This window comes from Nocardia sp. NPDC056100 (assembly GCF_042266325.1).
In the GTDB taxonomy this organism is placed as follows: Bacteria; Actinomycetota; Actinomycetes; order Mycobacteriales; family Mycobacteriaceae; genus Nocardia.
Genome location: NZ_JBHJVY010000004.1, coordinates 1 through 55,767 on the forward strand (window position 1 = coordinate 1; position 55,767 = coordinate 55,767).

57 protein-coding genes and 1 rRNA gene (1 of these 58 only partly in view) are annotated in these 55,767 nt (G+C 66.0%); 28 read left to right on the forward strand and 30 right to left on the reverse strand.

Annotated elements, in window-relative coordinates; all coding sequences use genetic code 11:
- The 5 genes from rrf to ACFC0O_RS30590 form a co-directional block, all read left to right on the forward strand.
- Positions 1-86 (forward strand): 5S ribosomal RNA (gene rrf, locus ACFC0O_RS30570); the annotation flags it as partial.
- 99 nt (positions 87-185) lie between these two features.
- Positions 186-2,324 carry a hypothetical protein gene (locus ACFC0O_RS30575; protein ID WP_375963979.1) on the forward strand — a complete coding sequence of 713 codons (2,139 nt, stop codon included), beginning with the start codon at positions 186-188 and terminating at the stop codon, positions 2,322-2,324.
- 312 nt (positions 2,325-2,636) lie between these two features.
- Positions 2,637-4,682, forward strand: a complete 2,046-nt coding sequence (gene fusA, locus ACFC0O_RS30580) for an elongation factor G (RefSeq protein ID WP_375963982.1) — start codon at positions 2,637-2,639, stop codon at positions 4,680-4,682.
- Between the two features lie 133 nt (positions 4,683-4,815).
- Entirely contained in the window at positions 4,816-5,241 is a 426-nt protein-coding gene (locus tag ACFC0O_RS30585; protein ID WP_375963984.1) for an SRPBCC family protein, read from the forward strand.
- On the forward strand, positions 5,234-5,698 hold the full coding sequence (locus ACFC0O_RS30590; protein ID WP_375963987.1) for a MarR family winged helix-turn-helix transcriptional regulator: 465 nt from the start codon (positions 5,234-5,236) through the stop codon (positions 5,696-5,698). Before ACFC0O_RS30585 ends, ACFC0O_RS30590 begins: the two co-directional genes overlap by 8 nt.
- A 1-nt stretch (position 5,699) precedes the next feature.
- Here ACFC0O_RS30590 and ACFC0O_RS30595 read toward each other — a convergent pair whose 3' ends face one another.
- The gene (locus ACFC0O_RS30595) at positions 5,700-6,524 is read right to left on the reverse strand and encodes a GNAT family N-acetyltransferase (RefSeq protein WP_375966341.1); all 825 of its coding nucleotides are present in this window, start codon (positions 6,522-6,524) and stop codon (positions 5,700-5,702) included.
- A gap of 133 nt (positions 6,525-6,657) precedes the next feature.
- On the opposite strand from ACFC0O_RS30595, the gene ACFC0O_RS30600 reads away from it, so the two are divergent.
- From ACFC0O_RS30600 to ACFC0O_RS30650, 11 genes are all read left to right on the forward strand, one after another.
- A complete protein-coding gene (locus ACFC0O_RS30600) occupies positions 6,658-7,296 on the forward strand; it encodes an HAD family hydrolase (protein ID WP_375963990.1) in 639 nt (212 codons plus the stop codon).
- A 134-nt stretch (positions 7,297-7,430) separates the two neighbouring features.
- Positions 7,431-8,591: an ABC transporter substrate-binding protein gene (locus tag ACFC0O_RS30605; protein WP_375963992.1), complete on the forward strand. Its 1,161-nt coding sequence runs from the start codon at positions 7,431-7,433 to the stop codon at positions 8,589-8,591.
- A complete protein-coding gene (locus tag ACFC0O_RS30610) occupies positions 8,592-10,427 on the forward strand; it encodes an ABC transporter permease (RefSeq protein WP_375963994.1) in 1,836 nt (611 codons plus the stop codon). It abuts the gene before it with no gap.
- A complete protein-coding gene (locus tag ACFC0O_RS30615) occupies positions 10,408-11,325 on the forward strand; it encodes an ABC transporter ATP-binding protein (RefSeq protein ID WP_375963996.1) in 918 nt (305 codons plus the stop codon). Before ACFC0O_RS30610 ends, ACFC0O_RS30615 begins: the two co-directional genes overlap by 20 nt.
- Positions 11,315-12,100, forward strand: a complete 786-nt coding sequence (locus tag ACFC0O_RS30620) for an ABC transporter ATP-binding protein (protein ID WP_375963998.1) — start codon at positions 11,315-11,317, stop codon at positions 12,098-12,100. Before ACFC0O_RS30615 ends, ACFC0O_RS30620 begins: the two co-directional genes overlap by 11 nt.
- A 37-nt stretch (positions 12,101-12,137) precedes the next feature.
- Positions 12,138-13,148 (forward strand): putative FMN-dependent luciferase-like monooxygenase, encoded by a 1,011-nt coding sequence (locus tag ACFC0O_RS30625; protein WP_375964000.1) that lies wholly within the window; start codon positions 12,138-12,140, stop codon positions 13,146-13,148.
- On the forward strand, positions 13,145-13,702 hold the full coding sequence (locus ACFC0O_RS30630) for a hypothetical protein (RefSeq protein WP_375964002.1): 558 nt from the start codon (positions 13,145-13,147) through the stop codon (positions 13,700-13,702). Before ACFC0O_RS30625 ends, ACFC0O_RS30630 begins: the two co-directional genes overlap by 4 nt.
- Positions 13,695-14,315 (forward strand): peroxidase-related enzyme, encoded by a 621-nt coding sequence (locus tag ACFC0O_RS30635; RefSeq protein WP_375964004.1) that lies wholly within the window; start codon positions 13,695-13,697, stop codon positions 14,313-14,315. The genes ACFC0O_RS30630 and ACFC0O_RS30635 overlap by 8 nt, the downstream gene beginning before the upstream one ends.
- 92 nt (positions 14,316-14,407) lie before the next feature.
- Complete coding sequence (locus ACFC0O_RS30640; protein ID WP_364649487.1) at positions 14,408-14,530, forward strand: hypothetical protein; 123 nt, start codon at positions 14,408-14,410, stop codon at positions 14,528-14,530.
- A gap of 456 nt (positions 14,531-14,986) precedes the next feature.
- Positions 14,987-15,619 (forward strand): TetR/AcrR family transcriptional regulator, encoded by a 633-nt coding sequence (locus ACFC0O_RS30645; protein ID WP_364649483.1) that lies wholly within the window; start codon positions 14,987-14,989, stop codon positions 15,617-15,619.
- Between the two features lie 118 nt (positions 15,620-15,737).
- Positions 15,738-16,601 carry an alpha/beta fold hydrolase gene (locus ACFC0O_RS30650; protein ID WP_375964007.1) on the forward strand — a complete coding sequence of 288 codons (864 nt, stop codon included), beginning with the start codon at positions 15,738-15,740 and terminating at the stop codon, positions 16,599-16,601.
- Positions 16,602-16,617: 16 nt separating this feature from the next.
- On the opposite strand, the gene ACFC0O_RS30655 is transcribed toward ACFC0O_RS30650, so the two are convergent.
- Positions 16,618-18,675, reverse strand: a complete 2,058-nt coding sequence (locus tag ACFC0O_RS30655) for a prolyl oligopeptidase family protein (RefSeq protein WP_375964009.1) — start codon at positions 18,673-18,675, stop codon at positions 16,618-16,620.
- A 153-nt stretch (positions 18,676-18,828) separates the two neighbouring features.
- On the opposite strand from ACFC0O_RS30655, the gene ACFC0O_RS30660 reads away from it, so the two are divergent.
- Positions 18,829-18,996: a hypothetical protein gene (locus ACFC0O_RS30660; RefSeq protein WP_364649474.1), complete on the forward strand. Its 168-nt coding sequence runs from the start codon at positions 18,829-18,831 to the stop codon at positions 18,994-18,996.
- A gap of 65 nt (positions 18,997-19,061) precedes the next feature.
- Here ACFC0O_RS30660 and ACFC0O_RS30665 read toward each other — a convergent pair whose 3' ends face one another.
- Complete coding sequence (locus ACFC0O_RS30665) at positions 19,062-20,075, reverse strand: NADP-dependent oxidoreductase (protein ID WP_375964013.1); 1,014 nt, start codon at positions 20,073-20,075, stop codon at positions 19,062-19,064.
- 107 nt (positions 20,076-20,182) lie between these two features.
- The gene (locus ACFC0O_RS30670) at positions 20,183-21,190 is read right to left on the reverse strand and encodes an AraC family transcriptional regulator ligand-binding domain-containing protein (RefSeq protein ID WP_375964016.1); all 1,008 of its coding nucleotides are present in this window, start codon (positions 21,188-21,190) and stop codon (positions 20,183-20,185) included.
- A 37-nt stretch (positions 21,191-21,227) separates the two neighbouring features.
- Here ACFC0O_RS30670 and ACFC0O_RS30675 point away from each other — a divergent pair, with 37 nt between their 5' ends.
- The 3 genes from ACFC0O_RS30675 (at position 21,228) to lpdA (ending at position 24,061) form a co-directional block, all read left to right on the forward strand.
- A complete protein-coding gene (locus tag ACFC0O_RS30675) occupies positions 21,228-22,226 on the forward strand; it encodes a dipeptidase (protein ID WP_375964018.1) in 999 nt (332 codons plus the stop codon).
- Between the two features lie 88 nt (positions 22,227-22,314).
- Positions 22,315-22,623: a nuclear transport factor 2 family protein gene (locus ACFC0O_RS30680; RefSeq protein WP_375964021.1), complete on the forward strand. Its 309-nt coding sequence runs from the start codon at positions 22,315-22,317 to the stop codon at positions 22,621-22,623.
- A gap of 34 nt (positions 22,624-22,657) precedes the next feature.
- A complete protein-coding gene (lpdA, locus tag ACFC0O_RS30685; RefSeq protein ID WP_364649459.1) occupies positions 22,658-24,061 on the forward strand; it encodes a dihydrolipoyl dehydrogenase in 1,404 nt (467 codons plus the stop codon).
- Positions 24,062-24,212: 151 nt separating this feature from the next.
- Here lpdA and ACFC0O_RS30690 read toward each other — a convergent pair whose 3' ends face one another.
- Together ACFC0O_RS30690 and ACFC0O_RS30695 are read right to left on the reverse strand one after the other, a co-directional pair.
- Positions 24,213-24,686, reverse strand: coding sequence for a nucleoside deaminase (locus ACFC0O_RS30690; RefSeq protein WP_375964024.1), 474 nt, complete (start codon positions 24,684-24,686; stop codon positions 24,213-24,215).
- Between the two features lie 65 nt (positions 24,687-24,751).
- On the reverse strand, positions 24,752-25,141 hold the full coding sequence (locus ACFC0O_RS30695; protein ID WP_375964026.1) for a winged helix-turn-helix transcriptional regulator: 390 nt from the start codon (positions 25,139-25,141) through the stop codon (positions 24,752-24,754).
- Between the two features lie 111 nt (positions 25,142-25,252).
- On the opposite strand from ACFC0O_RS30695, the gene ACFC0O_RS30700 reads away from it, so the two are divergent.
- On the forward strand, positions 25,253-26,098 hold the full coding sequence (locus tag ACFC0O_RS30700; protein ID WP_375964028.1) for an SDR family oxidoreductase: 846 nt from the start codon (positions 25,253-25,255) through the stop codon (positions 26,096-26,098).
- Positions 26,099-26,183: 85 nt separating this feature from the next.
- On the opposite strand, the gene ACFC0O_RS30705 is transcribed toward ACFC0O_RS30700, so the two are convergent.
- From ACFC0O_RS30705 to ACFC0O_RS30725, 5 genes are all read right to left on the reverse strand, one after another.
- On the reverse strand, positions 26,184-26,909 hold the full coding sequence (locus ACFC0O_RS30705) for a transglycosylase SLT domain-containing protein (protein ID WP_375964031.1): 726 nt from the start codon (positions 26,907-26,909) through the stop codon (positions 26,184-26,186).
- 174 nt (positions 26,910-27,083) lie between these two features.
- On the reverse strand, positions 27,084-28,370 hold the full coding sequence (locus ACFC0O_RS30710) for an RNA polymerase sigma factor (protein WP_375964033.1): 1,287 nt from the start codon (positions 28,368-28,370) through the stop codon (positions 27,084-27,086).
- A gap of 119 nt (positions 28,371-28,489) precedes the next feature.
- Positions 28,490-28,846: a YciI family protein gene (locus ACFC0O_RS30715; protein WP_375964035.1), complete on the reverse strand. Its 357-nt coding sequence runs from the start codon at positions 28,844-28,846 to the stop codon at positions 28,490-28,492.
- A 16-nt stretch (positions 28,847-28,862) separates the two neighbouring features.
- A complete protein-coding gene (locus tag ACFC0O_RS30720) occupies positions 28,863-29,438 on the reverse strand; it encodes a dihydrofolate reductase family protein (protein WP_375964037.1) in 576 nt (191 codons plus the stop codon).
- A gap of 80 nt (positions 29,439-29,518) precedes the next feature.
- Complete coding sequence (locus ACFC0O_RS30725; RefSeq protein ID WP_364649438.1) at positions 29,519-29,896, reverse strand: VOC family protein; 378 nt, start codon at positions 29,894-29,896, stop codon at positions 29,519-29,521.
- Positions 29,897-30,015: 119 nt separating this feature from the next.
- Here ACFC0O_RS30725 and ACFC0O_RS30730 point away from each other — a divergent pair, with 119 nt between their 5' ends.
- The 3 genes from ACFC0O_RS30730 to ACFC0O_RS30740 all read left to right on the forward strand — a co-directional run bounded on the left by ACFC0O_RS30730 (position 30,016) and on the right by ACFC0O_RS30740 (position 32,470).
- Positions 30,016-30,789, forward strand: a complete 774-nt coding sequence (locus ACFC0O_RS30730; protein WP_375964040.1) for a TetR/AcrR family transcriptional regulator — start codon at positions 30,016-30,018, stop codon at positions 30,787-30,789.
- 423 nt (positions 30,790-31,212) lie between these two features.
- Positions 31,213-31,854: a GNAT family N-acetyltransferase gene (locus tag ACFC0O_RS30735; protein WP_375964043.1), complete on the forward strand. Its 642-nt coding sequence runs from the start codon at positions 31,213-31,215 to the stop codon at positions 31,852-31,854.
- Between the two features lie 76 nt (positions 31,855-31,930).
- Positions 31,931-32,470 (forward strand): carboxymuconolactone decarboxylase family protein, encoded by a 540-nt coding sequence (locus tag ACFC0O_RS30740; RefSeq protein WP_375964046.1) that lies wholly within the window; start codon positions 31,931-31,933, stop codon positions 32,468-32,470.
- A gap of 175 nt (positions 32,471-32,645) precedes the next feature.
- Here the strand turns inward: ACFC0O_RS30740 and ACFC0O_RS30745 are convergent, their stop codons facing one another.
- Genes ACFC0O_RS30745 through urtC form a run of 4 tightly spaced genes read right to left on the reverse strand, consistent with a single transcriptional unit; the run spans position 32,646 to position 36,034 of the window.
- Positions 32,646-33,353, reverse strand: a complete 708-nt coding sequence (locus tag ACFC0O_RS30745; protein ID WP_375964048.1) for a GntR family transcriptional regulator — start codon at positions 33,351-33,353, stop codon at positions 32,646-32,648.
- A 14-nt stretch (positions 33,354-33,367) separates the two neighbouring features.
- On the reverse strand, positions 33,368-34,060 hold the full coding sequence (gene urtE / locus ACFC0O_RS30750; protein ID WP_375964050.1) for an urea ABC transporter ATP-binding subunit UrtE: 693 nt from the start codon (positions 34,058-34,060) through the stop codon (positions 33,368-33,370).
- On the reverse strand, positions 34,053-34,856 hold the full coding sequence (gene urtD / locus ACFC0O_RS30755; protein ID WP_375964053.1) for an urea ABC transporter ATP-binding protein UrtD: 804 nt from the start codon (positions 34,854-34,856) through the stop codon (positions 34,053-34,055). The genes urtE and urtD overlap by 8 nt, the downstream gene beginning before the upstream one ends.
- Positions 34,853-36,034 (reverse strand): urea ABC transporter permease subunit UrtC, encoded by a 1,182-nt coding sequence (gene urtC, locus ACFC0O_RS30760; protein ID WP_375964055.1) that lies wholly within the window; start codon positions 36,032-36,034, stop codon positions 34,853-34,855. Before urtC ends, urtD begins: the two co-directional genes overlap by 4 nt.
- Before the next feature lie 101 nt (positions 36,035-36,135).
- On the opposite strand from urtC, the gene ACFC0O_RS30765 reads away from it, so the two are divergent.
- On the forward strand, positions 36,136-37,353 hold the full coding sequence (locus ACFC0O_RS30765) for an RNA-guided endonuclease InsQ/TnpB family protein (RefSeq protein ID WP_375964057.1): 1,218 nt from the start codon (positions 36,136-36,138) through the stop codon (positions 37,351-37,353).
- A gap of 13 nt (positions 37,354-37,366) precedes the next feature.
- On the opposite strand, the gene urtB is transcribed toward ACFC0O_RS30765, so the two are convergent.
- The 7 genes from urtB to ramB all read right to left on the reverse strand — a co-directional run bounded on the left by urtB (position 37,367) and on the right by ramB (position 43,952).
- The gene (urtB, locus tag ACFC0O_RS30770) at positions 37,367-38,251 is read right to left on the reverse strand and encodes an urea ABC transporter permease subunit UrtB (RefSeq protein ID WP_364649414.1); all 885 of its coding nucleotides are present in this window, start codon (positions 38,249-38,251) and stop codon (positions 37,367-37,369) included.
- A gap of 140 nt (positions 38,252-38,391) precedes the next feature.
- Positions 38,392-39,582 (reverse strand): urea ABC transporter substrate-binding protein, encoded by a 1,191-nt coding sequence (urtA, locus tag ACFC0O_RS30775; RefSeq protein WP_364649534.1) that lies wholly within the window; start codon positions 39,580-39,582, stop codon positions 38,392-38,394.
- A 403-nt stretch (positions 39,583-39,985) separates the two neighbouring features.
- Positions 39,986-40,483: a hypothetical protein gene (locus ACFC0O_RS30780; protein WP_375964059.1), complete on the reverse strand. Its 498-nt coding sequence runs from the start codon at positions 40,481-40,483 to the stop codon at positions 39,986-39,988.
- Between the two features lie 38 nt (positions 40,484-40,521).
- Positions 40,522-41,727 carry a DUF6973 domain-containing protein gene (locus ACFC0O_RS30785; protein ID WP_375964061.1) on the reverse strand — a complete coding sequence of 402 codons (1,206 nt, stop codon included), beginning with the start codon at positions 41,725-41,727 and terminating at the stop codon, positions 40,522-40,524.
- Positions 41,724-42,032: a type VII secretion target gene (locus ACFC0O_RS30790; protein WP_375964063.1), complete on the reverse strand. Its 309-nt coding sequence runs from the start codon at positions 42,030-42,032 to the stop codon at positions 41,724-41,726. Before ACFC0O_RS30790 ends, ACFC0O_RS30785 begins: the two co-directional genes overlap by 4 nt.
- A gap of 16 nt (positions 42,033-42,048) precedes the next feature.
- Positions 42,049-42,396, reverse strand: a complete 348-nt coding sequence (locus ACFC0O_RS30795) for a YbaB/EbfC family nucleoid-associated protein (RefSeq protein ID WP_375964065.1) — start codon at positions 42,394-42,396, stop codon at positions 42,049-42,051.
- Between the two features lie 146 nt (positions 42,397-42,542).
- Positions 42,543-43,952: an acetate metabolism transcriptional regulator RamB gene (ramB, locus tag ACFC0O_RS30800; protein ID WP_364649408.1), complete on the reverse strand. Its 1,410-nt coding sequence runs from the start codon at positions 43,950-43,952 to the stop codon at positions 42,543-42,545.
- A gap of 127 nt (positions 43,953-44,079) precedes the next feature.
- Here ramB and ACFC0O_RS30805 point away from each other — a divergent pair, with 127 nt between their 5' ends.
- A complete protein-coding gene (locus ACFC0O_RS30805; RefSeq protein ID WP_375964067.1) occupies positions 44,080-45,615 on the forward strand; it encodes an ATP-dependent DNA ligase in 1,536 nt (511 codons plus the stop codon).
- Between the two features lie 318 nt (positions 45,616-45,933).
- On the opposite strand, the gene ACFC0O_RS30810 is transcribed toward ACFC0O_RS30805, so the two are convergent.
- The 8 genes from ACFC0O_RS30810 to ACFC0O_RS30845 form a co-directional block, all read right to left on the reverse strand.
- Positions 45,934-46,386 carry a DUF4254 domain-containing protein gene (locus ACFC0O_RS30810; RefSeq protein ID WP_364649402.1) on the reverse strand — a complete coding sequence of 151 codons (453 nt, stop codon included), beginning with the start codon at positions 46,384-46,386 and terminating at the stop codon, positions 45,934-45,936.
- Positions 46,387-46,435: 49 nt separating this feature from the next.
- A complete protein-coding gene (locus ACFC0O_RS30815) occupies positions 46,436-47,272 on the reverse strand; it encodes an esterase/lipase family protein (RefSeq protein ID WP_375964071.1) in 837 nt (278 codons plus the stop codon).
- 11 nt (positions 47,273-47,283) lie between these two features.
- Positions 47,284-48,804 (reverse strand): glycoside hydrolase family 20 protein, encoded by a 1,521-nt coding sequence (locus tag ACFC0O_RS30820; protein WP_375964073.1) that lies wholly within the window; start codon positions 48,802-48,804, stop codon positions 47,284-47,286.
- A gap of 5 nt (positions 48,805-48,809) precedes the next feature.
- The gene (locus ACFC0O_RS30825; RefSeq protein WP_375964076.1) at positions 48,810-50,411 is read right to left on the reverse strand and encodes a CocE/NonD family hydrolase; all 1,602 of its coding nucleotides are present in this window, start codon (positions 50,409-50,411) and stop codon (positions 48,810-48,812) included.
- 263 nt (positions 50,412-50,674) lie between these two features.
- The gene (locus ACFC0O_RS30830) at positions 50,675-51,463 is read right to left on the reverse strand and encodes a DeoR/GlpR family DNA-binding transcription regulator (protein WP_375964078.1); all 789 of its coding nucleotides are present in this window, start codon (positions 51,461-51,463) and stop codon (positions 50,675-50,677) included.
- On the reverse strand, positions 51,460-52,344 hold the full coding sequence (locus tag ACFC0O_RS30835; RefSeq protein WP_375964080.1) for a carbohydrate ABC transporter permease: 885 nt from the start codon (positions 52,342-52,344) through the stop codon (positions 51,460-51,462). Before ACFC0O_RS30835 ends, ACFC0O_RS30830 begins: the two co-directional genes overlap by 4 nt.
- On the reverse strand, positions 52,341-53,237 hold the full coding sequence (locus ACFC0O_RS30840) for a carbohydrate ABC transporter permease (RefSeq protein WP_375964083.1): 897 nt from the start codon (positions 53,235-53,237) through the stop codon (positions 52,341-52,343). The genes ACFC0O_RS30835 and ACFC0O_RS30840 overlap by 4 nt, the downstream gene beginning before the upstream one ends.
- The gene (locus ACFC0O_RS30845; protein ID WP_375964086.1) at positions 53,234-54,487 is read right to left on the reverse strand and encodes an extracellular solute-binding protein; all 1,254 of its coding nucleotides are present in this window, start codon (positions 54,485-54,487) and stop codon (positions 53,234-53,236) included. The genes ACFC0O_RS30840 and ACFC0O_RS30845 overlap by 4 nt, the downstream gene beginning before the upstream one ends.
- 120 nt (positions 54,488-54,607) lie before the next feature.
- Between ACFC0O_RS30845 and ACFC0O_RS30850 the strand changes: the two genes are divergently transcribed.
- On the forward strand, positions 54,608-55,552 hold the full coding sequence (locus ACFC0O_RS30850) for an SIS domain-containing protein (RefSeq protein WP_375964088.1): 945 nt from the start codon (positions 54,608-54,610) through the stop codon (positions 55,550-55,552).
- Positions 55,553-55,596: 44 nt separating this feature from the next.
- On the forward strand, positions 55,597-55,767 hold the beginning of the coding sequence (locus ACFC0O_RS30855) for an ROK family protein (RefSeq protein WP_375964090.1). It continues 813 nt past the right edge of the window; 171 of the gene's 984 nt are visible here — the first part of the coding sequence; its start codon is at positions 55,597-55,599; its stop codon lies beyond the right edge, outside the window.

Consider the following 55,767-nt stretch of genomic DNA (forward strand, 5'->3'; position numbering starts at 1 on the left):
GTCCCATTCCGAACCCGGAAGCTAAGGCCACCTGCGCCGATGGTACTGCACTCGACAGGGTGTGGGAGAGTAGGACACCGCCGGAACATCATTCGCGAAACCCCCTGACTTCGGTCAGGGGGTTTCGTCGTTTCAGGACCTTTTATTGGGTCGCTGATCCTGCGGCATGCTGCGAAGATCCTTGAATGAGTGGGGATCTCGAAGAGCTGATCATTCGTCGCACCTTCCGTCTGCCCGCGGTCGAGGGACCTGCGGGCAATGGGGCGCGGGCGACGAGGCAATTCGATGCGGTCCTGATGTCGTTGGGGTTCAAGCTTTCCGGTGAGTTGTTCGCGCGACTCTCGGGGCTGGCGGCCGGTACCGTCATCGATACCGCGGTGCGGGTGCTGCCCATCGTGCGCCGGATGGTCGGTGCGCATGTCGAGCACAATGTCTACTTCCGGGATTTCCCGAAGAACGTCCCCGGCACGCTCGAGTTCTGGACCGATTGCCTGCGCGGGATTCTCGATGTCGGCGACGTGCTCATCCGCCCGGTGAATCTGCTGGCGCTGCCGGCGTACGGGTCGTATCAGCATGAGTACGCGGAGATGGTGGCCGCGCACGATGAGCTGATCGCGAGCGCCGGGGACCGGATGACCGTGCTGCACGCGGGAGCCGCTCCGGCCGAGGAGGTTTCGGCGCTCTATCTGTCCATGGCGGGCAGTGTGACGCCGTTGAGTGAAGAGGATGTCGCGGTACTGCGCGAGCTCGCACTGCACTGTGCGACGGGCCCGCAGCCGACGGTCATTCCGGTGCGTGAGCATCGCGCGGTCCTCAATGAGGTGCGTCTGGCCGCCGGTGCGGAATTGCTGGTGGACACGGTGACCGATGTGCTGCGGCTGGCCTGCCTGCTGTCCGAGGGTGATGTGTCGCTGCGCGAGCCCACCCGATTCCGGAGTTTCCGCCGACCCGTGCGGCGAGCGCTGCTGGGGGCGCTGGACGCGGTGGTCGATGAGAATCCGGCCAAGCTCGGTGATGTGGGCGTGTACCGCGAACCGTGGAAGCGCCTCGGCGAGCGACTGCATCCGCACGAGTATGCGCGGTATGGCTCCGCGGCAAAGGTTTTCGCGGTGGCGCGGGGTGAGTTGCGAGCGCCTTCGTTCGCCTCCCGAGTCGAGCGGCTGTTGGCTGCCGGTGATGTGGCGGGTGCCGCGTCGGTACTGCGGTCGGCTCCCGGCATGCTGTTCCGTTCCGTGGATCATCTGCTGCGCACTGCGTTCGGTGATGCCGAGCGGGAGGCGGTTTTGCTGGCGCTGGAGTCGTCCATCGAGTCGGTGTCGGGTCGAGTGCTGTTGTCCGTGCGTGAGCATCTGAACAATCGAGGTTCCGGGGCGCGGCGACTGTTCGCGAATCGATCGGGTCGCGGCCTGTCGATTCCCGATACGCGGTATCCGATCGACGCGGAACTGCTGGATCTGGTCGGGCAGTTGATCGATGCCGAGATCACCCGGCGGCTGCCGGTGGGGCTGCGCCTGGTGGTGGATCCGGACATCCTCGAGGTCGCGCTGCCGTTGAGCGGCAAGGGGATCGGTGGCGGCTTCGGTGTGTTGCCGCGCGGTTCCATCGCGCCGGTGACGGGTGAGCTGCTGCGCTTCTTCGTGTATTGGAAGGAGCGGGCGGAGCGGACCGATTTCGACCTGTCCGCGGTCATGCTGGACAACACGTTCAAGGCCTGCGGCTGGCTGTCGTACACCAATCTCACGACGGTGGGCGGGGTGCATTCCGGCGATATCACCGCCGCTCCGGACGGTGCGTCGGAGTTCATCGATCTCCGGCTCGACGGTGTGCCCGCGCAGATGGTGCTGCCGCAGGTGAATGTGTACTCCGGTGAGGGCTTCGACGAGGTGCTGGAGTCCTTCTTCGGCTATATGTCGCGCGATGCCTATCAGCGTGGTCAGCCGTTCGAGCCGAAGACGGTGCGCGCGAAGTCGGAGTTGCGCGGCGCGGGCCGAATCGCGTTGCCGCTGGTGTTCTTTCGCACCGGATACGGCACCGGCTGGCGGGCGAAGTGGCTGCATCTGCATCTGTCCGGCGCACCGGATTTCAATCGGGTGGAGTCCAACCACGTGACCGCGTCGGCGCTGGCGCGCGCGGTGGTCGAGCGGGAGTACCTGCATGTCGGGTATCTGCTCGGCCTCATGTCGGCCGGTTCCGAGTCGGCGCTGTGGGACGGTGGCCCCATTGCCGAGCCGGTGACCTTCATCGGACTGACCCGGCCCGAAGGGTTGCCCGCCGGTTCACGGGTCATCACGCCGGAAAATCTCGGTGACTTGATCCCCGCCTGACTGCTACGGTTGCACGCGGTGAGGCCATGGAGGTGCTTCCTTCTAACTTCTTACAGATTCCAGTGTCTCCGCTTTCCTCACCGCTCAACGTTTTTCGCACCGCACGGGTGCGAGCCAGGAAGGGAGCCGGATATGCGTGTCACGCGCACCGTCGCTGCCCGCCCTCGCTTCGAGGTGATCCTGGTGTCCTCGCCGGCTCGGTGCCGGCTGCGCGGCCGGTACTGAGTTACCCGGGCGACCCCAGATGTAGTTCTCGTCGTCACGGGAATCGCGCTGCTCTGTTCACAGAACCAGCACGAAGGACCAAAGACCGTGCGTACCAATGTTTTCCGACAATCTCTCGATCGTGTCCGCAATCTCGGCATTCTCGCGCACGTGGATGCGGGCAAGACGACCGTCACCGAGCGGATGCTCTTCCTCACCGGCATGACGCATAAGACCGGTGAGGTGCACGACGGCACCACCGTCACCGATTTCGATCCGCAGGAGCGCGAGCGCGGCATCACCATTTTCGCCGCGGCTGTGGCGTGTGAATGGAATGATCACCGGTTCACGGTGATCGATACGCCCGGGCACGTGGACTTCTCGGATGAGGTCGAGCGGTCGCTGCGCGTACTCGACGGTGCGGTAGCGGTTTTCGACGCCGTCGCCGGTGTCGAACCGCAGAGCGAATCCGTATGGCGGCGGGCGGACCGGTACGGCGTACCGCGAATCGCGTTCGTGAACAAGATGGATCGGGTCGGGGCCGATTTCACCGCGGCCGTCGATTCGATTCGCGATCGCCTGCATCCGCTGGCGCTGCCGGTGCAATTGCCGATCGGCGCCGAGGACGGATTCACCGGTGTGGTGGATCTGGTGCGCATGCGGGCGCTGACCTGGCCCGAACGCGCCGTGGTTGCCGGGCCGATTCCGGACGAGTTGGCCGAGGCCGCGCGCAAGGCCCGGTTCGCGCTGGAAGAAGCTGTGGCCGAACAGCATTCGGGCGCGCTGGAGGAGTTCTACGCGCATTCCGGGCTGTCGGACGCCACCCTGGTGCGGGCGCTGCGCGAGCTCACCCTGACCGGTGCGTTGGTCGCGGTGCTGTGCGGTGCGGCGTACCGGGATATCGGGGTGGAACCGCTGCTGGACGCCGTCGTCGACTATCTGCCTTCTCCGCTGGATCGGCCTCCGGTGCGCGGGGACGGTTTCGAGTTGGCGGCGGATCCGGCGGAACCGCTTGCGGCACTGGTGTTCAAGGTGCAGGCGACCGGGACCGGGCGGCTCACGTTCGTGCGCGTGTACGCGGGCACGCTGCGCAAGGGCATGCAGGTGCGGGATGCCGGTACCGGGCGGATCGAGCGGATCGGCCGCATTCTACTGGTGCAGGCGGATCGGCACGAGGAACTGGCGGAAGCGGTGGCCGGGCAGATCGTCGCGGTGATCGGGCCGAAGCAGGCGCGGGCCGGGGCGACGCTGTGTGCACCGGACGCCACCGTGCTGCTGGAGCCGCCGACGATCACCGAGCCGGTGGTGTCGGTGGCGGTGGAGGCGTGCACCAATGCCGAAACCGAAAGACTGGCAACGGCTTTGGCGCGCATGGCCGAGGAGGATCCCTCCCTGGTGGTGCGCACCGATCCGGAGTCGGGCCAGACCCTGCTGTCCGGTGTCGGCGAACTGCATCTCGAGGTGGCGGTGGAGAAGATCCGCCGCGATCGCGGTATCGAGGTGGCGGTCGGTCGTCCGCAGGTGGCCTATCGGGAGACCGTGCTGCGCGGGGTGTCCGGGTTCCGCTACCGGTATGCCAAGCAGAACGGCGGTCAGGGCCAGTTCGCGGATCTGGTGATCGATGTGGAACCCATTCACGTCGATGCCGAGAAGGTCGATTCCGCAGGCGGTTTCGAGTTCCGATCGACGGTGGTCGGCGGTCGCGTGCCCGCGGAGTACGTGCGGGCCGTGGAGGCGGGGTGCCGTGATGCGCTGTCCGACGGTCCGCTGGGTGGGCATCAGGTGCTCGGTGTGCGGGTCACCCTCACCGACGGCTCGACACATCCGGTCGACTCCTCGGAGCGTTCCTTCCGCCTCGGCGGCCGGGCCGCGCTGCGAGATGCCTTGCGTGCCAGTGATATGGCGCTGCTGGAGCCACTCGTGGAGCTGACGGTCACCGCGCCGGAGGAATCGGTCGGTGCGGTGCTGGGTGATATCGCGGCCCGGCGCGGCCGAGTCCTGGACTCGGTCACGCGGGGTTCGACCGTGGTGGTGACGGCGACCGCGCCACTGGCCGAGGTGTTCGGTTATGCGACTCGATTGCGCAGCCGCACCCAGGGCCGGGGCACGTTCACCAGCCGCCCGCTCGGCTACGACCGGGCACCGGCTCGGTAGTTGATGGGTGGCCGGTCCGCAGCAGCGGACCGGCCACTCCTTTTGTCTCGGATATTCGCGCTGAAGGATTGATTGTTGTCGCGACTACGGTTACTGTTGTCGCAACAACAGATAACGCCTCGAGGGGGCAGCCATGATGTACTCGTTCACCGAAGAAGCCGTGATCACGGGCGATATCGACCGGATCTGGGCGGTCGCGACCGATGTCGCGCGCTGGTCGGAGTGGGATCCGCACGAGGAGAAATCGCGCATCGACGGCCCCTTCGCGGCGGGGACGAAGGGATGGGTGAAGCCCAAGGGCGCGCCCGCCGGGCCGTTCACCATCACCGATGTGCGCGCCGGAAGTTCGTGGACCAGCCAGGCGGGTATTCCGTTCGGAAAGCTGCGCGGTCACCGCACCTACGAGGCGCTCGGTGACGGCACGGTGCGGGTGGCCGAGCGGGTGGAGGTGCACGGGCCGTTCGGTCCACTGTTCAGACTGGTGTGGGAGAAGGGGATGCGCGCGGATATGCCGCGCACATTCGAGGCCCTGGAGAAGGAGGCGCTGCGGCGTGAGTGAGGCTGGTTCGGGCGGATCTCGCGGGGTGCCCCGGGGTCCGCTGATGAGTCCGGGTTTCTGGCTGCATCACGCGGCCCTGGAGTGGCGGGCGACGCTGGAGCGGAATCTGCGGCCGCTCGGGCTGACGCCGACGCAGTTCAATCTGCTGGCGTCGGCGGGCTGGCTGGGCCGCGAGGGGGAATTGCCGACCCAGCAGCAGGTCGCCGATATGTCCGGCGCGGATCGCATGATGGGGTCCAAGGTGATTCGCGTACTGGAGGAGCGCGGCCTGCTGATCCGCCGCACCGATCCGGCCGACGCGCGCGTGCTGCGCATCGAAATCACTGCGGAGGGAAGGGAATTGGCCCGCAAGGGCATCCAGACCGCAGTCGACACCGATCAGCAGATCTTCGGTGATTCCGGCGAAGGACTCCGCGATCAGCTGCGACCCATTGCCGCACACCGGATTCCGGACTGACCTACTTCACCAGGATGGCCCGGGTGTAGAGCAGGGAGAAGCCGCGCCGCTGGGCGTTCTGCTGCGATTTGGATCCGGGCTGGGTGGTGATGACGGCGATATCGCAGCCCGCCGCAGCGGCCTCGGTGAGCCGGGCGGACAGCAGCGCGGATTGGATACCGTGCCTGCGGTGCGCGGGAAGTGTTGCCGCACCGGTCAATTGGGCCACTCCCTGGGACATGCGCATGCTCGCGCCGCCCGCGATGGCATCCTCGTGCACCGCCACGTAGCGTTGCACTCCGGCGGCGGCGGTCAGATCGCGCATGGCGTCGGCGATGATCTCGCGCGGGAACTCCTCATGCGAGGCGACGCCCTGGGTATCCGGATGGGCGAAACCGTCGGCGATGATATCGAGCCAGATATCGAATTCCCCTGTGCCGCTGGCCCTTACCTCGATGCCCGCGGGGGTTACCGGTTCCGGCGCATCGGTCAGGTCGATGCCGAGCACGTTCTCGAAGGAGATGAGCCGGTAGCCGCGCCCGGTGAGCAGTTCGGCGATACCCGGATCGCCCAGGTGCGCCAGTTCGACCTGTACGGGGGTGTCGCGGACGGCGAATTGCTTTTCCACCGCATCGAATTCGTCCGCGTCAGGCACGCCCGCGAAGCCGAGACCGGCGACCTTATTGAGCGGTGAGCCCATATCGGCGAAGGAGGCGACCCCGCCGCCGATCGGGATGACGAAGCCCGCTTCGCCGCCGAGCCGGGCGTTCGCCGCCGCGCTGCCCGTGGCGATCAATTCCGTCTCGACCCGCTCGATGCGCGCGCCGAGTTCGACGGAGCAGAACAGGGGTCCGTGTTCGCTTGCCATGGCGTCGAGCCTAGTTCGGCGGGCAACCGGTTTTCCGGATCTTTCGAGGACGCGGTGCCCGCCCGGCCCGGCTGGGTTCGGGGCCTTGCCGACCTGGCCGTATGGTCGGGTGGTGGCTTTTGATCACGTGGCCGACGGCCCGAACGGACTTGTTGTCGGGTTCGACCTGGATATGACGCTGATCGATTCCCGGCCCGGTATCGCCGCGGTATGGGATGCGGTGGCCGCCGAGACCGGGGTGCCGATCGATTCCGAACTGGTGGTGTCGCGATTGGGTCCGCCGCTGGCGGTGGAGGCCGCCGAATGGTTCCCCGAGGCGCGGGTGCCGGATGTGGTGGCGCTGTACCGCAGGCTGTATCCGGGATTGGCGATCGCGCCGAGCGATGACCTGCCGGGTGTGCGGGATTCGCTGGCCGCCGTGCACGCCGCGGGCGGCAAGGTGCTGGTGATCACCGCCAAGAACGGCCCGCACGCGCAATTGCATCTCGATCATCTCGGGCTCGAGGTGGACGACCTCGTGGGCGGGGCGTGGGCGGAGGAGAAGGGGGCGGTGTTGCGCGAGCACGGCGCGTCCATCTATGTCGGTGATCATCTGGGTGATGTGCGCGCGGCCAAGGTCGCGGACGCGTTCTCGGTGGCGGTCACCACGGGACCGTATGCGGCCGAGGAGCTGTCGGCGGAGGGCGCGGATGTGGTGCTGTCCGATCTCACCGAGTTCCCGGCGTGGTTGCGGTCTCATCTAATCCGCTGAATCCCAACAACTCTGGGCTATTCATCCTACTTTTGCCGTCACGCTGATTCGAACGGTGTTCGCGCCGCGCGCGGATCGATACGTTTGCGCTCCCATACTCCGGCTGGGGAGTCGGTGGAGTGCAGAGGAATCAGATGAGCAAGCAGTGGTCCGGGTCGCGCCGGCTTCGGGTTTTGGCTGGGGTCGCGTCCGCGGCCATGGTGGCGGCGCTGGTGTCGGCCTGCGGCGGTTCGTCATCCGACAGCGGCGGGGACACCGTGTATTTCGGTGTCTCGGGACCGAAGACGGGCGCTTCGGCGGAGTACGGGCGGCTGTGGCAGCAGGGTTTCGATCTGGCGCTGGAGCAGGTCAACGCGGCGGGCGGCATCAACGGTAAGAAAGTCGCGCTGAAGTGGGAGGATTCGCAGTCCGACCCGAAGCAGACGGTGCCGATCGCCACCAAGTTCGTCGGCGACAATTCCATCATCGCGGAATTGGGCGACTTCTCCTCGCCCGCTTCGATCGCGGCGTCGCCGGTGTACAACCGCGGCAAGCTGGTGCAGTACGGCTTCACCAATTCCTCGGTGGATTTCACCAAGGGCGGCGACTATTCGTGGAGCCCATCCATCACCCTGGATGTGTTCCAGGAGCGCAATGCGCAGTGGGTGCAGGCCAAGGCCAAGAAGGTTTCCGTGGTCTACCTCGAAACCGATTGGGGTAAGCAGGCTTTCCAGTTCTTCCAGCAGTCCGCGAAGGACAAGGGCATCGAGATCGCCTACTCCTCGTCGATTCTGCCGGACTCGCAGGACTTCCGTCCCGTGCTGATCAAGGGCCGCGATGCCAATCCGGACGCGTTCGTGCACCTGGGTTACGGCCCGGACGGCGCGCTGATCGTCAAGCAGCTGCGTGATGTCGGGTACAAGGGCCAGTTCTTCGGCGGCCAGAACACCCCGCAGTTCATTCAGCTGGCCGGGACCGCGGCCGAGGGCGATATCGTGAACGGCATTTTCGCGCCGACCGATACCAGCCCGAAGGTGCAGGACTTCGTCACCAAGTTCAAGGCCAAGTTCAATACTGATCCGGGCGACTTCAACGTGTACGCCTACGACGCCATCAATGTGCTGGTGAAGGCCGCCAAGCACGGCGGGGCCACTCGCGAGGGCATTCTGAAGGGCTTGCGCGAGGTCAAGGATTTCGACGGTATCGGGCTGGGCAATTCGTTCGCCTTCGATCAGCAGACGCGTCGGCCGAGCGGTGTGAAGCCGATCGAATTGCTGTTGAAGAACGGCTCTTTCGTGCCGACCGGTAACAAGTAGATGTTCGACACGCTCATCGCGGGTCTGGTGCACGGCAATGCGTACGCGCTCATTGCCGTGGGCATCACCCTGATCTTCGGGGTCAGCAATGTCATCAATTTCGCGCACGGCGCGATCTTCGCGTTCGGTTCGGTGCTGGGCTGGTGGCTGATCGCCCAGCACGGGCTGCCGCTGTGGTTCGCGCTGATCGTGGTGGTCGGGGTGACCGCGCTGGTCGGCGTCGGCATCGATGTGCTGGCGGTGCGGCCGCTGCGCCGCGCCCCGGCCATCGCCGCCCTGCTGGCCACCGTGGCGGTCGGGTTGATCATCGAGAACGTGGTGGCGCTGGTGTTCGGGCCGGAAACCCGGCCGTTCCCACAGGTGCTGTCCACCAATAACTTTCAGCTCGGCGGGGTGCGGTTCGGCACCTCGGACGTGGTGATGTTCGGTATCACCGTCACGGTGATGGCCGGGCTGTGGGCCTTCCTGCGGTTCGGGCGGTACGGGCTGGCGATTCGCGCCACCGCGCAGGATCCGGACGCGGCCGCGCAAATGGGTATCAGCGTGGGGCGGATTCAATCGCTGGCCTTCGCCATCGCGTCCGGATTGGGCGGGCTGGCGGGCATCTTCGTCGGGCTCTACAACTCGAATATCTCCCCGACCAGCGGCGGTGTCGTCGGCATGACGGGTTTCGTCGCCGCGACCATCGGCGGGCTCGGCTCGATTCCAGGTGCGGTGCTGGGCGGTTTCGTGCTCGGGCTGGTGGAGGCGTTCGGCATCTACACCTTCGGGGACGGGTACCGGGATCTGATCACCTTCGGACTGCTGGTGGTGTTCCTGGTGCTGCGGCCGGGTGGTTTGCTGGCGCGGCCGCCCGCCATCGAATCCGAACCGCTGACCGGGACCTTCCTGGGTTCGGGGCGGCAGTGGCGGATTCGATGGTGGCATGCGCTGATCGCGTTCGCCGTTGCGGGACTTGTCATTCCGGCGCTGTCGAATGACTACGGGATCTCGGTGGGGACGCAGATTCTGGCGTACGCCATCATCGCGGTGTCCATGACGCTGGTCGCCGGATCGGCGGGTCAGCTGGCCATCGGGCAGGCGGGGCCGATCGCCATCGGCGCGTATACCTCGGCGGTGCTGACCGTTTCGCACGGCTGGGCGTTCCTGCCCGCCATTCTCGTGGCGGGAATCGTTGCGGCCGTGGTGTCTTCGGTGCTGGCCGCACCGCTGTGGCGGCTCGGTGGGCACTATGTCGCCATCGCGACCCTGGGCATCGGGATCGTGACGGTGGCGCTGATTCGCAATTGGGAATCGGTGACGCGCGGCAGTTACGGCATCTTCGGAATCCCGTCGCCGGAGCTCTTCGGAGTCGAATTCACCACGCACACCGAGATTTTCCGGCTGGAGCTGGTGGTGCTGGCGATCACCCTCGCGGTGATCCTGGGTGTGCAGCGGTCCCGGCTGGGCACCGCCATCCGGGCCATCGGCGCGGACGAGGTCGCGGCGCGTTCGGCCGGTGTCCCAGTGCGGGATTACAAGGCGCTCGCCTTCGCGCTGGCCGCGTTCTTCTCCGGGATCGGCGGTGCGCTACTGGCGCACCAGTATTCGTACATCGATCCGACCGTGTTCAACCTGCCGATGTCACTGCTGGTGGTGACGATTCTCGTACTAGGAGGCACCGCCTCGCCCTACGGCGCGGTGCTCGGCGCGGCCGTGCTGATCGGTGTGCCGGAGGCGCTGCGGCTCGCGCCCGAACTGCGCATCGTGCTCTACGGCCTGGTGCTGCTACTGGTCGTGCGGTTCCGGCCGCAGGGCATTCTGGTGAGGAGGGAACGTGTCCGAGTCACAGCCTGAACCGGTACTCGCGGTGCGCGGGCTACGGCGTTCGTTCGGGGGTGTGAAAGCTGTGGATGGAATCGAATTCACCATCGCGCCCGGCGAATTCGTCTCGATCATCGGACCCAATGGGTCCGGGAAATCGACAACGGTGAACCTGATCTCCGGGGTTTTGAAGCCGGATGGCGGGGATATTCTCGTGCGGGGCAAGCGAATTCGCCAGGGACGGCCGGAAGCCGCAGCGGCGGCGGGTATCGCGCGCACCTTCCAGAACGGGCGGGTGTTCGGCAATATGACCGTCCGCGAGAATGTGGACGTCGGTTTGCAGACCACCCTGCGGGCCTCGCGCCCACTGCGCGCCCTCGCCGGAATTCCCCTGCTGCGCTGGATATCCCTGCTCGCCGAGGTCTTCGTCGCGCTGATCCCGACCCCGGCCGCCCGCGCCGAACGCAAGGCCACCGCCGAACGGATCGACGCGCAGATCGCCCGCTTCCAGGAACGGCTCGGCCCGCGCGCCGACGATCCCGCGTACACCCTGTCCTACGCCAATCGCCGCCGCACCGAGATCGCCCGCGCCCTGGCGCTGGAACCCGATCTACTGCTGCTCGACGAGCCCGCCGCGGGCATGAACCAGACCGAGACCGCCGAAATCGGCAGGCAACTCGCCGAATTGAAGGCGCACGGTCACACCGTGCTGCTGGTCGAACACAAAATGGACCTCGTCCACGACCTGTCCGACCGCGTACTGGTACTCGACGAGGGCCGCGTGATCGCGGAGGGCACCCCGGACCAGGTGCTGGCCGATCCGCGCGTCATCGAGGCATATCTCGGGCGCAGTCGGGCGGCCGCCGTGGAGCCGGACCGGACGCATAGCGAACCACAGACCGAAGGAAAGGTCACCGCCGATGTCGGTTAGTGCTATTCCGCAGGTCATATCCGCTGCGGCCGGGTTCGACGGGGACATCGAGCCAATCCTCGAATTCGACCGGGTGGTGGTGCATTACGGGGCATCTCGGGCTTTGAACGAAGTGTCATTGCGGGTTCGGCCGGGGGAGATCGTTTCGCTGTTGGGCGGCAACGCTTCCGGGAAGTCGACCACGATGAAGACCGCTCTCGGGCTGTTGAAGCCCAGTTCCGGCACGGTGCGCATAGACGGTGTGGACGTGAGCACCACGCCACCGTCGGCGCGTATCAAGGCCGGGCTGGCGTCGGTTCCGGAGGCGCGGCGCGTCTTCCCCGCCATGACGGTCGAGGAGAACCTCTTCGTGGGCGGCTATATCCGCAAGGAGCGTCGTTCGGTGCTGGCGGCGCGGGCCGCTGAGATGTTCGAGCATTTTCCGCGTCTGGCCGAGCGGCGCAGCCAGCGCGCGGGCACGCTGTCCGGCGGTGAGCAGCAGATGCTGGCCTTCGCCCGCGCGCTCATGAGCAAGCCGCGGCTCATCTGCATGGATGAGCCGACCATGGGCCTGTCACCGAAGTTCGTGGACCGGGTGCTCGATGAAATCGCCCGGCTGAACCGGGAATTGGGGCTGGCGATCCTCATCGTGGAGCAGCAGGCCGAACTCGCGCTGAGCATCGCACACACCGCGAATGTGCTGCGCTCCGGCGAGATCGTGCTGCACGGCCCCGCCGGGGAACTGATCGGCGATCCGGCCGTCCGTGATGCCTACCTGGGCAAGGCGGCGGTGTGAACGGCCGCCCACCGAGGCGAGATAGGGAGGAGACGGCATGACCCCGCAGCGGTTGGGGCTGTTCACCAGGCTGGTGCGTTCGGAGGCCACCGAGGACGCGGCGACCGTCTACCAACACGCGCTCGAGCAGTTCGAGCTGGCCGAGCGGCTCGGGTACGACGCGGCGTGGGTGGCGCAGCATCACCTGGATCCGGATGAGGGCGGGTTGCCGTCACCGTTCGTATTTCTGGCGCATGCGGCCGCACGGTTTCCGAAGCTGCGGCTCGGGACCGCGATCGTGACGCTCGCGCTGGAGGATCCGATCCGGGTGGCCGAGGACGCCGCCGTGCTGGATGTGCTCAGTGGCGGTCGGCTCGAAATCGGTTTCGGCGCGGGCGGTTCCAGGCACGCTTTCGAACTGTTCGATCTCGCCGGGGCCGATCGGCAGCAGGTGTACGCCGAGAAGCTCGCGGTGCTGACGGCCGCGCTGTCGGGCGCGGCGCTGGTCGGGGATCGCGGTCTGAACCCGCCGGCGGGGACGCTGCGGAATCGGGTGTGGCAGGCCACCTTCTCCGCTGCGGGCGCGCACCGGGCCGGACTCGCGGGCGACGGCCTGCTGCTGTCCAAGGCGCAGCCGCGGGACGCGGAGACCGCCGGTGCCACCCTCTGGGAGATCCAGGAGCCGCTGGTGGCGGCGTACCTGGCCGCACTGCCGGATGGGGTCGAGCCGCGAATCGGCGCTTCCCGAGGCGTTTTCATCGCCGACGATCACGACACCGCGTGGAAGTTCGCCGAACGCGGCGCGACGCGCTTCCTGGAGCAATTGCGCCGCAACGGCGGTCCGGACGTGGGCGGCAGTGTCGAGGAGGTGCTGCGCGATTCCTTCGTCGGCACCCCCGGCGAGGTGGTCGCGAAACTCGCCGCCGACACCGCGCTGCGGCAATCCACCGATTTCATCGTGCAGGTGCATCCGGTCGATCCCGGCCACGAGGCGACCCTGCGCTCCATCGAACTCATTGCCACCGAGGTTGCGCCGCAACTGGGTCGGCGGGAAGGACCGGAACAGTGAGCGAAACAGCCACCGGCACGGGCATACCCGTGGCCGAGGACACGCGGCCGGGTGGGAGCCGCACTGCCGCAGGCGAACTCACGGCCGAACGCGAACTCACGGCCGAGGTGGCGGATGTGATCGCCGCGGTGCTCGGTCCCCGCGCCGCGGCCGTTCGGGACCTCCGGAACGAGCGACCGGCTGTCGTGGAGCACACCCAGGGCGTGTACGAGGCGTTGCTGAACGGTCCGGCGGCGGAGTCGGTGGGGCGCTCGCGGTTGATAGCGGCCGCCGTCGCGATGGCCGAGCTGGCGGGTGCGCCGGAATTGGCCGCGCACTACGCGGGTCTGGGAACCGTTCCGGTGGAGGGTGATCCGGTGCTGGCAGCGATTCTGCGGCATGCCGCGCTGGTGAGCACCGCGCCCGCCACCGCGACGCGCGCCGATATCGAGGCGCTGGCGGCGGTCGGCCTTTCCGAGAACGACATCGTCACCGTGGCGCAGCTCATCGGCTACGTGCACTTCCAGGTCCGGCTGCTGGCCGGGCTCACGCTGATCGGAGCGGAACATGAGTGAGAACGCCGCCGTGCGCGAGGTGCGCAGTGTCGAACCCGCCCGTCGCCCTGCGGGTTTCACCCAGGAGCAGCTGGATTGGGTGCCGTGGGTGGAGCCGATAAAACTCGCCGACGCGGACGCGGAACAGGCTCCGCTGCTGGCGGGAGATCGCGGTGTCGGACCGTATTTTCGAGTATTGGCGCGTAATGCCGACGTGCTCGCGCATCGCAGCGGAAATGACAGGGAGATCTTCTACGGCCGGGATGGATTGGGCAGGGCCGAAAGGGAACTCGCCGCCACGGTGACCTCGCGCCACAATGGTTGCGAGTATTGCGCTTCGGTGCATTCGCGCTTCACCTCGGCGCTGTCCAAACGGGAATCCGACGTCCAGCGGCTGCTGGACGAGGGCAATGGCGTGCGGATCGACGAAAGGTGGGACGCCGTCGTCGATTTCGTGGACGCGCTGGCCGCGAACCCGCCGCGGGCGCGGCCGGCGCATATCGAGCGACTTCGTGAGCTGGGTTTCGCCGAGGCCGAGATCCACGATCTGGTGCTCTCGACCGCTTCCTTCTCCTGGGCCAATCGGCTTATGCTCACCCTCGGTGAGCCGGAGGTTCCCGCTGGTAGAGGGTGATCTAGGGCCCTATCGAAAAAATTCTAGAATTTTCCTGCAAAAGCTTCCCCGGGTGGGGTTGGGCTGGGTATGTTCCCGATGGCAAACAGTCAGTGACCGCACTGACACTGGTTATCGATCGGAGCACCACCATGACCAACCTCCTCTCTGACGTCCTCGTGCAGACCATCCTGAAGCTGCTCGCGACCGGCTCGGCGAGCGGTTCCGCCAAGTAGCCACGCGAATGCCATCTTTCGGCTACTGCGCGGGAGCCGAGGAGGCACGAAAGGGCCCGATCCTTGACGAGGGGATCGGGCCCTTTCTCATGTCCGGCCGAAGTCGGGGGTGCGCGGCGGTGCCGCGGCGATCGTCGGCCGGTCACCGATAAGCCGGGAAATAAATCCTAAAAATCTCCTGCAAAAGTATTCCGTCCAGTTCGCCTGCTCTGTATCGTGCTGAGTGGCAAACGATCAGTGATTTTCGGTCCAATGCGGCATCGGAAAGCGATTCTCCCCCCGGATTCGCGTTCCGAACCTGGGGCGGTTCCCCTGCCTATACCCGCCGCTCCCAGGTGCGCCGCAACGTTCCGAACCACTGAGCCAACTTTCGGCTATCGCGCGGGATACCGAAGGTGCAAACGAAGGGCCCGATCCATGACGAGGGGATCGGGCCCTTCGGTATTGTCTGGCGCAATGTCTCAGGAAACGAACGCGGGAAGAATGTACGCCGGGCAGCCCGTAGAAGACCGGCAACGGCAGCGTCGTGCACGTTTTCTGGAGTCGGGGCTGACGGTATTCGCACGCGACGGATACGCCAACAGCTCCGTCGGCGCCATCTGTAAGGACGCCGGACTCTCCTCACGCCAGTTCTACGAGGAGTTCACCGGGCGCGAATCGCTACTGCTCGAGCTCTACGAGCAGATCGATCGCGAATCGCGGGAAGCCGTGGCGGCCACCATCGCCGATCACTCCGACGCCAGTGCCATCGACATCATCGACGCCGCCGTGCGCGCCTATATCGAGTCGATCGGGCGAGATCCGCGCAAGGCGCGGGTCGCCCTCGTCGAAGTCGTGGGCGCCGGGCCGAAGGTGGAGAAGTTCCGCCTGGAACTGCGCCGCGCCTGGGGCGCGCTGCTCGCCGGAGCCGCCGAGGATGCCGCCATGCACGGCGAAATCCCGCCCGGCGACTACGAAATGCGCGTACTGGCCATCATCGGCGCGGTGAACTACGTCGTCGACGCCTGGAGCGGTTCCGAACCGCGCCAGCCGCTCGACGAGGTCATCAGCGTGCTGCGCCGCGTCATCATGGGCGCCGTCAGCGCCTGACATACCGAACAGCGTCCGCCGCACCGGCTTTGCGCCGGTGCGGCGTCCTGTGTTGCCCACAGGGCCGCGTTCGTGCCGCTGTGCGGGTGCGGGCGGGGCAGGCGGTAGCGTGCGGTGCGTGGAGAGTGTGCCGATCCAGATGCCGGACGGGACGACCGTCACGGTGCGGCTTATTCCGGCGAAAGGCCCGCACCGGCATCCGATTACGCCCGATACGCCGCGACCGGTGGTGGTGATCGCGCCCGGGCTCGGGGTGCCGGGGGAGTACTACTCGCTGTTCGGAATCCCGCTGGCGGCACGCGGGTTCGATGTGGCGCTGCTGGAGATGCGCGGTAACGGCGACAGCCGCGAGGCGAATCGCAGAGCGCCCGGCGGCTACGGCTATCAGGAATTGGTCGCGGTGGATTTCCCGGCCATGTTCCAGGTGGTGCGCGAACGGTTTCCGGACAGCACCCCGTATCTGCTCGGGCACAGCATGGGCGGGCAATTGGGTCTCATGTACGCCTCGCGGATTCGCGGGCGGCTGGCCGGGCTCATTCTGGTGGCCTCCGGGACACCGCATCATCGGGGTTACGGCGGACTCACGGGGCCCGGGTTCCTGCTCGGCAGCGCGGCAATCTCGTTGACCGCCAACCTCGCCGGGTTCTGGCCGGGCGACACCGTGGTCGCGGGCAGCTTCGGGCGGCAGTCGCGGCTGCTCATCGAGGACTGGGCGCGGGTGGCGCGCACCGGGCGCTTCGAACCCACCGGGGCCGATATCGATTACGAGGAGCGCATTTCCCGGCTCAAACTGCCGGTGCTGTCGATCACCATGACCGGTGACGATCTGACACCGGTCCGGGCGGCGAAACTGCTGCTGCAGAAGCTGCCCAACGCCGAGGTCAGCACCTGGCACAATCCGGCTCCGCACGGGCACAACGGCTGGATCAGCGATCCCGGGAACACCGTCGACTACGTCGAGAAGTGGCTCCGGGACCGCTGATTCGCGAACGGGACCGTCAGGCGTCCCGCTCGATCAGTGTGCGAGTGAAGAATTCGTAGATGAGTGCAGCCTGGAACGCGGACTGTTTATTGTCCGCCGCGCCGCCGTGCCCGCCCTCGATATTCTCGTGGTACCAGATGGGATGGCCCTGGGATTCCAAGAGCGCGGCCATCTTCCGGGCATGACCCGGATGCACGCGATCATCGCGGGTGGACGTGGTGAGCAGGATCGGCGGGTACGCACCCGCCGGATCGGTGTTCTGATACGGCGAATACTTCGAGATGTACTCCCACTCCTCCGGCTTATCCGGATCACCGTATTCGGCCACCCAGGACGCGCCCGCCAGCAGCAGGTGATAGCGCTTCATATCCAGTAGCGGCACCTGGCAGACGATGGCCCCGAACAATTCCGGATAGCGGGTCAGCATGACGCCCATCAGCAGGCCGCCATTGCTGCCGCCGACCGCGCCCAGCTGTTCGTGCGTGGTGATGCCGCGCGCCACCAGATCCCGCGCGATGGCCGCGAAATCCTCATAGACCTTGTGCCGGTTGGCCTTCTGCACGGAGGTATGCCATTCCGGGCCGTATTCGCCGCCGCCGCGAATATTGGTCATCACCCAGGTGCCGCCGCGCTCGAGCCAGCCCATTCCGGCCGCACCGCTGTAGGCGGGGGTGCGGGAGACCTCGAAACCGCCGTAGCCGGACATGACGGTGGGGCCGGGGGTGTCCAGCCGATCCCGGTGCCGCAGTACGAAATACGGGATCATGGTGCCGTCATCGGAGCGGGCGAAGAATTGTTCGGTGTGCACGCCGGCGGCGTCGAAGAATTCGGGTTCCTTCTTCAGCACCTCGGTGCCGCCGCCCACCGAACTGGCCAGCAGCGTGGTGGGACTGGTGAAACCGCTTGTGGAGAGCATGAATTCGTCACCGCCCTCCAGCGGATCCAGATTCATGACGCTGGTGGTGGCCATCGGCGGGGCGTCCGCGAGCACCTCGCGGGTCCACCCGTCCGGGCCGGGGGTGAGCACGTACAGCTTGGTCTGCACATCCTCGAGGGTGATGAGCAGCAGATGGTTCTCGGTCCAGCCGTAACCGTGCAGGGCGGTGTGCGCGTCGGGGGTGAAGATCACCTCGAAATCGCGTGCGCCGGAAAGGAATCGCTCGAAGTCGATGGCGAGCAGCGCGCCCGAGGGGTGCGTGACGCCCTCGATCTCCCAGGGGGATTTCAACTGCACCAGCAGCCAATCCCGGTACCAGGATTCCGAGGCGTCGGTGGGCACGTCGAGATGCCGTAGCGTGCCATCGGATTCGACCAGATAGACCTCTTCGTTGAAGAAGTCGGTGGCGCGGCCGACGAAATGCCGTTCATAGCCGGGGGTGCGGTCATAACCCGCGGAGACGGCCACATCGGTGGCCTCGCCCTCGTACACGGTTTCCGCGGCGGTCAGCGGGGTGCCGCGCTTCCAGCGCTTGGCGATGCGCGGATAACCGGAATCGGTGAGCGCGCCCGGACCGAAATCCGTTCCCACATAGACGGTGTCGATATCGATCCAGCGGATCTCGGATTTGGCTTCCGGCAGGAAGTAGCCCTGATTCTCCGGTTCGATGAAAACCTTTGCCTCGATATCGAATTCGCGCACCACCTTGGCGTCCGCACCGCCCCGGGACAGGCTGATCAGCGCGCGCTGCTGTTCGGGGCGCAATACCGCGGCCCCGCCCCACACCCAGTTCTCGCCTTCGGCCTCGGCGAGCGCGTCGAGATCGATGAGCACTTCCCACGCCGGTTCGTCTTTGGTGTATTCGGCGAAAGTGGTGCGCCGCCACAGACCCTTGGGATGTGCGCCGTCGCGCCAGTAGTTGTAGAGCCACCGGCCGCGCCGCCCCGGATAGGCGATGCGGGTATCGGTGTCGAGCATGGCCAGAATTCGCGATTCGAGTCCGCTGAATCGCTCCGACGCCGCGAAGCGCTCCAGCACCACCTCGTTATGCGCTCGCGCCCAATCCAGCGCTCGCTCACTGGTGACTTCTTCCAGCCACAGATACGGATCCGTCACGCCCTCGTCCACACCGGTCATGCGTACATTGTCGCCGAGCCTCCGCTCGCCCGGCGTCCGGTCACCGCTTGCGCCAGCGTTTGCCGGTGTCGGCGGGTGCTGTCAGAATCTGCGAAGGCAATCGGGGGGAGCGTCTTTCGGCTGCCGTTCGCACACCGAAAACCAGGGGGAACAATGTCATCCGATCTTCTGCACGAGGTCGTCGGCGGAGCACTGCGCGGCGGCTTGATCGCCGCCGCGGCGGCGGGCGGCGTCGCCTGGCGTCGCAGCCGCGCCAAGCGCCGCGAGGAACAGCAGAATCCGCAGCCCGGCGATGGGCAGCATCAGCCGCCCGCCCAGTAGACGACGACCAGCCGCACCGTTCGGGTGCGGCTGTGGCCGAGGGTGATTCCCGGGGAGTTCGGGGGTCACCCGAGCCGGACCAGCATCTTGCCGGTGTTGGCTCCGGACAGGACGCCCAGGAAGGCGGCGGGGGCCTGGTCCAGGCCCTCGTACACCGTTTCGCGGGTGCGCAGGGTGCCGTCGGCCAGCCAGGCCGCCGCCTTGCCGATGTACTCCGGGAAGAGCCCGAGGTAGCTGGTCACCAGCATGCCGCGCAGGGTGACCTCCTTGGTCGCCGCGAGGTAGAGGTCGGGGGTCCGGGCGGGCTCGACGCCGTTGTAACCGCTGATCGCGCCGACCAGGGCGATGCGGCCGTGCTGTCCGATGGCCTCGACCGCGACGCGCAGGTGCTCACCGCCGACGCTGTCCAGGTAGACGTCGATGCCCTGCGGTGCGGCGGCGGCCAATTGCCCGGCCAGATCGCCGGCGCGGTAGTCGATGGTGGCGTCGAAGCCGAATTCGTCACGCAGCAGCGCGGTTTTGGCCGGGCCGCCCGCCGAGCCGATCACCCGGGCCGCGCCGAGCGCCTTGGCGATCTGGCCCGCGACGCTGCCGACCGCGCCCGCGGCCGCCGAGATGAAGACGGTGTCACCCGGCCGCACCGGGGCCACCTCGGTGAGCGCCGCGTAGGCGGTCAGACCGGTGGTGCCGAGTGCGCCGAGGTACTGCTGCGGTGCGGCCAGCGTTGTATCGATGGGATTGGCGGCCTCGGCATCGACCACCGCCAGTTCCCGCCAGCCCGCGAAATGCGAGACGGTGCTGCCGACCGGGATTGCGGCGGAACGGGATTCGATCACCTCGCCGACCGCCGAACCCTCCAGGGCCGCGCCCAGTTCGAACGGTGGGATGTAGGACGGGCGGTCGTCCATCCGGCCGCGCATGTACGGGTCCACCGACATCCAGGTATTGCGCACCAGGATCTGACCGTCCGCGAGCTCGGGGATCGGCCGCTGCACGAGGGCGAAGTTCGCGGCGGTCGGCACGCCGTCGGGACGCGCGGCGAGCTGGATCTCATGACCGGTACGAAGCTGAGTTGTCATGTCGCACTTACCTTTTCGCTATCCGGAGCGGGTTGTCCGTTCCGATGTGGATAACGTTATGGCGGGTGCGCGGCGCATCCCAGGTCCCGCGATGCCACTGCCCGGCCCTAACGCGCCAGCGCGGTGGGGGAGGCTCCGGTCCAGCGGTGGAAGGCTTTGCGCAGCGCGCGATCGTCGGCGAAGCCGAGCTTGTTCGCAATGGCAGTGGTGGTCAATTGCCCTTCCGCGAGAAGGGATTTGGCCTGCTCATAGCGGGCCAGGTCGACTTCCTGCCGCCACGTGGTGCCGTGTTCGGCGAGCTGGCGTTGCAGGGTGCGGCGGCTCAGCAGCAGTCGACGGGCCACCACATCGAGGGAAACCTCACCGCGGTCGAGGCTTTCGGCCAGTGCGGCGCGGAAGGCGTCGAGCGGATCGGCGATCGGGCGGGCGCTGGCCAGCACCAGATCGGCATGGCTGCGCAGAAGTTGATTGAGGGTCGGGTCCGGCCGCAACAGCGGAGCGGTGGCATCGGCGGCCGTGAACGTCATCGAGTCGGCGGGGGCATCGAATTCGATGTTCTCGGTGCCGAACGCGGCCGCCAATTCGGAGTGATCGGCGGGCGCGGCATGCCCGAATGTCACGCGCGACGGGCGGATCGGGCGGCCGGTGGCCTCCCGTGCGCGGCGCAGGTAGTAGGCGAGCACGTATTCGTTGACGACGGCCACGACCGCCGGATCGCCCGCGGTGGTGCGGTATCCGATGGTGAGATCGCCGTCGCCGTCCAGATCGAAACCCTCGGCGGCGGCGGTGACCAGGCGGTGATAGGGCTGGGCGGCGCGCAGCGAATCGGTCAGTGTCGCACCGGTTGTCACCAGGTAATCCCAGGTGTTGAGGCTGCCGAGCGGTGCGTCGCGCACCACCGCGACACCCGCGCCGGGTGTGGTCCGGGTGTGCGCGATCAACTCCCACAGGCGAACCAGCGAATCGAGCGGAATCCGATTGAGTTCCCCGGTCAGCGCCGCTTCGTCCACACCGTGCACGGCGGCGATCTGTTCGGGGCGCACCCCGGCCCGCAGTGCCGCGTCCCGCACCAATCGGATGAGATGGGTGGAGGCGGTGCCGTCGAGCGGGTTCACGCCTGGAACATTAATCGTCGTTAGGATTGCTGTTTTTATGCCGATCCGCCCAGGAGGTCCCGGATTGCTGTGGGAACAGCACTGCTGCCTGCCACTGCTGCCCTCGGCCGATATCGCCGAGCTGGCGCGCTATCCGCTGGGTTCGTATCTTTCGGTGAATGTGGGTTATTCGCTGCACTCCACCCGGGATTCGGAGCGGATGATCGATCAATTCCGCCGAGATGCCTTGGCGGACGGTCGATTCCGGCTGGTTGAGCGCATCGCCGACGCGGTCGATCCGGATCCGGACCTCATCGCGCTCGCCTTCGATCTGGAGGATTCCGGACCGCTCGGCGGTGACCTCGACAATGTGAAGATGTTCTACGACCTGGGTGTGCGGTCACTGCTGCCCAGCTATAACTACGCGAATGCGGCGGGCTGCGGCTGCCTCGATACCGAGGACACCGGACTGACCGCGTACGGCCGCGATCTGATTCGCACCCTCAACGAGGTCGGCATGTTCGCGGACGGTTCGCACTGTTCCCCGCGCACGGGCCTGGACATCGCCGATATCACCACCGTTCCGATGGTCTACAGCCATTCGAATTTCGCTGCGGTGTGGGCGCATCCGCGCAATATCTCCGATGATCAGGCGCGGGCGTGCGCCGCCACCGGCGGGGTGATCGGCATCAACGGCGTCGGCATCTTCCTGGGGCGCAATGCGCCGGGTGAGCGCGCCGAACGCGTCGAGGCCATGGCCGATCACATCGTCTACGGCGCGGAGCTGGTCGGAATCGAGCACATCGGGTTCAGCTCGGATTTCTCGTTCGACGGTGATGACTTCAATGCGGAGGTGGCGGCGAATCCGGAGGTGTTCTCCGCGGAGTTCACCCGCTGGGGGCCATTGCAGTGGACGCCGCCGGAGGATCTGCTCGGTGAATCCGATGTGCCGGGGTTGGATGAGGTGCTCGCGAACCGCGGTTTATCGGCCGCCGAGCGTGCCGCCGTCTTCCACGGCAATTTCGCCCGCATCGCCGGTCAGGTCTGGCGGGACTGAACGCCCCCTGGCGTAATCGATCTTCGCCGCTAGACTCGAACCCGGTGTTTGCCCTGCTCAACCCATTCCGTATCGAAGGGGAGATCAGATGACGCAGCTCGATCGCACGGTGCAGAAATTCGTGGACGCCGTCAACGCGCATGACGTGGACGCGTTCTTCCAGACCCTCACCCCCGATGCCAGCATGTCCGATGACGGCAATGAGCGGAATCTCGCCCAGTGGACCGATTCGGAAATCTTCACCACCAATGGCCGGATGCAGGTCGAATCGGTCACCGTGCCTACCGAATTCGTCGCCGATTACGCCAATGACCGGTGGGGGAGCATGCGCACCGCGTGGCGCTTCACGGTGCGGGACGGTCTGATCAGCCGCTTCGAAACCGGGCAGGCTGGATGAGTGCGACGCGCGCGGCGGGGCTAGGCTCGCAGGCGTGACTTCCCACTACGATGTCGTCGTTCTCGGCGCTGGTCCCGGCGGTTACGTCGCTGCGATCCGCGCCGCTCAACTCGGCCTGCGAACAGCTATTGTCGAGCAGAAATACTGGGGTGGCGTGTGCCTGAACGTGGGCTGCATTCCGTCCAAGGCGCTGCTTCGAAACGCGGAGCTGGCCCATATTTTCCATAAAGAGGCCAAGACCTTCGGTATTTCCGGTGAGGTGAGCTTCGACTTCGGCGCTGCTTTCGATCGCAGTCGCAAGGTGGCGGACGGCCGCGTCAAGGGCGTCCACTTCCTGATGAAGAAGAACAAGATCGACGAGTTCGATGGCGCGGGCACGTTCACCGATGCCAAGACGCTCTCGGTCGCGCTGTCCAAGGGCGGCACCGAGACCATCACGTTCGACAATGTCATCATCGCGACCGGTACCACCACGAAGCTGCTGCCGGGGACCTCGCTGTCCGCGAATGTGGTGACGTACGAGGAGCAGATCCTCACCCGCGACCTGCCGGGCTCGATCCTGGTGGTCGGCGCGGGCGCGATCGGCATGGAATTCGCCTACGTGCTGAAGAACTACGGCGTGGATGTGCGGATCGTCGAATTCCTGGACCGCGCACTGCCGAACGAGGACGCCGACGTCTCCAAGGAGATCACCAAGGCGTACAAGAAGCTCGGCATCACCATCACCACCGGTGCGGCCGTGCAGTCCATCGATGACGACGGCTCCAAGGTCACCGTCGCCATCAAGGACAACAAGTCCGGCAATATCGAGACCGTCACCGTCGACAAGGTGCTGCAGGCCGTCGGCTTCGCACCGCGCGTCGACGGCTACGGCCTGGAGAACACCGGCGTGCAGCTCACCGATCGCGGCGCCATCGCCATCGACGAGTACATGCGCACCAATGTCCCCGGCATCTACGCCATCGGTGACGTCACCGCGAAGCTGCAGCTCGCGCACGTCGCGGAGGCGCAGGGCGTGGTCGCGGCCGAGACCATCGGCGGCGCGGAAACCCTCCCGCTGGGCGACTACCGCATGATGCCGCGCGCCACCTTCTGCCAGCCGCAGGTCGCCAGCTTCGGTCTCACCGAGCAGCAGGCCCGCGACGAGGGCTACGACGTGAAGGTCGCCACCTTCCCGTTCACCGCCAACGGCAAGGCGCACGGCCTCGGCGACCCGACCGGTTTCGTGAAGCTCATCGCGGACGCCAAGTACGGCGAACTCATCGGCGGCCACCTCATCGGCCCCGACGTCTCCGAACTGCTCCCCGAGCTGACCCTGGCCCAGAAGTGGGACCTCACGGTCAACGAGCTGGCCCGCAACGTCCACACCCACCCCACGTTGAGCGAAGCCCTCCAGGAGGCCATCCACGGCCTCGCCGGCCACATGATCAACTTCTGATCGATTCGCTCGCAGCGCAACAGCATTCGGCCCGGTACCGGTGGAACACCCGGTACCGGGCCGTTTCGTATCCGGCTCAGTCCGCCGGATGCGGTCGCTGACAAGGAGTGAGAGTAGGCCGGGCGTTGGCATGTCTTACTCCATCAAACGATCAGTCACCCAGGTGTAAGCGCTTGTGCAGGGCGTGGATTCGTTCGGTCAGTTCCGGGAACGGGCCGCTGACCGGGATATTCGGGGCTACCTGGTTGATGGGGAGCGGGTTCACCGGGCCCTGGGGGACGCCGAATTCGGCGAGCCAGGCGGTGAGCTGTTCGGTCGAGGCGGCGTAGACGATGGGGCCCAGGCCCACCCAGGCGTGGGCGGCCGAGCACATGGGGCAGTGTTCGCCGGAGGTGTAGACGGTGGCGGTGGCGCGGTCGGCGGGGGTGAGGTTTTCGGCGGCCCAGCGGGCCAGTTCGAATTCCGGGTGCCGGGTCTGATCGCCGCCGGAGACGCGATTGCGGTCCTCGGCGAGGATGGTGCCGTCGGCGGCTACCAGCACCGATCCGAAGGGTTCGTCGCCCGCGTCCAGTGCCTCGGTGGCGAGTTCGACGCAGCGTTCGAGGTAGTGCAGATCGGTGGGCATGATGCCGCTCCTTCGTCGATGGTGTTGTCGCACAGCTGATCACGACCCGCTGATCACGACGCTGCTCAGTCGCGGTGGTAGGTCTCCTGTGCGGAGCGGATCTGATCGATATTGGTTTCCAGCAGCACCACCAGGCCCTCGAGCTGGTCGGCGACTTTCGCGCCCAGATCGGTGAGGGTGTATTCGACGTGCGGGGGGATGGATTGCTGGACTTCGCGGTGGATCATGCCGTCGCGTTCCAGGGTCTGCAGGGTTTGCGAGAGCATGCGTTCGCTGATGCCGTCGACGCGGCGGCGCAGGGCGCTGAAGCGGAACGCGCCTTCGCGGAGCGCGACCAGGGCGAGGACGCCCCAGCGGCTCGCCACGTTCTGCAGGACCGGGCGGGATCCGCAGTTTCGCGCGAAGACGTCGGCCTCCAGGGTGGGGTCGTCGTGATCCGGGGCGGGCGTGCTCATGATTCGAGATTACCTAACCGTTCGGGTTGCGGTGCGGGAATGGTATGTGCTTACTATTAGTTAGTACACGTCGATACCGCAGTTCATTCCCTTGAATACCTGGAGGAAGTCATGACCGTCGCCGTCACCGGAGCAAGTGGTCAGCTGGGTCGTCTCACCATCGAGGCGCTGCTGCGCGAGGGCGCACAGCCCGTGGCCGTGGTCCGCGATGCCTCGAAGGTCGCCGATCTGGCCGAGCGCGGCGTCGAGGTTCGCGAGGCGAGCTACGACGACGCCGAGGCGCTGGACCGGGCCTTCGCGGGCGTCGACCGCGTCCTGTTGATCTCCGGCAATGAGTTCGGCAGCCGAGTGGCCCAGCACACCAATGTGATTCGCGCCGCCGAGCGTGCGGGCGTGAACCTGCTGGCCTACACCAGCATTCCGAACGCCGAGCGCAATGAGCTCATCCTGGCGCAGGAGCACCGCGGCACCGAGGCCGCGCTGGACGAGGCGTCCGTACCCGTGGTGCGGCTGCGCAACAGCTGGTACTGGGAGAACTATCTGAACGGCGTCACCGCCGCGGCCGAGTCCGGCGTCTTCTACGGTGCGGCGGGCGAGGGCAAGGTGGCGGGCGCGGCCCGCGCCGATTACGCCGAGGCCGCCGCCAAGGTGCTCACCACTCCCGGGCACGAGGGTCAGACCTACGAACTCGGTGGCGATCTGGCCACCTATGCCGAACTGGCACAGGCGATTTCGGAGGCCGCCGGTAAGCCGGTGCGCTATCAGGATCTGCCCCAGGCCGACTACGCCGCCGCCCTCGAGCAGAACGGCGTCCCCGCGGGCTACGCCGCCGTACTCGCCGACGCCGACGCGGGCATCGCCCAGGGCATTCTCGCCGTCGACAGCGGCGACCTGCGCAAACTGCTCGGCCGCGATACCACCCCGGCGGTCGAGGTCTTCCGCACCGCCCTCAACTGAGCGCGGTCTACGGTATTCGAATTGCGTTCGGGCCCGGTCGAATACGACCGGGCCCCGGGGCGGAGAGCTGTAGATCCAGGCTGGTTCAGTACCAGTTGTGTTCCTGCCAGAACGCCCAGGCCGCCATCGGACTGCCGTAGCGCTCGTTCATGTACTTGTAGGCCCAGCGCAATTGGGTCAGGGGATTGAAGATCCAATCCGGTCCCTCCTCGCCCATCTTGTGCGCGGGCAGGGCCTGAGCCAGTCCGTACGCGCCCGAGGAGGGGTTGACGGCGAACACCCGCCAACTGCTCTCGTGCGAGATGATCTGGTCGAACGCGCCGAACTGATCCAGCGGAACGATGCTCAGCGCCATGGCTTTCAGCGCCGGTCGCGGGAAAACCCAGGACGGCTCCAGGAATCCGGCCGCCCCGCTCGAACTGGACGCCAGTTCGGACAGGCTGGAGGACAACTCGGACATCCCGGGCGACAGCGAGGTGACGCCGGAGGCCAATCCGAGCAGCGTGGGAGCGGTCTGGGAGAGTCCTGCGGTCAATTGCAGAAATCCCACCGACAGGTCCGAGAGCCCGTTGGTGTACTCCGACAACTGCGCGATCTCGGCCGCGGTGACCCGCCTGCGTTCCTGCCCGGTATCGGTCACCCAGCGCAATCCACCGCCCTGCCAGACCGGCCCGGTCCGCGACGGTTTGGTGGGTGCCTGCGCGCTGCTGCTGCCGCCGGTGGGGCTGGAGTTTCCGGCGGGCGGTGTGCCGGTGTCCGCGTACGCGGCCGGGCTGCCGACGCCGAACAGGATCGGCGCGACCGAGATCACGAGAATTCCAATGGTTTTCGTAATCACGACTAGGGCGGAGAGGCTTCCACCGTACGCGCCGCGCGGCGGTTCCCGTGGGAGCCCGATCGGCGCGCCGAATCGGAAACTTCCGAGGTTCGCGCTGTTCGGCGGTCTATGCTCGTAGCTTTTCCGGAGCGGTACCCGCGGCGGTGGCTAGTCGTCCTGCTGGTTGATTCGTTCTGCCCGGCTCGTCAGCAGCGCCTGTTCGGTGCTGTTGCCGGTGAGTTCGGCCGCACGCAGGAAGGCGGCGTGGGCTTCGGGGCCGCGGTCCAGGCGGGCGAGCAGATCGCCGCGTACCGCGTGCAGCAGGTGGTAGCCGTCGAGCGCGCCGGATTGTGCCGCCTTGTCGGCGAGTTCGAGTCCGGCGGCGGGACCGTGCAGCATGGCCACCGCGACGGCGCGGTTCAGTTCCACGATCGGTGATGGAAAACGTTCGGCGAGAACGGCATACAGTCCGGCGATGCGACGCCAGTCGGTATCGGCGGCGGTTGGGGCCATGGCGTGCACCGTCGCGATCGCCGCCTGCAACGCATAGCGTCCCGGCAGGCGGCCCTGGGCGCGGTTCAGTGCGTGCGCGCGCCCGAGCGCCGCGAATCCGCGCCGAATGTACAGCCCGTTCCAGTGCGCACGATCCTGATCGGCAAGCAGCACAGGCTCATTGGCCGCGCCATGGCGAGCCTGGAGGCGGGACGCCTGCAATTCCAGCAGTGCCGCCAGCCCGTGCGCTTCCGGCTCATCGGGCAGCAGTCCGGTCAGGATGCGTGCCAAACGCAGTGCGTCCTCGCATAATTCGGTGCGCACCCAGCGATCACCCGCCGTCGCGGTGTACCCCTCGTTGAAGATCAGGTAGATCACCTCGAGCACCGAGTCCAGCCGCGCCGCCAATTCCGCCCCGCGCGGCACCTCGTACTTCACCCCGGAGTCCGCGATGGTGCGCTTGGCTCGCACTATCCGTTGTGCCACAGTCGATTCCGAAATCACGTAGGCCCGCGCGATCTCCCCGGTACTCAGCCCGCCGACCATGCGCAGCGTGAGCGCCGCCCGCGCGGGCGGCGTCAGCACCGGATGGCAGGCCGTGAACATCATCCGTAGCAGATCATCGAACGCGTCGCCTTCATCGGACGCCAACACGGCCGATGCCGCGGGATCGTCGCCGAACGCGTCGGCGCGCGGCCCGTCCTCGTCGATGCGCAATTGATGTCCGAGTAATTCGAGTTTGCGGGCGAAGGTGGCATCGCGCCGAATCCGGTCGATGGCACGGTGTTTCGCCGTCAGCATCAGCCAGCCGCCCGGATTCGGCGGGATCCCGTCACGCGGCCACTGTTCCAGCGCGGCCACGAGGGCATCCTGGGCGAGTTCCTCGGCCGTGCCCATATCCCCGGCGATCCGGGTCAGTCCGGCGACGAGCCGCGGCCACTCGATGCGCCACGCCGCCTCCACCGCTCGGCGTGCGCGTTCCTCCGGCGGCCGCGAGGTTTCAGCCCCGCGGCCTGGAGGCTCCGCGTCAGGCGGGCACATCGCCGCTGTGGGATGTCGGGCGCTCGGGTGGCCGCATCCGGTCAGCCCTGGTCGTCGAGCTGCCGGACCTCGACTTCGATCTCCCACTCCGGGCCGTGCACGCGCAGGAAGCGCGAGGCCCATTCCACCGCTTCGGCATTGGAGCGGGTTTGCAGCAGGCAGTAGCCGCCGATGATTTCCTTGGATTCGGTGAAGGGGCCGTCGATGACGGTTTGCTTGCCGCCGGATTGGCGGACGCGGGTGCCCTCCTCGGTGGGGCGCAGCCCGGCGGTGTCCAGGAGTACACCGGCCTTGGTCATCTCTTCGATGAGCACGTTCATATCCGCCATCAACTGCTCATCCGGGCCACCGGTGGGTGCGGCGGACGGGTCCAGGCGAATCAGCACCATGTGTCGCATTGTTCGATCCTCTCGCTCACGCGACCTGGTAGCGGACATATGCCGCGCCCGAGTCGAAGGTCTTGGATTCCAGCAGGTTCAGGTCCAGTTTCGCCTTGTCGTGGAAGAGCGGGGTGCCGGACCCGATGGTCACCGGATGCACCATGATCCGGAATTCGTCGATGAGGCCGTTGTCGATGAACCAGTGCACGAGTTTGGGGCTGGCGTAAATGGCAAGCGTCCCACCGTCTCCGGCCTTGAGTTCGGCGACGCGCGCGGCGGCGTCGGCGGCGATGACGCGGGTGTTCGCCCATTCGGGGTCGCCGATGGTGGTGGAGAAGACGATCTTGTCGACGTTATTGACCCATTCCGCGTGCGCGAGTTCACCCGGGGTGGCGTCGGGGTTCGACGGCACCTGCGTCCAGTGGCCGCGCATGCCCTCGAAGGTCCTGCGCCCGTACACGGTGGTGTCCACATCGGCGCGCACATGCTGGTTACCGAAGGCGTCGACCTCTTCGCTGTAGCCGCGGAAGGTCCATTCGAACCCCATTCCGGTCTGCGAGTCCACGTACCCGTCCAGGGTCATGTTCTCGATTGCCACTACTTTGCGCATTGCCCGTCCTTCCCGTTCGAGGCGGACCGTTCAGCGGTCCTCACCTACTCCTCGAACGGGAAGGGACGGAATCGACACGATTAGACCCACTGCACGAGTTGAATCACGATTCCGTTCGGATCGAGGGTCTGGAAGTAGCGCTCACCCCAGGGTTCGGTCTCGATCTCGGTGACGATCGGGACGCCTTCGGCCTGGACTCGGGCGTATTCGGTGTCGATGTCCTCGACGGTGAATACGACGAGCACGCCCTGTCCGGCGCTGCCCGCGATGGTTGCCGGTTTGAAGCTGCCCAGGCCGGTGCGCAGGTAGATGACATTGATTCCGGCGTCCGGGCGGGTCAGGGAGACGAAGCCGTCGGCGGACATGGCCTCGGTGAAGCCGAAGTGGTCGATGAGGAACTTCGCCGAGGCGGTCGGATCGGGCACGTTCAGGGAGAGGGCGGATGCGGTGATCTTCATGGGGGGCTCCTCGCTGCCGGTAAACTCTGTACTAAGTACGCTGTACTTTGTACGTAAATTCCCGATGGCCTGCATCGTGACGCGCGTCACATGGATACGATCGGCGTGGAGGTGAGGCGATGGGCGCACGAGAGCGCAGTTCGGCCGGAGATCCGGTGCGCACGCTGGAACTGCTGTGGCGCGAACCCGGACAGGGCGGTCCGGCGCGCGGGCCCAAACAACGCACCACCGTGGACGCGGTGGTCGCGGCGGCGCTGGAGATCGCCGATGCCGAGGGGCTGGGCGCGCTCACCATGCGGTCGGTCGCGGCGAAACTCGGGGTGACGCCGATGGCCACCTACACCTATGTGCCGGGCAAGGCCGAACTGCTGGATCTCATGCTCGATACCGTCTACCACGCGATGCCGCGCGCGGATCTCACCGGAATGCCTTGGCGGGACAAGGTTTCCGTGATCGCGGCGGAGAATCGGGCATTGCTCGCGGCGCATCCGTGGGTCGCGTACGTGCCGACCACGCGGCCGCCGCTGGGGCCGGGCGTCACCGCCAAATACGACCATGAGCTGCGGGCGTTCGACGGGCTCGGCCTCAGCGATGTGGAGATGGACGCCGCGTTGACCTATCTGCTCGGCTTTGTCACCTCGGTCGCGCGCATCGCCATCGATACCGCACGAGCGGCCGCCGACAGCGGCGAATCCGATCACGATTGGTGGGAGCGCGCCGCGCCCCTGCTGGAACGGGTCATGCCCGCCGAGCGCTATCCGCTCGCCGTGCGGGTCGGGGCCGCCGCCGGGCAGGCGCACGACAGCGCCTACGGTGCCGATCACGCCTACGACTTCGGATTGGCCCGCACCCTAGACGGCCTCGCCGCCATGATCGAATCTCGCGCGGGTTGATCGAACCTTGCGCGGGTTGATCGAACCTTGCGCGGGTTGATCGAATCTCGCGCGGGCTGACCGGGGCCCGTGGGCCATATGGGTCCGTGGGCGGTGCGGGTCCGTGTGCCAGACGAGTCTTGTGCGGGGTGAACTGATCCTGCGGGGTCGGGTGAGTGTTGCGCGGGGTTGGCTCCGGGCGGGTGGGTCGGACGAATTCCGCTACCGATGTCCGAGTCGCGACAGTGGCCGAATCGCGCCGGGGATGGCCGGGAACGTAGCCGGGTGCGGTCGGCTGTCGTCGCGGCCGCCGCGAATCCTGTTCGACTGGAAGGTCTTTCGCGCGATCGGCGGCCCGCTGCGGCAATGCGACCCCGCAGTCCGATTGCGGCCGATCGATATTTCCCGCGACATCACCGCGGCGCACGGGGCAGAATTCGAAGTATGCCGCGTTCCATCCCGGCAATCGTTGCCGCCGAAGCCTTCACCAGAACCGCGCAACCGGTGCTCCCGGCGGGCGAGGATCTGGTGTTGCGGCCCTGGCTGCGACGCGATGCCGATGAGGTGTTCACGGCCTTCCAGGATCCGCTCATCCAGCGCTGGCATCGGCGCACCGCCGAGACCATCGAGGAGGCGGGGGAGTTGGTGGCGGCGTGGAGTCGCACCTGGCACGGCGGCGTCGACGCGAATTGGGCGGTGACCGACAGTCGTTCGGGTCGGGTGGTCGGCCGCGCCTCGGTCCTGGGGATGGAGTTACCGCACGGAACCGCGGCCGTTGCCTACTGGGTGATGCCCGGCGCGCGCGGCCGCGGGATCGCACCGCGCGCCGTCGAAGCGGTCACCTCCTGGGCCTTCGACGATATCGGCTTCCACCGCCTGGAACTGCGCCATTCGGTCCACAACGAGCAATCCTGCCGGGTGGCCGGCAAATGCGGCTTCCTCCTCGAGGGCGTCAACCGCAGCGCCACCCTGCACGCCGACGGCTGGCACGATATGCACCTGCACGCCCGAGTCCGCGGCGACCACCCCGCCGAAACCCTCCCCCTCGCACTGGGTTCCCGCGCCCGCCACCGCGCGGAACCGTAGCGAGCGCCCGCGCGACCGCGGTCGCCGCGTCGAACATCTGGTGGCCGCTGACTGGGACAGGCTGTTAGCGTGAGGCATGGTGTCGACGCAGCCACGCATAGCTCCCGGCCGTCTCCGTGAGCTCGGTCCGATCAACTGGGTTGTCTGGCAAGCGCTTTCGCGCGCCGCCGGGACCGAGGACGCTCACCTGTTCAGCACGCTCGGCCGCACCGGCGGCCTGTTCCGCGGCTGGCTGCACTTCTCCGGCAAGCTCATGCCCGGCGGCCGCCTGCGTCGCTACGAGTCCGAACTCGTCATTATTCGCGTCGCTCACCTGCGCGAATGCGATTACGAGATGGATCATCACATTCGCCTCGGCAAGCGTGCGGGCGTCACCCAGGAGAAGCTCGACTGGATTCGCACCGGTCCCACCGCCCCCGGCTGGAACGACAAGGAACGCGCCCTGCTGGCCGCCGTCGACCAACTGGTCACCACCCGCGACCTGGACGACACCGCCTGGCAAACCCTGGCCACCCACTATGACGAGCGCCGCCTCATCGAAATCGTGCTGCTGACAAACCAGTACGAGGGCCTGGCCAGCACCATCACCGCCTTGCGCATCCAAACCGACCACTGAGCAGTCCGGCAGACGTCGCCATGCTTGCCCGGCGGCCCATCCCAGCGCCGGCAGCCCCGAGCGAGTCGCGCCAGGGCGAGCGGAACCTCCACCGAGATCGCGTCCGCCGTGCCATGGACGACGTGGAACTACGGTCGCGCGGTAGCGAGGCGCGTGCCCTCCGGGCCTCTTTTGTTCATTCCCGCACGGCCTGGGCGAGTTTCGTCATTTCGATGGCGCGTTTGGCTCGGGTCAAGACGTGGGCTCGGGAGCTGGTGAGGTGGGCCATGAGGGTGCGCAGGGCGGTGTCGAGGTCGCCTGCGAGCAGGCTTTCGGCTATCGCTATGTGGTCCTCGGCCATGGCGGCTACGCGTTCGGCGGTGGGCATATCGATGGCGCGGACCGGGCGGACGCGGGCGTGCACGGTGGCGAGGGCGTCGGCCAGGGCCGAATTGCCCGCGGCTACGAGCAGGGTGGAGTGGAATCGCTCATCGGCGGCGATGAGTTCCGCACCCGGCTCGGGTGGCTGGTCGCGTAGCTGTCGCCACAGCTCCAACTCGCGGCGCAATGCCTCGGCGTCATGGAGCAGCTGGGACGCGTCGTCGTCCACATGCTGCAGGCGCTGGATTCCCCTGGCTTCCAGGACGATTCGGAGTTCGTAGAGGTCGCCGAGTTCGTTGACGCGGGGGCGGTAGGGGTAGAGGCCGTCGGTGTGGCGTTCGAGGAGGCCGTCGGCGTAGAGGCGCGCCAGAGCCTCGCGGACGGGGGTGCGGGAGACGCCGTAGGTCTCGGCGAGGCGTTCCTCGCCGAGCCGTTCGGTGGGGGTCAGGACGCCTGCCGCCAGGTCTCGTTGCAGGGCCAGGTAGACCCGCTCGGACAATGGAATACGCCCCCTGCGCGCCATGTCGGATCGCCTGATCAGATCGCCATGGCCAGTCGGACATCGGATTCCGCGCCCGCTCCACCCGCCCCGGTGGAGGTGATGCGCCCCGATTGCAGCACGTAGTACTGCTGTGCGGCCTGTAGCGCGAAGCCGATGTGCTGTTCCACCAGCAGCACGCTCAATCCACCGCGATTGGTGAGATCGATGATGGTGCGCTCGATTTCGGCGACGACGGACGGCTGGATGCCCTCGGTCGGCTCATCCAGGATGAGCAGTTTCGGTTCGGTGATGAGCGCGCGGGCAATGGCGAGCTGCTGGCGCTGCCCACCGGACAGCAGCCCGGCCTTGCGGGTGAGCAGTTCCTTCAGAGCCGGGAACAGGTCGAGGGATTCGGCGATGAGTTCCTTGGCGCGCTTGCGCCCGTCCGCCACCACCTGGAGGTTCTCCATGGTGGACAGCTGCGGGAACGACTGCTGTCCCTGCGGCACATAGGCGATACCGCGCTTCACCCGCTTGGACGGCGACATCTTGGTGATGTCCTCGTCATTGAAGCGGATCTTGCCGGATTTGGCGGGCAGCAGTCCCACCGCCGCGCGCAGCAGCGAGGTCTTCCCGGCCCCGTTGTGCCCCATGACGGCGACCACGCCATCGCTCGGAACGGTAAGGGAGACACCGTGAATCACCTGGGTCCGGCCGTAACCGGTGGTCAGGTCAACGAGTTCAAGCATTCGCGGCCTCCGTGACATCGGTGGATGGGGCTTCGGTGGCGGGCGGCAGTTCGCCCGCAGCGGCGGTGCCGAGGTAGACCTCCTGCACCTTGGGATCGGCTTGCACCTCTTCCACGGTGCCCTCGCTCAGCACGCGGCCACCGGCGAGCACCGTCACCGAGGTGGCGAAGGCGCGCATGAAGTCCATATCGTGTTCGACCACCACGACGACGCGTTCGGTTCCGATGCGGCGCAACAGGTTTCCGGTCTCTTCACGCTCTTCGGCGCTCATGCCCGCGACGGGTTCGTCGAGCAGCAGCACCGAGGCGTTCTGCACCAGCAGCATGCCGATCTCCAGCCACTGCTTCTGTCCGTGCGCGAGGATTCCGGCGGGCTTATCGCGCAGTTCGGTGAGGCCGATGGTGTCCAGGGCCTCCTCGATGGCGGGCAGCACCGATTTGCGCTTGCGCAGCAGGGTGAGCGCGGAACGTCCTGCCCCGGCGGCGATATCGAGGTTCTGCAGCACGGTGAGCTGTTCGAACACCGAGGCGGTCTGGAAGGTGCGCCCGACCCCGAGCCGCGCGATCTGATGCACCTTCTTGCCGATGAGCTCGTTTCCGGACTTCTGCGCCGAGCCGGTGGCGGCGGCCAACCCGGTGATGGCGTCGATGAGCGTGGTCTTGCCCGCGCCATTGGGTCCGATGAGGAAGCGCAGATCCCCTTGCAGCACAGTCAGATCCACATCGGAGACGGCTTTGAAGCCGTCGAAACTGACCGACAGGCCGCGGATCTCGAGGTATTCGCTGTCCATTTTCATGCGGTCACCTTCGCTTCGTCCGCAGGGGTTTCCGGTTCGGCCGGTGCACCGGTGGACATGACCGAGGCCACGATCGCGGTGCCCGCCGGAACGGCCGGCGCGCTGCGCGCGGACCGCAGTCGTTCGGCCAATTGCTTTGCGATGGGCCCGAATCCGGCCAGACCGGCGGGCAGGAAGCCGACCACCACGATGAACAGCGCGCCCTGCAGGTAGATCCAGCCGGACGGGAATTCCTCCGAGAAGCTGGTCTGTGCCCACGCCACGCCGATCGCGCCGAGCGCCGGGCCGAGCAGGGTGGTGCGCCCGCCGATGGCGACGCCGATGAGGAAGGCGATGGAGGGCACCACGCCGATATCGGCGGGGGAGATGATGCCGACGATCGGGGTGAACAGCGCACCCGCGATACCCGCGAAGAACGCCGCCACCACGTAGGCGACAATCTTGATGTTGGCCGGGTCGTAGCCCAGGAAGCGCACGCGCTCCTCCTGATCACGCACTGCCACAAGCAGTTCGCCGTACCGGCTGTGCATCAGTTGCCGCGCCACGGCCACCACGATCAGCAGTGCGCCCGCCGCGATGAAGAACAGCATGCGCCGGTTCACCGGATCGTCCAGCCGGAAGCCGAAGAACGTCTTGAAATCGCTGAGCCCGGTGAACCCGCCGATGGTCTGCTGTCCGGTGAGCAGAATCGCCAGCGCCGCCGCGAGCGCCTGGCTCAGGATGGCGAAGTACGCGCCCTTGACGCGGCGCTTGAAGACACCGAACCCGAGCACCGCCGCGATGGCGGCGGGCAGCACCAGAATTCCGATGATCGCGACCGGCGCGGAAGCGAAAGGCTGCCAGTACGACGGCAATTCGGAGATGCCCGCGATGGACATGAACTCCGGCACATCCTCGTGCGCCTTGGCGGCATCGGCCATCTGCATATGCATGGCCATGATGTACGCGCCGAGCCCGAAGAACACGCCCTGCCCGAGCGTCAGCATCCCGCCGCGCCCCCACGCCAGCCCGATACCCACCGCGACAATGGCGAAGCACAGGAATTTGGCGAGCAGACTCAGCCGGAAATCGGTGAGCACCGCGGGTGCCAGACCGAAGAGAACGATTGCGGCCAAGGCGAATCCGCCCACGGCCTTGAGCGAGGAATTGGTACTGAACCGTTGCACAACGGAAGTCATTGGAATCCTTCCCGAGACGCCCGCGCCTGACGGCAGGTGACGCGAGCCCGGGTTCGTGAAAACCGAGGCGCGTATCGAACGGGTGTGCTAATTTTCTGATCATGCAATCCGCTTCTGTGAAGCGGGCGTTCAAATTTCGCTTCTATCCGACCGATGTGCAGGCAGCTGAGCTGACGCGAACTTTCGGATGTGTGCGGTTCGTGTACAACCTGGCGTTGGAAGCTCGAAGTGAGGCCTGGCGCCTGCACGGGGAACGAATTACCTACAACACCACTTCGGCGATGCTGACGTTGTGGAAGCAGACCGACGAGCTTGCGTTCCTGAACGATGTAGCGGCTGTCCCGCTGCAGCAGGTACTGCGACACCTGCAGTCCGCATTCGTTGCTTTCTGGGATAAGCGGGCGCGGTATCCGCGGTTCAAATCCCTCAAGAAGTCCCGTGCCAGTGCCGAATACTCGCGCAGCGGCTTTCGATACCACGACGGGCAGCTGACGCTTGCCAAGTTGGCCGAACCCTTGAAGGTTGTCTGGTCGCGACCACTGCCCGAGGGGATTCCGCCGTCCACGGTCACCGTGTCGTGCGACCGCGCCGGGAGATGGTTCGTATCGCTGCTGTGTGATGACTCCGCAGTCGAGTCCCCGCCCGTCACCGATGCCGCGATTGGTATCGATATGGGTTTGGCGAGCCTTGCGGTGTTGTCCACGGGGGAGAAGATCCTGAATCCCAAACATGAAGTCCGCGAACAGATCAGACTTGCCAGAGCGCAGCGGAGACTGGCTCGGAAGGCCCCCGGCGACGGCGAGAATCGGAAGAAGGCTCGCCGGGCGGTTGCGCGCATCCACTGCCGTATCGCTGATCGGAGAAGCGACCACCTGCACAAAGTGACGACTCGACTCGTGCGTGAGAATCAAACGCTCGTTATCGAGGATTTGAAAGTCCAAGGGATGGTTCGCAATCGCGGTCTCGCGCGGGCCATCGTGGATGCTTCGTGGCGACAGTTCCGAACCATGCTGGAGTACAAGGGTTCCCGGTACGGGCGTGAGGTGATCGTCGTCGACCAATGGTTCCCCTCGTCCAAACTCTGTTCGGCGTGCGGAGCCGTTGCCGACGACATGCCGTTGGCGGTCAGGGACTGGGCCTGTGAAACCTGCGGGGTCACCCACGATCGTGACGTCAATGCAGCTCGGAACATTCTGGCCGCCGGACTGGCGGTTGCAGTCTGTGGAGATGGCGTAAGACCTCATCGGGATACCCCGAGACGGCAGTCGTCGGTGAAGCAGAAACCTCGGCTCGTGAGAGCAGGGACCGCTACTCGATAGGCGTGGCGGGAAGTCAAGCCAGGCTCCTGGTGCGAACGGTGAACAGGCCCTGGGGGCGTACCTGCAGGAAGATCACGATCACGATGAAGACGATCACCTTGGCGACCGAGGCCGTGGTCGAGTATTCGACGAAGGAATTCAGCAGGCCCATGCCGAAGGCCGCGATGATGGTGCCCTTGATCTGGCCGAGGCCGCCGATGACGACCACCAGGAAGGCGTCCACGAGGTAGGACTGGCCGATGGTGGGGCTGGTGGAGCCGATCAGGGTCAGTGCGACACCGGCGACGGCGGCCAGGCCCGAGCCGATGAAGAAGGTGCTGATATCGGTGAATCGGGAAGAGACGCCGGAGGTTTCGGCGAGACTGCGGTTCTGCACCACGGCCCGGATGCGACGGCCCAGCGGCGTGGTCTTGAGCGCGGTGGCCAGCGCTATGACCGCGGCGACCGCCAGCACCATGATGAAGATGCGGGTCTTGGGGACCACGGTTCCGGCGATGGTGATGCCGCCGGTCAGCCAGTCGGGGGCCACCACGTTCTTGGCGGGCGCGCCGAAGATGTCCCGGGTGACCTGCTGGAGCACCAGGCCGACGCCGAAGGTGACCAGCAGGGTGTCGAGCGGGCGGTCGTACATCCAGCGGATGAGACCCATTTCCAGGGCGGCGCCCAGCAGACCGCCGACCAGGAATCCGACGAACAGCGACACAATCAGCGCGACGCCGGTGGAGTGAATGACTTGCTGTACAACGAATGTGGTGTAACACCCGGCCATGATGAATTCGCCGTGCGCCATATTGATCACGCCCATCTGACCGAAGGTCAGGGACAGACCGAGCGCGGCGAGCAGCAGGATAGAGCCGAGGCTCAAACCCGTGAACAGCTGTCCGACAGCGACTTCCATTGTGAATACCTCTGTGGTTCTCTCGCGCCGCCGTGGCGGGGCAGCGCGTCGTGGGCGATCCTCATGGCCGGGATAGCCGCCGTAACGGCCGGTGCGGCAACGAGTTCCGCACCGGCCGCCCCTCATCGGCGGCTAGCTGATTACTTGAGGCCCTTGGCCCAGTCGTAGGACTTCAGGTACGGGTCCGGCTGTACGGCCTTGCCCGAATCCCACACGGTGTAGATGAGTCCGTCCGGCCGGATCTCACCGATGCGCGCGGTCTTGGTGATGTGGTGGTTGGAGCCGTCGATGGTGACGGTGCCCTCCGGCGCGTCGTAGCTGACGCCGTCGGCCGCGGCCTGAATGTCGGCCACCGCGAAGGACTTCGCCTTCTCGACGGTGTTCTTCCACAGGAAGACCGAGGTGTAGGCGGCTTCCATCGGGTCCGAGGTGGGCTTGTTGGCGCCGAAGGCGGCCTTGTACGCGGCGACGAACGCCTTGTTGGCCGGGGTGTCGACGGTCTGGTAGTAGTTCCACGCCGTCAGCTGGCCCGCGATGTTCTGCGCGCCGATGCCCGCGACCTCTTCCTCGGCGATGGACACCGAGACCACCGGCATATCGGTGGGCTTGAGGCCCGCGTTGGAGTACTCGCGGAAGAACGCCACGTTGGAGTCGCCGTTGAGGGTGTTGAAGACCGCGCCCGCCTTGGAGTTGCGGACCTTGTTGACGATTGTGGAGAAATCGGTGGAGCCGAGCGGGGCGTAATCCTCGCCCTTGATCTCGATGCCGTTGGCCTTGGCGTACGCCTTGATCTCGCGGTTGGCGGTCTGCGGGAAGACGTAGTCCGAACCGACCAGGTAGAGGGAGGTGATGCCCTTCTGCTTCAGGTAGTCCAGGGCCGGGACGATCTGCTGGTTGGTGGTGGCGCCGGTGTAGAAGATGTTCTTGCTGTCCTCCAGGCCCTCGTACTGCACGGGGTAGTAGAGCAGCGAGTTCAGGGATTCGAACTTGGGCTTCATGGCCTTACGGCTCGACGAGGTCCAGCCGCCGAAAACCGCTGCGACACAGTCGGAGCTGATCAGCTTCTCGGCCTTCTCGGCGAAGGTCTTCGGATCCGAGGCGCCGTCCTCGAGCACCAGGTCGATCTTCTTGCCCATGACGCCGCCGGCCGCGTTGATCTGGTCCACCGCCATCTTGGTCGCGTTCGCGACGGTCACCTCGCTGATGGCCATGGTGCCGGTCAGCGAGTGCAGCGACCCGATCTTGATGGTGTCCTTGGAGGTGTCGACGCAGGACTTGGCGTTGGAGCCCGCGGCGGTATCGCTGTCGCGGGAACCGCAACCGGCGATCATGGCTGCGGACAGCACCAGTGCGGTCGGGATGGTGATGGCCTTGACCAGGCGCTGAGTTCGCTGCCGGCGGTGGGAATCTTGCATTGGGCGGACCCTTCTCACTTGCACATCGACGCCACGTGCGTCGCTTGCGAATACGGCCGCGTATACAACCGCTGTATTCGTGAGGGGAACCGTAAACGGGAAGTATTGCGCCGGAATGACTCTCGATGACAGTCCGATTGCCGATGTTTCATAGCCGTGAATTTCCGCTCACCGCAACGGACTTCGAGTCGATCACCTCTGCTATGACCGCAGATGAGAGGCCGAAAAACGATCGGGCCGGGCCAGCGTGAGCTGGCTCCGGCCCGATCAGGATTGTGAGATGTCGTTCCGCGAAGGGTCTCGCACCCGCGGCATCGGTTTACGGCGCCGGAACCAGCCCGCCATGGTCCGGGAGCAGCAGTGTGTCGATGGCCAGTGCTCTGCGATTCTCGAATCCGACCACGCGAACCGCTTTCGGCCAGCGCACCGACTGCACGGGCACGGTCTTCATCGGACCACCTTCGTTTTTCACGAACAGGTAGTACCCGTACACCGTGTGATCACTGCCGTCCCCCCGCGGAAGTCCCTTCCAACAATTCTCGGACGTGCCCGCGTCGCGATTCAGGTCACGTTCGGTGATGTTCGGCGGCACCTCGACCATTCGCACCCAGTCGTCGGACCATCCGGCAGCCCGGGTGATATCGCCCAGTCGAACTGGCTCGGCGCGTTTCTCGGCGTTCTGATACTCGGTGAAGAAGCGGTCGGCGGATCCGAGTGTCTCGGCCGCGCGACCGATGTCGAACCCCGCCGTACAGGCCGGCTTGCTGTCATCGTGCGTACCCACGAGCGAGCAGCCGCCGAGAATTGATGCCGTCACGGCAACCAGTGGAATGAAGCACCTGATGCGGGTTGTCCTCATTGTTTCCCCGGCAGCGGTACATATAGGTCCGTCGGCAGGCCCTGTAGCTCGGGATGGTCCTTGGGAATCTGGTTGCTCCACATGATCTGTGGCGTGGCGCCAGGGTTCTCTTTCCCGATGATGACCGCCTTCCCGTCGTTGATCGCCTGCGTTACTTTGCTCTTCAAGTCTTCTGGCGATGCAGTGGGGTTGTCCGCCCCTATTTGCCGTCCGATGCTGTTGTTGTACAGATCCATCGCTTCCCGATGGGACGGCTGACCAGCGCCCCCCTCATGTGATGTCGCATACTCGTCGGCGAACGTCTCGCCGAATCTCCTGGTGAGCAGCGCGTTCCAGTATGTGTGGCGAAACGCGTCGCCCTGACCGTCGTTCACGGTCGCGCTGAAGTCGCTCTCGTTCGCGGCTTGTGTCGCCATCTTCTTGATGCTGTAGAAGTCGACCAATCCCGCAGGCCCTTCCCGCACGAGCAGTTTTTCCAGGGCTGTCACCTCGGATTTGGTCATGGCATCCGGCGTGAAGGTGGGATCGACGGCCAGGATGGATTGGAGGACAATGCCACTCGGCCATACCTCCATGTCCTCGGGGTTCACCTGGAAATTCAGCAGGATGTTTGCGAGCTTCGGGTCGGTGGGGATGTTCGCCATCCCGATCTTCACCGAATCGGTCAGCTTCTCCAGGACTCCGGCAATGCTCGCGGTTTTGGCATCCTGTTCGAGGACGTTCGCGAGTGCCTCTCTGAACATCCTGGTCAGGACGGTCTCCTCCAACTCTTTGGCGGCGATGGCGCTGACCGGGTTCATCCAGTTGCTCTTCGCAGTCTCCCAGTTGGATTTTCGCGAGACAACCTCGCCGTCATCCTTGTAGAAGAGATCCCATTTGGAGGCGGCGGTCTTGGCGGCCGCGATCTGCATCCGTGCGATTTCGACCTGGAATGTGTTGCAGACACCGGTGATCTCGTCTGCGAGTGCCGCGTAAACATCTACTGTCCCGAGGCCGTCGGTCTTGTCCGTGGCGCCCCGAGTGCGAGCGGCGTCGCCCCCTTCGCCGATGAAGTATTCATCCGACTTGTCGATACGTGTTGCAGCCGAAACCATTTCGGTCTCGATCTCCGGTCCCACCTTCGTCAGGGTGTCCACCACGTCACGCAGATGCTTCAGATTCCAGCCGAGCACGATCGGAACGGTCAGGTTGCCATCCGTCACCGCGGTCCAGCCTTCTGTATATTGCCTGCGTTGGCACCATCCATCCCCTCGGCTGCGGTGGCGGCCGCATCGGTCGTGTCCGCGACCTGCCGCAGCTTGGTGACGTGATATTTCATCACCGTATCCAGGGTCAACACGGTCTCGGAGATTGTGACCGCGATGCGGGAGCCTTTCATTCCCTTGCCTTCATCGATAGCCGCGAGTCGACTTTCATTCGCCACCGGAACTTTCCCCGCGATGGCATCGGCGCGTTCCCGCACGAAGGTTGCGAGCTGCCTCATTCGTTCCGGATCGAATCCGACCATGTGTCAACGCATCCCGTCACATCGAGAAGGTAATGGGGGATGATCCGAATTCGTTCGGGTCTTCCCACTCGGAGGACGCTGCGGCGGGCGCTGTCGCGCGTTCCGTGGTCGCCTCGGCAAACGCCTGTTCGGCAGCGGCCTCGACTTGCTCGGATGCCTGCTTGTGCAGGGCCGCGATTACGGTCGCCAGCCGAGCGGGATCGCTGCTCATCGCATGCGGCGTAATTCGGAGATCGGTGATCATTTTGTAGGCGTCGACTTCCACGACAACCAGACCACCGGACGATCGGGCCCGTCCGCGCACCTTCGCGATCGCGGCATCGATTCGGTCGGCACGTTCGGCAAGCATCTCGTCATCAACCATCCCCCGAATATCCCCCAACTTTCTCAGATCTGACTCCGGTCGCTACCCGAGCGACGGACAACCAACACTAAAGGCCTGATGTCCAACGTTGCAACACAAACGCGCCGGTCCGGCCACGTCGTGCTGTGGGGTACGCCATGCTTGTCTCATTGAATGACGTACGGGGATATCGAACTGCGGTGTTCGCTGATGTCGAGGGTTTTGCCCAGGGGTGGGAAGGCGCGTTGCGGGCAGTTGGAGCGTTCGCAGACGCGGCAGCCCGCGCCGATGGGGGTGGCCTTGGGCTCGTTGAGATCCAGGCCGTCGGCGTAGACGACGCGGCTCGCGTGCCGGAGTTCGCAGCCGAGGCCGATGGCGAACACCTTGCTGGGTTCGCCGTAGCGGGTGGCGCGGCGTTCGACGGTGCGGGCCACCCAGAGGTATTTGCGGCCGTCCGGCATCTGGGCGATCTGGGTCATGATCTTCGCCGGATAGGCGAAGGTCTCGTAGACATTCCACAGGGGGCAGGTGCCGCCGCTGGAGGAGAAGTGAAAGCCGGTGGCGGACTGGCGTTTCGACATATTGCCCGCGCGATCGACGCGGACGAAGGAGAACGGGACGCCGCGCAGGCGGGGACGTTGCAGGGTCGAGAGCCGGTGGCAGATGGTCTCGTACGACTGGGTGAAGAAGGCCGAGAGGCGTTCGATGTCGTAGCGGAAATCCTCAGCCATTTCATGAAAGTGGCTGTAGGGCAACACCGTTGCGGCGGCGAAGTAGTTGGCCAGGCCGAGCTTGGCCAGCACCCGGGACTCCGGACTGGAGAAATTGCCTTCCTCGACCAGCTTCTCGATGAGATCCCCGCACTCCAGATAGGCGAGTTCGGCGGCGAGCTTGAATACCCGCTGCCCGCCAGACAGATGCGGCGCGATTTCCAGGCGGCGCGATTCCGGATCGTATCTGTGCAGCATCCCGTCGCCCAGATCGATGCGCTCGACGATCTGCACACCGTGCGCGGTGGTGAGGCGGCGCGCGATCTCGCGTTTCAGATCGCCGCCGTGGAAGCGCATTCTGGTGGCGAGTTCCTCTGCGGCGGTATCCAATTCGTGAATATAGTTCTGCCGCTGATAGAAGTAGTCGCGCACTTCCTCGTGCGGTTTGGAGATGGCCCCGGAACCGCTGCCGTCGGCGAAACGATCCTCGGTGGCCGCGGCCAGCTGCGCGGTGGTATTGCGATAGCGGCGATGCATATTCACCATGGCGCGCGCCAAACCCGGGTGCGCGGAAACCATTTCGGCGATTTCCTGGGCATCGGCCTCGATGCTCAATTCCTGGTCCATGACGACTTCCTGGAGTTCGGCGATGAGCCGGGTGTCGTCCTGGGAGGAGAAGAATCCGGCGTCCACCCCGAAGACCTCGCTGATGCGCAGCAGGACCGGTACGGTGAGCGGGCGGACGTCATGTTCGATCTGGTTGAGGTAGCTGGCCGAAATCTCCAGCTTCTTGGCGAGGGAGACCTGACTCAGCCCGCGTTCGGTGCGCAGCTGACGCAGCCGCGCACCGACGAAAGTCTTGGCCATGCGCCCAGTTTATGGGCGGTTTCGCAACCCTGCCAACCCGGAATTAACACCCTTGCTGAGGGGTGCGTCACAGGGACGCTCGGCGGAAGGTCCCCGATGTGTCGGACGTCGGCGTTACCGTCGGGTGATGTATTTGTCGCAAGTGGTCGAGGCGTTGCGGGCGGTACGCGCGACTTCATCGCGAAAGATCAAGATCGCAACCCTGGCCGAACTGCTCGGCCAGGCCGGACCAGATGAACTCGCCCAGGTGGTGGCCTGGGTTTCCGGGGAGCTGCCGCAGGGGCGAATCGGCACCGGGTGGCGGACGCTGACCACGATGGAGGTCGAATCCGCGGCGGACTCGACGCTCACGGTCGGCGAGGCGGATCGGGTGTTCACCGAGCTCGCGGGCGTCGGCGGCAGCGGGTCGACGGCGCGCAGGCGAGAATTACTGGCGAAATTGTTCAGCGCCGCGACGAGCGAGGAACACGATTTCGTGCTGCGGCTGCTGACCGGGGAGATGCGGCAGGGGGCGCTGACCGCGATCGTCGCAGAGGCGGTGGCCAAGGCGTTCGAGGTGCCCATCGACGCGGTGCGGCGGGCACACATGCTGTCCGGGCGACTACCGGTGACCGCGGTCGCGGCGTCGACCGGCGGGGTGGCGGCACTGGAGGCGTTCCGGCTCGAGGTGGGGCGGCCCATTCAGCCGATGCTCGCGTCGCCGGGTGCGGCACTCGATGAGGCCATGTCGGAATTCGACGGTGACGTCAGCGTCGAGCACAAAATGGATGGTGCGCGCATTCAGGTGCACCGGGACGGCGATCAGGTGTGGGTATTCACCCGCACACTGCGCGATATCACCAAGAGCGTCCCCGAATTGGTCGGGCGGGTAAGGGAACTCGACTGCACGAGTGTGGTGCTGGACGGGGAGACCTTGGCGCTCAACGATTCCGGTCGCCCACGTCCTTTCCAGGAGACCATGAGCCGGTTCGGCGCGGCGACCGCGCAGGAATTGCTGCTGCACCCGTACTTCTTCGACTGCCTGCATCTGGACGGTGTCGATCTGCTGGACGCGCCACTGCGGGAGCGCCGCGCCGCGCTCACGAAAGTCGCTGGCGCGCTGAGCATTCCGGCGCTCATCGCCCCCGATGCCGAGGCCGCCGCCGAATACTTCGACGGTGCGCTGGCCGCCGGGCACGAGGGCATCATGATCAAGGCCCTGGATGCGCCCTATGCGGCGGGGCGGCGCGGACGGTCCTGGCTGAAGATCAAACCCACGCACACCCTGGATCTGATCGTGCTGGGCGCGGAATGGGGTTACGGCCGTCGCACCGGATACCTGTCGAACCTGCATCTGGGCGCACGGGATCCGGACGGTGGCGAGCCGATCATGGTCGGCAAGACCTTCAAGGGCCTCACCGATGCGCTATTGCAGTGGCAGACAGCGGAATTCCCGCGTCATGAGCGCGAGCGCGACGGCACCACCGTCTACCTGTGGCCGGAGTTGGTGGTCGAGATCGCCATCGACGGCGTCCAGGTCAGCCCCCGCTACCCGGGCGGCCTGGCACTGCGCTTCGCCCGCGTGGTCCGGTATCGCCCCGATAAGGAACCGCATCAGGCCGACACCATCGGCACCCTGCGAGCCCTGCTCCCGGAACCCTCCGCCGCCGCACCGGCCGACTGACCAGGCGTTACGCCCCGGACCCCGGTTCCCAGGAAGTTCACAGCGGGATGGATGCCGGTTCCGAGCTTCGCGGCGCACGATTCATAGGTCGAGCTCGAGCCTGGTGGTTGTCAGGTAACAGCGAACGGGCACTGCCACCGCACTCCCACGCGGGTTCTGTTCGCTGTAAACCCTGGCCCGGGTCTCGACGGTGGGTTGCGCATGGCTCACCTGTGCTGTCGACGGCGTCCCGTACCCTCGCCGGGCGCCGTCGACGACACGAATTCGCGCGGTGATCGATAGTCGATCCGCGCTGTGGTCAGTCCCGTATCCGGGCGATCAGTACTCGTATTCGCGATTCCCGGTCAGATTGGGCAGTCGGCGTCGGCCCGCGGCCAATTCGGTCGCCAGATGTTCGTAGGCCAGGGCGAGTTCGCGCAGTCGCGTCGCCGCCTCGTGCATGGCCTCATCGGCGTACGCGAGTGTCAGGTAGGCCAGCGCCGAGAATTGCGCGAGCCGATCGATCACGGTGCCGACGGTCTCGGTGTGCAGTTGGGCGTCGCGGTCGGCCTTGGGCAGTTCCATCGCCACCCACCGGTCGATATCGAGCACCATGCGGGCTCGTTCGTGGTCGATCAGCCCGGTCGCCCCGGCTTCCGCGGTCAGTCGCTTCTCGTGCAGATCCGCCAATAAGCCCGCGCAGTGCAGCACCGGGTGTCGATCTTCGGGCGGGAGGCCGCGGCAAGCCTGCAGCAGCAGATGTTTCGGCGGGAGCAGAGGCACGGCGGCCATCCTGCTACGCGAATATCTCCGATTGGCAACGACATTCGCGGACGATTGATCAATTTGCGGCGAGTTGCGCCGACACCCACGCGATCACCGTGTCATTCCTGGGCATGTCCTTGTGTGTCACCACGCCCGGGCTCAAATCCTGAACGTATTCGTTTCGGACACCGGGCTCTTCGAGGAATGACGCACCGCCCGCCGGCGTACTGATGGTGTCGTCACGCGTGGCGAGCACCGCGTAGTGCACGCCGGGCTGCGCGATCGGACCGTCGTTCAGGGCGCGGGTGAGATCCGAACCCACCTCGAGGTCCGCGCAGGCGGCGCAGACGACGGGCAGCACGAGTCGATCGGCGGCATCGCGCAGTGCCGGAACCTGATTCGCGAGCTCGGTGACGCCGCCGAGCGTGGTGCCGTGACTGACCGGCGACAGCAGCAACGCCGCGTGCACATTCGCCGCCCGGCCCAGGTTCTTGGCGTAGTACTCGGCAATGGTGCCGCCCTGTGAATGCCCGACGATATCCACTCGGCTCGCACCGGTCGCGGCCAGTACGCCGTCGATATAGGCCGCCATCTCATCGGCCGAACTCCGCACCGCGGCGATACCGCCGAACGGAATCAGCGGCGAATCCTTGCCGTAGCTGGGCGCGAAGACGCAGTATCCGGCATCGGTCAGCCTGGGGCCCAGCACATTCCACGCGGTGGCGTCGTCCGCCGTACCGTGCAGCAGCACCACCGGATACGGATGCTCCGCACTCGGATGACAGGTCTGCGCCGCCTCTGCCGAGGCGGCGACCGTACCGATCAAGGTCGCGGAACCCGTCAGCGCTACCGCGATGCCGCCCGCCAGTACGGTCTTCGCGGCGGTGCGTGCGGCCCGGATGATGTGACGCATGGATCCTCGGTTCAGTCGTGCGGGAGCCCGACGGTACGCACGGCGGAAGTGAATTCGCCGTACTCGATATTCTTTGTCCCGCTCCATAATTGCTGAGCCATGATCGGCAGGCGAGTCAGTACCGGGGCGATCATCTGCTGTTCGGTCATGGTGGTCGGATCATCGGCCCAGATACAGAGTTTCGCGCCGAGCAGCTGGGATTGCTGATCCGGGCGCAGCCGGGTGCCGTTCACGAAAAGGCCCGGATCCCAGGCGTACAGCAGTTCCGGCGGGGAGTTCAGCGGTGCGGCGTAGCCGCCGGTAGCCCAATATGTGGGGGTGAAGGCGGCATTGCTCAGCGTGTAGCCGCGGTCGGCGAGTTGTTCCGGACCGCCGTCGGTTCCGATCCACGGCAGCAGGCCGTTTCCGGCCGTCCAATGATCGACGATGATCGAATTGTCGACGGGGATACGGCTGTCGCGCGGGATGCCGTCATTCCAGATGCGCGCCGTCTTACCGTACGAACGCACGATGTCATTGGCCCAGTTGAAGGTCTCCGCGACCAGCTCCGGGCCTCCTAGCTGTGGATAGCGACTGTAATCGCTGACGTACTCATCGCCGCCGAGATGGAAATAGCGGCCGGGAAACAGCGGAAGGTATTCGCGCAGTAGATCTTCGATGAGCGGCCGGGCGCGGGGATTCGACAGATCGATGCGCCCGTCGGCGGAACCGCTCAGCACGCTGTCCGTGACGGCGTCCAGGGGACCGGTGGTGGCCGGGTGCAGGATCAAGTCGGGATGCGCTGCGAGGATGGCGTTCATATGTCCGGGGAAGCCGATCTCCGGCACCACCTCGATACCGTATTCGCCCGCGTAGGCGATGATTTCGGCGATATCGGCGCGGCTGTAATGCTCCGGTGAGGTGATCTCGGGATGTGATCGGCTTTCCAGCCGGAAGCCGTAGTGATCCGAGAGATGCAGTTGCAGCAGGTTCATCCGGTAGTACGCCATCTCCCGAATGCGCTGCTTGATCCAGTCGACGGTGAGGAACTTGCGACCCAGATCCAGCAGCATCCCGCGCTCGCGGTAGTCCGGCCAATCCGTCACGGTTCCGGTGGGCACCGTGGCGGATTGGGAAAACCATTGCAGCAGAGTCTGTGTCGCGTGTATCGCGCCCGCTGCGCTCCGCGTGGTGGCGGTGATCGCCGCGCCGATCTCGATGCGATAGGACTCCGGGCGTTCGGGTCCGGAATCGTCGATGCGCAACACCACATCACCGGGCCCGGGCACGCCATTCCCCTCCGTGATGGTGCGCCCGGCTCGGTTCATCTCGGCCGCGAAACGCGCGGCAATCGATGCGGCGGGGCCCGGGGCGAGAATTCGCGCCGCTCCGCCGAGCGTGAAACTGCCTGATCCGGCGGCGAACTCGTGCACGCTCGGCACACTGATCGGAAGGGTGGCGATGTCGGCCCGTGCGCCGGGGGCGACGGTGCACAGTGCCACCGCCGCCAGCACCGCGAGCGCACCCGGCTTTCCGGCCCCACTGTGCCGCAACGATTTCACGATCCGCTGACCGGAAGCTCGACCGCCGACGGCGAACCGAAGACGACCGTGCTCCCCATCGGCGTCGAACTCTCGAACGGGATCGGATCCTGGGTGGTGACGGTGAGCGTCAGCCGGTGCCCGGGCGCGAGATTCCAATACGTCGGCGCGAGGTCCCATTCCAGCGTGGCGGGCACACCGGGCGTGAGACCATGCCGGGTGATCGGCCAGTAGCTGATGGTCTTGCCGGTGCCGTCCGGGCTCTCGTCGTAGAGGATGCCGATCATGGTGAGATCCGGCCCGGGCGGTGCGGCGGTAATGCGCAGGTGCGGTGTACCGGACAGCACGCCGCCACCGGCGAACGGCTCGGTGCGCCATACCCCCGCCGCGTTACGGTCCACGGTGCCGAGCGGAATGGCCGGGGCCAGCCCCAATTGCGCCAGCGAGCCGGTGACATACGGGATCGCGGCGACGGCGGTGGTCGGCGTGGAAATCATTGCCTGACTCCATGATTCGCCGGGATCCGCCCCCATGACCCCGCCGCCGGGCGCGGACAGCGCGAACTCGCGCGCCGCGATCTCCGCCGCACCGACCGACGAGAAGTGCACCAGCGCAGCCGGATCGGGCAGCAGGCTCACCGTATTGGCGGGCTGGATATTGACCGTCGGTTCCCGGTCGATACCGTTGTCGGCCCCGTTGACGTAGTGATCCAGCCAGCGCAGACCCGCGTCCCAGATCGAATTCGGCAGTCCGGCGACACCGCCCGCACCGCCGCCGGTGGAGTGATCACCGGGCACCACGTACAGCATCTTGGGCCCGGTCAGCTGATCGAACATGGAGTAGATCGGCCCGACCGGCAGCAGGCTGTCCTGCCAGTCGTGCGCCAGGAACACCGCCGTGCCATTGGCATTGAGCTGCGGGATCGCCTTGGCCAGCAGATGCCGATTCGGCAGTGCGGCAAAGGCGTTGGCATTGTGGTTCACGATGGCGTCGAGCCCGTGCGTCACCAGTTCCGGGCTGAATCGATTGGTGGCCGCGCCCGCGACGGTGAGCGCGATCGGCCCGCCGGTCTTGGGCGTGCCATTGGGTGCGAGCGCCTCGGTGACATCACCGGGCGGGGAATCGGCCACGATCGCCTTGATGCGCGGATCATGCGCCGCCGCGATCAAACTCATGCCCGCGCCGTACGATCCGCCCGCGATGGCGATGCGATCCGGGTCGATATTGAGGTTCGCGATGGCCCAGTCGATGAGCGCCGACGCGTCCTCGGCATCCTTCTCACCCAGCAGGTCGACCTCACCGCCGGACAGGTACATACCGCGCGCGGTGTATTCGATGGAGACGAATCCCTCTCCGCTGGAGAGCTTGTACGCCGATCCGATGCTCCCGACCGCGGGCATGCCCCAGCCGGAAGGTTGCAGTACCAGCGGGTTCCTATGCTCGGCCAGATCCGGCGGTGCGGTGATCACCGCGTTGATCGGCACCCCGTCCGCCCCGGGCAGGAAGAGCGTGGTCGCCTGTCCGCCGGGAATCGGCACGGCGGCGGCGGGTGCGAGGCATACCGCGCTGCCGGTGGCGAGCAGTGCGGCGGCGAGCGCGCCGAGCAGTGGTGTTCGCATGGCCGCCCTCACCGCAGGGTCGCGAGCAGTTGACCGAGGTTGTGCAGCAACGACATCGGTGACATGAGCAGATATCCGAGGATCGTGCCGATCAGATCTGGGGCGGGCAGTTCATGCATGAGAAGTCCTCTGAGACAGCGCCGGATTTATCGGTGCATCCGAGAGTAAGTGCGCATTTCTGCTCTGTCTATAGAGAAATCGATCATTAACAATCATTCAATCTGGACGCGGCAGTACCCGGGGAAGTTCCGGTTTTCACTGGCTCAGACGAGGTCCACCCGGACCCCGGCGGCGCGCAGTTCGGCCACCGATTCCGGATCGGCATCGCTGTCGGTGACCAGCACGTGAATCCGGTCGATGGGACAGATCCGCGCCAGCGCGGTGCGATGCAGTTTGTCCGAGGTCGCCACCGCGATGACATGCTGTGCGCGGCGCACCATTTCGGCGTTCACCCCCGACTCGTCCAGGTGGGTGCACTGCGCCCCACCCTCCACCGAGATCGCGTTCACCCCGAGAATCACCGTGTCCAAACGCAATTCGGCCAGCGACCGCTCGGCCAGCGGCCCATGCAGCTCATACGACTCCCGCCGCGCCATCCCGCCCAGGCAGATGGTCCGCAGATACGGCCGCAACACCATCTCCGCCGCGATATTCAGCGCATTGGTGACCAGCGTCAACCGCTCATCGGTGGCGGTCGCAAGATCCGGCCGTGTCGCCAGCGCCCGCGCGACCGCGGTGGTCGTCGTCCCCCCGTTCAAGCCCACCACAGCATGCGTATCGATAAGCCCCGCAGCATGTTCCGCGATCCGCTGCTTCGCCTCATCCCCGAGCCGATACCGCGCGGGCAGGTCATAGGCCACCGAGGTGGCCACGATCCCCCCGTGCGTCCGCGTCGCCAACTGCTGCTCGGCCAGCGCCGTGAAGTCCCGCCGCACCGTGGCGGGGGAGACGCCGAGTCGCTCGGACGCCTCCTCCACCGAGAGCCGCCCCGCCTCGGCGAGCAACTCCAGCAGACGGTTCCAGCGCATGGGCCTATCGGCCGCTGCGGTCATTTCACGCTTCCCGCGGTGAGACCGGCGACCAGGCGTTTTTCGATAACTGCGAAGAGGATGACGACCGGCACGATACCGACCGTAGAGATGGCGAAGACGTATTGCCAAGCCGTGTCGTACTGGCCGATGAATTTGGTGAGGGCTACGGACAGTGGCTGATTCTCCGGGGTGGTGAGAATGACCAGGCTGGCGGCGAATTCGTTCCAGCAGGCGACCACGGTGAAGATGGTGGCGGTCACTATGCCGGGCCAGACCAGGGGCAGGCTGACCCGGGTGAGGATTTGCAGGCGGGACAGGCCGTCGAGTTGGGCGGCCTCCTCGATCTCGACCGGGACCGAGGCGAAGAAGCTGTGCAGGATCCAGACCGCGAAGGACAGGTTGAAGGCGGAGTTCACCAGGATCATGGCCAGCCAGGTGTCATTGATGCCGAGGGTGAAGAACTCCCGGATCAGGCCGGTCACCAGCACGGTCGGTTGCAGCATCTGGGTGATCAGCACCAGGCCCAGGAAGGCCACGCGGCCCGGAAAGCGGCGGCGCGCGGTGTAATACGCGGCGGGGATCGCCACGAGGAGGACCAGCAGGGTTGCCGCCACCGAGATGACGATGGTGCTGACCATATTGAACGCCAGCGGGGTTTCCGGGGTGTTCCACATGGTGGAGTAGTTGTCCGGATGCCACTGCTGCGGCAGATACGTCGGCGGGATGTGCAGGATCTCGGCGCGCGATTTCAGCGAACCCAGCACCATCACGATGTACGGGATCAGGAAGATCGCCGCGAGTAGGACACCCACCGCGGTGAGTTCCCAGCGCCGCCGTTTGCGTCGCGGTGTGCGGGCGTCCGGCTTGCGCTGTTCGTGCGGCAGCGGCGCTGCGATCGTCATGCGTCCACCTGCTCGGTCGGGCGGATCACCTTCACGTAGATCGCGATGATCACCACGATCAGCACGAAGTTCAGCACGCTCATGGCGGCGGCCGTATCGACCTGCTGGTTCTGCCGAATCAGCTTGAACGTCAAGGTGGTTGTGGTGTCGGCGGAGAAGCCCGCGATGCTGCCGGTCAGGACCTGCAGGATGGGCAGCGAATTGAAGACGTTGATGATGTTGATGATGGCGGCGACCGCGATCGCCGGGCGCAGCTGCGGCAGCGTGATGTGCCGATAGCGCTGCCAGGAATTCGCGCCGTCCACCCGGCCCGCCTCCTGCACCTCGGCCGGAATCGATTGCAGCCCGGCCAGAATCGTGTACGTGGTGAAGGGTACCGAGACGAATACGCCGACCACGACCGCCACGATGAACGCCTGCGTCGGCTGTTTGGTGAAACCGTAACCGCGATCGAGCAGGCCGATATCGACCAGGAACCGGTTCACGATGCCGACATCCGGATCGAGCAGGTAGTAGAAGATCGTCGTCGTCATCACCACCGACGCCGCCCACGGCACCAGCACCGCCATCCGCACCGCGGTGCGACCCGGGAAATCCTTGTTCAGGAATTGCGCCAGCGCGGCCGAGAGCAGCAGCGTCAATCCGACCACCGCCACCACCCACACCACCGTGTGCACCAGGATCGGCCCGAGCTCCGGAATCGCGAAAAGCCTGCGGTAGTTGGCGAATCCGGCCGGACCCTGATCCTGCCCGTACGGGCTCAGCGCCCGGGTGCTGGTCCACAGCATGTACCCGGCGGGGAAGACCACGATCGCCGCGATCAGCACCAGCACCGGGCCGATCCACGGCAGGGCGGCCAGCCCCGCCGTGAATCGTGTTGTCCGCCTGCTCAACTCGCCGCCTGCGTGATCTTCTTCAGCACATCGGCCGGATCCGCGCCCTGCGCGATGGTGCCCATCTGCTGTTTGATCGCGCCCTGCACCGCACCCCATTTGGGATTGTTGCTCGGGTAGAACTTCGCGACCGGGAGGGTGGCGGCGAAGATCTTGGTCACCGGATCGTCGGCCAGTGCGGTGACCGCGCTCTTGGTGATCGGGATGAAGTGCTCGCTCTTGACGAAGTTCGAGTACACGTCGGCGGTGTAGAAGTAGTCCAGGAACTTGCGGATGGAGTCCTGCTTCTTGCCGTCCTTCTTGAACGCCATCAGATGATCTGCCACGCCGAGCGTGACGGGTGCGCCGGTCTCGGTGGGCGAGGGCGCGGTGGCGTACTTCAGCGCCGGATTCTTATCGCTGATCATGCCGAGCACCGGGGGCAGGCCCTCGATCATGCCGATCTTGCCCTGGATGAAGGCGTTGATCACGTCCTTGCGGTCGGTCGCGCCCGGATTCGGCTGTGTCACACCGGCATCGGCGATTGCCTTCATGGCCTTCACGCCGGCCAGGTTCTGCGGGGTGTCGATGGTGAGATTGCCGCCGTCGGACCAGTTTCCGCCCGCGCCGAAGGTCCAGATGGAAGTTTCGCCCTGTGCCTCTTCACTTCCCAGCGGCAGCCCGTAACCGGAGACGCCGCCGCCGAGCGCCTGGATCTTCTTGGCGTCGTCGGTGAGTTCGGCCCAGGTCTTGGGCGGGGTGGTGATGCCCGCTTTCTCGAATAGCTCGGAGTTGTAGAACAGCGTGCGGGTGGAGGCGAACAGCGGTAGCGCCCACTGGGTTCCGTCGATGGTCGCGTTCTGTGCGAAGGCGGGCTGGATATCGGCCAGGGTGGCGTCGGAGGTGACCTCCTTGGCCGAGTAGAGCAGTTTGTCCTTGGCGAAGGTGGAGTACGCGTCGATGTTCAGGATGTCCGGGGTGGTGGACTGCGATTGCAGTTTGGTGCGCACCACGTCATTGATGCTGTTCCAGGACTCGATCTGGAGATCGACCTTGATGCCCGGATTCTTGTCGTGGAATCCGCTGATGATGTTGTCCCACAGCGCCTTGGTGCCGTGCGCGCCATCGCTGTAGGAGGGCACGAGCAGTTTGACGGTGTTCGGGTCGTTATCGTCGGAGCTCTTGGAACCGAAGCCGCAGGACGAGGCGGCCAGCACCGCCGCGGTGAGCACGGCTACGCCGGTGAGTGTCCGATGGAGACGTCTTTTCACTTGTCGAACCTTTCGATACACACACCCGGGTCAAACGGGGGATGATGGGTCGACCGGGTGATCGTTGTCGAATCTAACCCAGCCGTGATTGATTGTGACTACTTTGGCTGTAAATTTGACATGAACGATCACTGGGCGCACGCTGGGCTGGTGCTGTCCTCCGCCGAACACACCCCAGCCACCCACCTCTCCACCGAGATCGCCTCGCAGCCGGACAACTGGGTCCACGCGCGAGTCATCGCCGAGCGAAATCGCGCACTGCTGCCCGCATCCGGCGAACGCGTGGCCGCGATCGGTTGCGGCACCTCGCTTTTCATGGCGCGGGCCTACGCCGCGCTGCGCGAGCGCACCGGACACGGACTCACCGACGCCTGGCCCGCCGGGCAACCGCCGATCGGGCGCGAGTACGACCGCTACGTCATCATCTGCCGCTCCGGCACCACCACCGAGGTGATCGACGCGGTGCGCGCGCTCCCGGCCGGGACACCGCGCGTGATCATCTGCTCGAGCCCGGGCACACCCGTTCTCGCCCTTGGCGATTCGATCCTCATCGACGAGGTGGACGAGCGGTCGGTGGTGCAGACCCGGTTCGCCACCACCACCCTGGCCATCCTGCGCTGGAGTTTGGGCGAAGACCTCACCCCGGTGATCGCGCAGGCCCGCGCGGTATTGGCCGAGGAGCCCGCGACCGCGCTCGCCGACGTGCGATACGCCGACCAGATCACCTTCACCGGAATGGGATTCGCCGCTGCGCTCGCGGACGAGGCCGCGCTCAAACTGCGCGAATCCTGCCAGTCCTGGACCGAGTCCTACCTCGCCACCGAATACCGGCACGGGCCGATCAGCATTGCCGCGCCCGGCCGCGCGGTCTGGGCGCTCGGACCGCTGCTGCCCGGCTTCACCGCCGATATCGCCGCCACCGGCGCGCACCTCGAGCATCGGGATATCGATCCGATGGCGGATCTGGTTCGAGTACATCGGCTCTGCGTACTGCGTGCCGCCGATATCGGGCTGGATCCCGATCATCCGCGTAGCCTCACTCGCTCAGTGGTCCTCGATTTCTGAGTCATGATGTGAGCCTGAGCGTGTTCGTCCGATCGGAGCCCGATATGAACCTGCAACCCGTCATCGGACTCGGCCCGCAGGCCCTGGTACTGGGCCTCGACGTCGGCGGCACCACCATCAAGGCCGAGATCAGCGATGCCGCGGGCGCGGTGCTCGCCGCCGGTGACGTCGCCACCCCGCGCGGTCCGGCCGCCTTCGACGCCATGCTGACGCTC

What these genes read in the sequence shown, in the direction of transcription:
- ACFC0O_RS30835 (WP_375964080.1), bottom strand. Translation starts at nt 52,344, where the DNA reads ATGACGATCGCAGCGCCGCTGCCGCACGAACAGCGCAAGCCGGACGCC.
- ACFC0O_RS30830 (WP_375964078.1), bottom strand. Translation starts at nt 51,463, where the DNA reads ATGACCGCAGCGGCCGATAGGCCCATGCGCTGGAACCGTCTGCTGGAG.
- ACFC0O_RS30610 (WP_375963994.1), top strand. Translation starts at nt 8,592, where the DNA reads ATGTTCGACACGCTCATCGCGGGTCTGGTGCACGGCAATGCGTACGCG.
- ACFC0O_RS30740 (WP_375964046.1), top strand. Translation starts at nt 31,931, where the DNA reads ATGGTGTCGACGCAGCCACGCATAGCTCCCGGCCGTCTCCGTGAGCTC.
- ACFC0O_RS30605 (WP_375963992.1), top strand. Translation starts at nt 7,431, where the DNA reads ATGAGCAAGCAGTGGTCCGGGTCGCGCCGGCTTCGGGTTTTGGCTGGG.
- ACFC0O_RS30655 (WP_375964009.1), bottom strand. Translation starts at nt 18,675, where the DNA reads ATGACCGGTGTGGACGAGGGCGTGACGGATCCGTATCTGTGGCTGGAA.
- urtD (WP_375964053.1), bottom strand. Translation starts at nt 34,856, where the DNA reads ATGAAAATGGACAGCGAATACCTCGAGATCCGCGGCCTGTCGGTCAGT.
- ACFC0O_RS30680 (WP_375964021.1), top strand. Translation starts at nt 22,315, where the DNA reads ATGACGCAGCTCGATCGCACGGTGCAGAAATTCGTGGACGCCGTCAAC.
- urtA (WP_364649534.1), bottom strand. Translation starts at nt 39,582, where the DNA reads ATGATCGCCGGTTGCGGTTCCCGCGACAGCGATACCGCCGCGGGCTCC.
- ACFC0O_RS30665 (WP_375964013.1), bottom strand. Translation starts at nt 20,075, where the DNA reads ATGACAACTCAGCTTCGTACCGGTCATGAGATCCAGCTCGCCGCGCGT.
- ACFC0O_RS30765 (WP_375964057.1), top strand. Translation starts at nt 36,136, where the DNA reads ATGCAATCCGCTTCTGTGAAGCGGGCGTTCAAATTTCGCTTCTATCCG.
- ACFC0O_RS30575 (WP_375963979.1), top strand. Translation starts at nt 186, where the DNA reads ATGAGTGGGGATCTCGAAGAGCTGATCATTCGTCGCACCTTCCGTCTG.
- ACFC0O_RS30645 (WP_364649483.1), top strand. Translation starts at nt 14,987, where the DNA reads ATGTCTCAGGAAACGAACGCGGGAAGAATGTACGCCGGGCAGCCCGTA.
- ACFC0O_RS30805 (WP_375964067.1), top strand. Translation starts at nt 44,080, where the DNA reads ATGTATTTGTCGCAAGTGGTCGAGGCGTTGCGGGCGGTACGCGCGACT.
- ACFC0O_RS30795 (WP_375964065.1), bottom strand. Translation starts at nt 42,396, where the DNA reads ATGGTTGATGACGAGATGCTTGCCGAACGTGCCGACCGAATCGATGCC.
- ACFC0O_RS30660 (WP_364649474.1), top strand. Translation starts at nt 18,829, where the DNA reads ATGTCATCCGATCTTCTGCACGAGGTCGTCGGCGGAGCACTGCGCGGC.
- ACFC0O_RS30585 (WP_375963984.1), top strand. Translation starts at nt 4,816, where the DNA reads ATGATGTACTCGTTCACCGAAGAAGCCGTGATCACGGGCGATATCGAC.
- ACFC0O_RS30675 (WP_375964018.1), top strand. Translation starts at nt 21,228, where the DNA reads ATGCCGATCCGCCCAGGAGGTCCCGGATTGCTGTGGGAACAGCACTGC.
- ACFC0O_RS30725 (WP_364649438.1), bottom strand. Translation starts at nt 29,896, where the DNA reads ATGAAGATCACCGCATCCGCCCTCTCCCTGAACGTGCCCGATCCGACC.
- ACFC0O_RS30690 (WP_375964024.1), bottom strand. Translation starts at nt 24,686, where the DNA reads ATGCCCACCGATCTGCACTACCTCGAACGCTGCGTCGAACTCGCCACC.
- ACFC0O_RS30620 (WP_375963998.1), top strand. Translation starts at nt 11,315, where the DNA reads ATGTCGGTTAGTGCTATTCCGCAGGTCATATCCGCTGCGGCCGGGTTC.
- ACFC0O_RS30635 (WP_375964004.1), top strand. Translation starts at nt 13,695, where the DNA reads ATGAGTGAGAACGCCGCCGTGCGCGAGGTGCGCAGTGTCGAACCCGCC.
- ACFC0O_RS30730 (WP_375964040.1), top strand. Translation starts at nt 30,016, where the DNA reads ATGGGCGCACGAGAGCGCAGTTCGGCCGGAGATCCGGTGCGCACGCTG.
- ACFC0O_RS30720 (WP_375964037.1), bottom strand. Translation starts at nt 29,438, where the DNA reads ATGCGCAAAGTAGTGGCAATCGAGAACATGACCCTGGACGGGTACGTG.
- ACFC0O_RS30810 (WP_364649402.1), bottom strand. Translation starts at nt 46,386, where the DNA reads ATGGCCGCCGTGCCTCTGCTCCCGCCGAAACATCTGCTGCTGCAGGCT.
- ACFC0O_RS30735 (WP_375964043.1), top strand. Translation starts at nt 31,213, where the DNA reads ATGCCGCGTTCCATCCCGGCAATCGTTGCCGCCGAAGCCTTCACCAGA.
- urtC (WP_375964055.1), bottom strand. Translation starts at nt 36,034, where the DNA reads ATGACTTCCGTTGTGCAACGGTTCAGTACCAATTCCTCGCTCAAGGCC.
- ACFC0O_RS30695 (WP_375964026.1), bottom strand. Translation starts at nt 25,141, where the DNA reads ATGAGCACGCCCGCCCCGGATCACGACGACCCCACCCTGGAGGCCGAC.
- ACFC0O_RS30745 (WP_375964048.1), bottom strand. Translation starts at nt 33,353, where the DNA reads ATGGCGCGCAGGGGGCGTATTCCATTGTCCGAGCGGGTCTACCTGGCC.
- ACFC0O_RS30790 (WP_375964063.1), bottom strand. Translation starts at nt 42,032, where the DNA reads ATGGTCGGATTCGATCCGGAACGAATGAGGCAGCTCGCAACCTTCGTG.
- ACFC0O_RS30850 (WP_375964088.1), top strand. Translation starts at nt 54,608, where the DNA reads ATGAACGATCACTGGGCGCACGCTGGGCTGGTGCTGTCCTCCGCCGAA.
- ACFC0O_RS30825 (WP_375964076.1), bottom strand. Translation starts at nt 50,411, where the DNA reads ATGCGAACACCACTGCTCGGCGCGCTCGCCGCCGCACTGCTCGCCACC.
- ACFC0O_RS30715 (WP_375964035.1), bottom strand. Translation starts at nt 28,846, where the DNA reads ATGCGACACATGGTGCTGATTCGCCTGGACCCGTCCGCCGCACCCACC.
- urtE (WP_375964050.1), bottom strand. Translation starts at nt 34,060, where the DNA reads ATGCTTGAACTCGTTGACCTGACCACCGGTTACGGCCGGACCCAGGTG.
- ACFC0O_RS30700 (WP_375964028.1), top strand. Translation starts at nt 25,253, where the DNA reads ATGACCGTCGCCGTCACCGGAGCAAGTGGTCAGCTGGGTCGTCTCACC.
- ACFC0O_RS30815 (WP_375964071.1), bottom strand. Translation starts at nt 47,272, where the DNA reads ATGCGTCACATCATCCGGGCCGCACGCACCGCCGCGAAGACCGTACTG.
- urtB (WP_364649414.1), bottom strand. Translation starts at nt 38,251, where the DNA reads ATGGAAGTCGCTGTCGGACAGCTGTTCACGGGTTTGAGCCTCGGCTCT.
- ramB (WP_364649408.1), bottom strand. Translation starts at nt 43,952, where the DNA reads ATGGCCAAGACTTTCGTCGGTGCGCGGCTGCGTCAGCTGCGCACCGAA.
- ACFC0O_RS30625 (WP_375964000.1), top strand. Translation starts at nt 12,138, where the DNA reads ATGACCCCGCAGCGGTTGGGGCTGTTCACCAGGCTGGTGCGTTCGGAG.